48 protein-coding genes and 3 pseudogenes (2 of these 51 only partly in view) are annotated in these 57671 nt (G+C 45.8%); 20 read left to right on the top strand and 31 right to left on the bottom strand.

All coding sequences use genetic code 11. From position 1 onward, the window contains the following. A protein-coding gene (srfAA, locus tag JQX68_RS01995) for a surfactin non-ribosomal peptide synthetase SrfAA (protein WP_147772892.1) crosses the window boundary here: on the bottom strand, positions 1–4399 show its start. It extends 6365 nt beyond the left edge of the window; 4399 of the gene's 10764 nt are visible here — the first part of the coding sequence; it begins with the start codon at positions 4397–4399; its stop codon lies beyond the left edge, outside the window. Positions 4400–4962: 563 nt separating this feature from the next. Next, positions 4963–5325, bottom strand: a complete 363-nt coding sequence (hxlR, locus tag JQX68_RS01990) for a transcriptional activator HxlR (RefSeq protein ID WP_014662740.1) — start codon at positions 5323–5325, stop codon at positions 4963–4965. A 232-nt stretch (positions 5326–5557) separates the two neighbouring features. Between hxlR and hxlA the strand changes: the two genes are divergently transcribed. The 5 genes from hxlA (at position 5558) to nin (ending at position 9626) form a co-directional block, all read left to right on the top strand. Further along, positions 5558–6190, top strand: coding sequence for a 3-hexulose-6-phosphate synthase (gene hxlA, locus JQX68_RS01985; RefSeq protein WP_147772891.1), 633 nt, complete (start codon positions 5558–5560; stop codon positions 6188–6190). Between the two features lie 5 nt (positions 6191–6195). Beyond that, positions 6196–6753: a 6-phospho-3-hexuloisomerase gene (gene hxlB / locus JQX68_RS01980; protein ID WP_014662738.1), complete on the top strand. Its 558-nt coding sequence runs from the start codon at positions 6196–6198 to the stop codon at positions 6751–6753. Between the two features lie 109 nt (positions 6754–6862). Next, positions 6863–8584 carry a methyl-accepting chemotaxis protein TlpC gene (gene tlpC / locus JQX68_RS01975; protein WP_147772890.1) on the top strand — a complete coding sequence of 574 codons (1722 nt, stop codon included), beginning with the start codon at positions 6863–6865 and terminating at the stop codon, positions 8582–8584. A 167-nt stretch (positions 8585–8751) separates the two neighbouring features. Beyond that, complete coding sequence (gene nucA, locus JQX68_RS01970; protein WP_147772889.1) at positions 8752–9201, top strand: DNA-entry nuclease; 450 nt, start codon at positions 8752–8754, stop codon at positions 9199–9201. Between the two features lie 26 nt (positions 9202–9227). Beyond that, positions 9228–9626: a DNA-entry nuclease inhibitor gene (gene nin, locus JQX68_RS01965; RefSeq protein ID WP_014662735.1), complete on the top strand. Its 399-nt coding sequence runs from the start codon at positions 9228–9230 to the stop codon at positions 9624–9626. A gap of 36 nt (positions 9627–9662) precedes the next feature. Here nin and bglC read toward each other — a convergent pair whose 3' ends face one another. The 4 genes and pseudogenes from bglC to JQX68_RS01945 form a co-directional block, all read right to left on the bottom strand. After that, positions 9663–11096 carry a 6-phospho-beta-glucosidase gene (bglC, locus tag JQX68_RS01960; protein ID WP_069148927.1) on the bottom strand — a complete coding sequence of 478 codons (1434 nt, stop codon included), beginning with the start codon at positions 11094–11096 and terminating at the stop codon, positions 9663–9665. A 153-nt stretch (positions 11097–11249) separates the two neighbouring features. Beyond that, positions 11250–11582 carry a YckD family protein gene (locus JQX68_RS01955; protein WP_147772888.1) on the bottom strand — a complete coding sequence of 111 codons (333 nt, stop codon included), beginning with the start codon at positions 11580–11582 and terminating at the stop codon, positions 11250–11252. A gap of 80 nt (positions 11583–11662) precedes the next feature. Continuing rightward, positions 11663–12118, bottom strand: coding sequence for an RDD family protein (locus JQX68_RS01950; protein WP_147772887.1), 456 nt, complete (start codon positions 12116–12118; stop codon positions 11663–11665). Positions 12119–12137: 19 nt separating this feature from the next. Further along, positions 12138–12332 (bottom strand): annotated as a pseudogene (locus tag JQX68_RS01945) (hypothetical protein). Between the two features lie 160 nt (positions 12333–12492). On the opposite strand from JQX68_RS01945, the gene JQX68_RS01940 reads away from it, so the two are divergent. Next, positions 12493–13356: a transporter substrate-binding domain-containing protein gene (locus JQX68_RS01940; RefSeq protein ID WP_080478157.1), complete on the top strand. Its 864-nt coding sequence runs from the start codon at positions 12493–12495 to the stop codon at positions 13354–13356. A 9-nt stretch (positions 13357–13365) separates the two neighbouring features. After that, on the top strand, positions 13366–14046 hold the full coding sequence (locus tag JQX68_RS01935; protein WP_095431232.1) for an amino acid ABC transporter permease: 681 nt from the start codon (positions 13366–13368) through the stop codon (positions 14044–14046). Between the two features lie 47 nt (positions 14047–14093). Here the strand turns inward: JQX68_RS01935 and zinU are convergent, their stop codons facing one another. From zinU to JQX68_RS01915, 5 genes and pseudogenes are all read right to left on the bottom strand, one after another. Continuing rightward, a complete protein-coding gene (gene zinU, locus JQX68_RS01930; RefSeq protein ID WP_040084212.1) occupies positions 14094–15287 on the bottom strand; it encodes a zinc metallochaperone ZinU in 1194 nt (397 codons plus the stop codon). Positions 15288–15316: 29 nt separating this feature from the next. Continuing rightward, positions 15317–15509: pseudogene (locus tag JQX68_RS21915) on the bottom strand (hypothetical protein). A gap of 95 nt (positions 15510–15604) precedes the next feature. Beyond that, positions 15605–16178: pseudogene (locus tag JQX68_RS01925) on the bottom strand (L,D-transpeptidase). Then, the gene (gene folE2 / locus JQX68_RS01920) at positions 16175–17089 is read right to left on the bottom strand and encodes a GTP cyclohydrolase FolE2 (RefSeq protein WP_147772886.1); all 915 of its coding nucleotides are present in this window, start codon (positions 17087–17089) and stop codon (positions 16175–16177) included. The pseudogene JQX68_RS01925 and the gene folE2 overlap by 4 nt, the downstream one beginning before the upstream one ends. Positions 17090–17205: 116 nt before the next feature. Then, positions 17206–18411, bottom strand: coding sequence for an MFS transporter (locus tag JQX68_RS01915; RefSeq protein WP_205440491.1), 1206 nt, complete (start codon positions 18409–18411; stop codon positions 17206–17208). 179 nt (positions 18412–18590) lie between these two features. Here JQX68_RS01915 and nirB point away from each other — a divergent pair, with 179 nt between their 5' ends. The 5 genes from nirB (at position 18591) to cobA (ending at position 27450) form a co-directional block, all read left to right on the top strand. Then, positions 18591–20909, top strand: coding sequence for a nitrite reductase large subunit NirB (nirB, locus tag JQX68_RS01910; RefSeq protein WP_147772885.1), 2319 nt, complete (start codon positions 18591–18593; stop codon positions 20907–20909). Between the two features lie 6 nt (positions 20910–20915). Next, complete coding sequence (gene nasC / locus JQX68_RS01905; RefSeq protein WP_147772884.1) at positions 20916–23048, top strand: assimilatory nitrate reductase catalytic subunit NasC; 2133 nt, start codon at positions 20916–20918, stop codon at positions 23046–23048. Positions 23049–23168: 120 nt separating this feature from the next. Then, positions 23169–25586, top strand: coding sequence for an NADPH-nitrite reductase (nasD, locus tag JQX68_RS01900; RefSeq protein ID WP_147772883.1), 2418 nt, complete (start codon positions 23169–23171; stop codon positions 25584–25586). Between the two features lie 31 nt (positions 25587–25617). Continuing rightward, complete coding sequence (nirD, locus tag JQX68_RS01895; RefSeq protein WP_014662717.1) at positions 25618–25938, top strand: nitrite reductase small subunit NirD; 321 nt, start codon at positions 25618–25620, stop codon at positions 25936–25938. 60 nt (positions 25939–25998) lie between these two features. Continuing rightward, the gene (gene cobA / locus JQX68_RS01890) at positions 25999–27450 is read left to right on the top strand and encodes a uroporphyrinogen-III C-methyltransferase (protein WP_205440490.1); all 1452 of its coding nucleotides are present in this window, start codon (positions 25999–26001) and stop codon (positions 27448–27450) included. A gap of 31 nt (positions 27451–27481) precedes the next feature. Here cobA and ffoR read toward each other — a convergent pair whose 3' ends face one another. Then, positions 27482–28492: a ferredoxin--NADP(+) reductase gene (ffoR, locus tag JQX68_RS01885; RefSeq protein ID WP_147772882.1), complete on the bottom strand. Its 1011-nt coding sequence runs from the start codon at positions 28490–28492 to the stop codon at positions 27482–27484. Between the two features lie 161 nt (positions 28493–28653). Between ffoR and JQX68_RS01880 the strand changes: the two genes are divergently transcribed. The 3 genes from JQX68_RS01880 to JQX68_RS01870 all read left to right on the top strand — a co-directional run bounded on the left by JQX68_RS01880 (position 28654) and on the right by JQX68_RS01870 (position 31351). After that, positions 28654–29517, top strand: coding sequence for an alpha/beta fold hydrolase (locus JQX68_RS01880; RefSeq protein WP_134976081.1), 864 nt, complete (start codon positions 28654–28656; stop codon positions 29515–29517). Positions 29518–29607: 90 nt separating this feature from the next. After that, positions 29608–30489 carry a permease gene (locus JQX68_RS01875; protein ID WP_081483659.1) on the top strand — a complete coding sequence of 294 codons (882 nt, stop codon included), beginning with the start codon at positions 29608–29610 and terminating at the stop codon, positions 30487–30489. A 4-nt stretch (positions 30490–30493) separates the two neighbouring features. Further along, positions 30494–31351 (top strand): TIGR03943 family putative permease subunit, encoded by an 858-nt coding sequence (locus JQX68_RS01870; protein WP_040084224.1) that lies wholly within the window; start codon positions 30494–30496, stop codon positions 31349–31351. A gap of 36 nt (positions 31352–31387) precedes the next feature. On the opposite strand, the gene putR is transcribed toward JQX68_RS01870, so the two are convergent. The 7 genes from putR to JQX68_RS01835 form a co-directional block, all read right to left on the bottom strand. Next, complete coding sequence (gene putR, locus JQX68_RS01865) at positions 31388–32623, bottom strand: proline utilization transcriptional regulator PutR (protein ID WP_014662710.1); 1236 nt, start codon at positions 32621–32623, stop codon at positions 31388–31390. Between the two features lie 152 nt (positions 32624–32775). After that, a complete protein-coding gene (gene putP, locus JQX68_RS01860) occupies positions 32776–34230 on the bottom strand; it encodes a sodium/proline symporter PutP (RefSeq protein WP_071581388.1) in 1455 nt (484 codons plus the stop codon). Between the two features lie 91 nt (positions 34231–34321). Next, positions 34322–35869, bottom strand: coding sequence for an L-glutamate gamma-semialdehyde dehydrogenase (pruA, locus tag JQX68_RS01855; protein WP_205440489.1), 1548 nt, complete (start codon positions 35867–35869; stop codon positions 34322–34324). A 16-nt stretch (positions 35870–35885) separates the two neighbouring features. Continuing rightward, entirely contained in the window at positions 35886–36797 is a 912-nt protein-coding gene (gene putB, locus JQX68_RS01850) for a proline dehydrogenase PutB (RefSeq protein WP_134976107.1), read from the bottom strand. Between the two features lie 187 nt (positions 36798–36984). Next, entirely contained in the window at positions 36985–37767 is a 783-nt protein-coding gene (locus JQX68_RS01845) for a nucleotidyltransferase domain-containing protein (protein WP_040084228.1), read from the bottom strand. Between the two features lie 83 nt (positions 37768–37850). Next, a complete protein-coding gene (gene cah / locus JQX68_RS01840) occupies positions 37851–38807 on the bottom strand; it encodes a cephalosporin C deacetylase (RefSeq protein WP_147772881.1) in 957 nt (318 codons plus the stop codon). A gap of 71 nt (positions 38808–38878) precedes the next feature. Then, positions 38879–39853 (bottom strand): LysR family transcriptional regulator, encoded by a 975-nt coding sequence (locus JQX68_RS01835; protein ID WP_205440488.1) that lies wholly within the window; start codon positions 39851–39853, stop codon positions 38879–38881. A gap of 117 nt (positions 39854–39970) precedes the next feature. On the opposite strand from JQX68_RS01835, the gene JQX68_RS01830 reads away from it, so the two are divergent. Beyond that, positions 39971–40732 (top strand): class I SAM-dependent methyltransferase, encoded by a 762-nt coding sequence (locus JQX68_RS01830; RefSeq protein WP_205440487.1) that lies wholly within the window; start codon positions 39971–39973, stop codon positions 40730–40732. Positions 40733–40759: 27 nt separating this feature from the next. Here JQX68_RS01830 and JQX68_RS01825 read toward each other — a convergent pair whose 3' ends face one another. Then, entirely contained in the window at positions 40760–41320 is a 561-nt protein-coding gene (locus JQX68_RS01825) for a shikimate kinase (RefSeq protein ID WP_103031530.1), read from the bottom strand. A gap of 256 nt (positions 41321–41576) precedes the next feature. Between JQX68_RS01825 and tmrB the strand changes: the two genes are divergently transcribed. Beyond that, complete coding sequence (gene tmrB, locus JQX68_RS01820) at positions 41577–42170, top strand: tunicamycin resistance ATP-binding TmrB (protein WP_148343923.1); 594 nt, start codon at positions 41577–41579, stop codon at positions 42168–42170. 49 nt (positions 42171–42219) lie between these two features. Here tmrB and nadE read toward each other — a convergent pair whose 3' ends face one another. Further along, the gene (gene nadE, locus JQX68_RS01815; protein WP_136654887.1) at positions 42220–43038 is read right to left on the bottom strand and encodes an NAD(+) synthase; all 819 of its coding nucleotides are present in this window, start codon (positions 43036–43038) and stop codon (positions 42220–42222) included. A gap of 129 nt (positions 43039–43167) precedes the next feature. After that, a complete protein-coding gene (locus JQX68_RS01810; RefSeq protein ID WP_003246345.1) occupies positions 43168–43764 on the bottom strand; it encodes a DUF1989 domain-containing protein in 597 nt (198 codons plus the stop codon). A 129-nt stretch (positions 43765–43893) separates the two neighbouring features. On the opposite strand from JQX68_RS01810, the gene JQX68_RS01805 reads away from it, so the two are divergent. Beyond that, on the top strand, positions 43894–45234 hold the full coding sequence (locus JQX68_RS01805; protein ID WP_205440486.1) for an amino acid permease: 1341 nt from the start codon (positions 43894–43896) through the stop codon (positions 45232–45234). 1 nt (position 45235) lies between these two features. On the opposite strand, the gene JQX68_RS01800 is transcribed toward JQX68_RS01805, so the two are convergent. From JQX68_RS01800 to JQX68_RS01790, 3 genes are all read right to left on the bottom strand, one after another. Beyond that, positions 45236–45997 carry a YqcI/YcgG family protein gene (locus JQX68_RS01800; RefSeq protein ID WP_014662697.1) on the bottom strand — a complete coding sequence of 254 codons (762 nt, stop codon included), beginning with the start codon at positions 45995–45997 and terminating at the stop codon, positions 45236–45238. Positions 45998–46066: 69 nt separating this feature from the next. Continuing rightward, positions 46067–46696: a LysE family translocator gene (locus JQX68_RS01795; protein WP_040084241.1), complete on the bottom strand. Its 630-nt coding sequence runs from the start codon at positions 46694–46696 to the stop codon at positions 46067–46069. A gap of 73 nt (positions 46697–46769) precedes the next feature. Next, on the bottom strand, positions 46770–47234 hold the full coding sequence (locus JQX68_RS01790) for a MarR family transcriptional regulator (protein WP_014662695.1): 465 nt from the start codon (positions 47232–47234) through the stop codon (positions 46770–46772). Between the two features lie 112 nt (positions 47235–47346). Here JQX68_RS01790 and bmr3 point away from each other — a divergent pair, with 112 nt between their 5' ends. After that, complete coding sequence (bmr3, locus tag JQX68_RS01785) at positions 47347–48885, top strand: multidrug efflux MFS transporter Bmr3 (protein WP_147772876.1); 1539 nt, start codon at positions 47347–47349, stop codon at positions 48883–48885. A gap of 43 nt (positions 48886–48928) precedes the next feature. On the opposite strand, the gene JQX68_RS01780 is transcribed toward bmr3, so the two are convergent. The 5 genes from JQX68_RS01780 to JQX68_RS01760 all read right to left on the bottom strand — a co-directional run bounded on the left by JQX68_RS01780 (position 48929) and on the right by JQX68_RS01760 (position 55978). Continuing rightward, on the bottom strand, positions 48929–50554 hold the full coding sequence (locus JQX68_RS01780; RefSeq protein ID WP_134976071.1) for an L-lactate permease: 1626 nt from the start codon (positions 50552–50554) through the stop codon (positions 48929–48931). 31 nt (positions 50555–50585) lie between these two features. Beyond that, a complete protein-coding gene (locus JQX68_RS01775; protein ID WP_014662692.1) occupies positions 50586–51551 on the bottom strand; it encodes an L-lactate dehydrogenase in 966 nt (321 codons plus the stop codon). 175 nt (positions 51552–51726) lie between these two features. Beyond that, a complete protein-coding gene (gene amyE / locus JQX68_RS01770) occupies positions 51727–53706 on the bottom strand; it encodes an alpha-amylase (RefSeq protein ID WP_205440485.1) in 1980 nt (659 codons plus the stop codon). Positions 53707–53938: 232 nt separating this feature from the next. After that, positions 53939–54430, bottom strand: a complete 492-nt coding sequence (locus JQX68_RS01765) for a DUF6773 family protein (RefSeq protein WP_205440484.1) — start codon at positions 54428–54430, stop codon at positions 53939–53941. 114 nt (positions 54431–54544) lie between these two features. Then, complete coding sequence (locus JQX68_RS01760; protein ID WP_069148912.1) at positions 54545–55978, bottom strand: YfcC family protein; 1434 nt, start codon at positions 55976–55978, stop codon at positions 54545–54547. Between the two features lie 149 nt (positions 55979–56127). Here JQX68_RS01760 and JQX68_RS01755 point away from each other — a divergent pair, with 149 nt between their 5' ends. Continuing rightward, positions 56128–57279, top strand: coding sequence for a M20 peptidase aminoacylase family protein (locus tag JQX68_RS01755; protein ID WP_205440483.1), 1152 nt, complete (start codon positions 56128–56130; stop codon positions 57277–57279). Between the two features lie 37 nt (positions 57280–57316). On the opposite strand, the gene opuAC is transcribed toward JQX68_RS01755, so the two are convergent. Continuing rightward, positions 57317–57671, bottom strand: the final stretch of a protein-coding gene (opuAC, locus tag JQX68_RS01750; protein ID WP_014662686.1) for a glycine/proline betaine ABC transporter substrate-binding protein OpuAC. It continues 527 nt past the right edge of the window; the window shows 355 of its 882 coding nt (coding positions 528–882); the start codon falls outside the window, past its right edge — the gene reads right to left on this strand; it ends in the stop codon at positions 57317–57319.

Here is a 57671-nt window from a genome sequence, read left to right as displayed (position 1 = left end):
CTTCAAGCAAACGCGCAAAATGCGTAAGCAGCCTGTTTGCCGTGCTTTGTTTAAAGAGCTTCGTGCTGTAATCCAAATCAAGCTCAATGCCTTCATCGGTTTCTCTCGCCTGCACTGTCAAATCAAATTTGGCTATCTTGAAATTGGTCTCATGAACAGACAAGGACAGATCGCCGACAGCCGGAATGCCCTCTGTCGCGTTTTGAAGGCTGAACATCGTGTCAAACAGCGGATGCCTGCTTACATCACGCGGGATGTTCAACTCTTCAACAAGCCACTCAAACGGATAATCCTGATGAGAAAAGGCATCCAGCACCCGTTTGCGGACACGCGAGATCAATTGAGTAAACGTCTCATCCTGCTTGACCTCACTGCGAATCGCAAGCGTATTGACGAACATCCCGACAATGCCCTCTGTATCGGAGTGGTTTCTGCCGGCTGACGGCGTCCCGACAATAATGTCATCCTGTCCCGTATACTTTGACAAAAGCGTATAGTAAGCGGAAAGCATCACCATATACAAAGTGGCGCCGTTTTGTTCAGCCAAACGATTGAGGCGATCCTTTACCCCCGCATCCAGCTTGATTGACACCCGATCCCCTTCAAAGCTTTGAACAGGCGGTCTCGGGTAATCGGACAGAAGCTGAAGCACCGGGAGCTCGCCTGCAAAGACTTCCTTCCAATAAGCCCGGTCCTTCTTGTACCCTTCAGCAGCCTGCCTGCTTTGCCATACGGCGTAGTCCTTATACTGGAGACGAAGCTCAGGAAGCTGTTCGCCTTTATAAATGCGTGCTAATTCCTCCAATATAATGCCAATGGATACACCGTCAGAAATCAAGTGGTGCATGTCAAACAGCAGCATATGACGGTTCTCTTCAAGCTTCAGCAAACCGATTCTGACCAGCGGAGCTTTCGCCAAATCAAATTTCCGAACGAATGATGCCATAATTGCCTCATCTGAGCGGCCGCCTCTTTCAATCATCTCAATGTTGAATTCAACGCTGTCGTGAATGTTCTGTCTCGGCGTGCTGTTTTCAAGAACAAATGACGTTCTCAAAGACTCGTGGCGTCGGATTAACCCCTGAAATGCGCGCTCCAGTTTTTGAATATCTAGAGGCCCTTCCAGAATTGCTGCCGCCGGCATGTTGTAGCCGACTCCCGCATCCTCGAACTGGCTGACGATATATGTTCGCTGCTGTGCCAGAGAAAGCGGATAATGCTCCTGTTTTTCAGCAGGTTCAATCACAGAAAATGCCCGGCTTTCTCTGTGATCTGCTTCCTGTGCAAGAGCCGCAATCGTCGGATGCTCAAACAAATATTGAAGCGGAATCTCGACGCCTGTTTCCTTATGAATCTTCGTTAAAAGGGTCATGGCCTTCAATGAATGTCCGCCCGTTTCAAAGAAATTGTCAAAGATCCCCGCCTTCTCAACGTTCAGCACATCCTGCCAAATGGCTGCGATTGCTTTTTCAGTCTCATTTCGCGGCGCTGTATAGGCCGTGCCGCTGACAGCCTTCACCTCTAGCGCAAACAGCTTGCGGCGATCGACTTTGCCGCTTGGCGTAAGCGGAATTTCTGTCACGTCTGTAAAGTAAGCCGGCACCATATAGTCAGGAAGCTGTCTGGCCGCATGCTCCCTCAAGCCGGCTGGCGCAAATTCGCTTCCAGGCTTCTGCACAACATATGCGCAAACCTCAAGATTTCCCTGTTCGTCAGGCCGTGCCAAAACAACGGCTTTTGCAACGTCGGGCGCCTGCTGAATCACAGCTTCAATTTCCCCAAGCTCAATTCGGTATCCGCGGACTTTGACCTGGTCATCCTCTCTGCCTAAATATTCGATTGTTCCATCTGGAAGCCAGCGCACCACATCCCCGGTTCGGTACATGCGCTCGCCCGGCACGAACGGATCTTGTAAAAACTTCTCATCCGTCAATTCAGGTAAATGCAAATAGCCTCGGCCTACACCGTCTCCCGCGATATAAAGCTCGCCCGCCACGCCTTCAGGCTGCAGCCGGCCTTTTTGATCCAAAATATATAAGCGGTTATTACCCAGCGCTTTCCCGATCGGCACATACGCTGATTGAACGGGACTCTCCGAGATAACCGGATGAACAGAGGCGTCAACACACGTTTCAGTCGGTCCGTACACATTGGTCAAACGCGGTGCCGCGCCTGTTTCTTTAAACAGCTTCATCAGCTTATCCGCAACGACAGAGGATAGGCCTTCTCCGCCAATCAGCATATGCTTCAGCTTAAGTCCGACAAGATCGCCCGCCGCTATCAACATTTGCAGATGGGCAGGTGTACCATCCGTCGCCTCAATGCTATTTCTCCGATAATACGCAGCAAGGGCGGCCCCGTTCGTCACTGTTTTCTTCGGTACGATATATAAGGTTTGTCCCAAAAGAAGCGACGCGAAAATCTGCTTCACTGACGCATCAAAGTGGAAAGGCGCAAGCAATGCCATCCGCAGGGTTTGGCAGCCGCTTTGATAAATCGTCTGCTGCAGAGATTCAACCAAGTGATGAACCTGGCGATGCTCGATCATAACGCCTTTCGGACGTCCGGTTGTTCCCGATGTGTAAATAATGTAAGCAAGATTCCGCGCGTTTACATCAGCCTCCGGCATGTCGTCTGCGCCTTCCGCAATCGCCTGATCAAAATCAATCAATTCAGCATCGGACGCAGGAGCTTCAATCTGCGATTCAGTCAGGATGAAGTCCGCCCCGCAATCCTCCAAAATATATTGAATCCGCTCAGCAGGAAAACCGGGATCAATCGGCACATAGGCTCCGCCGGCATTTAAAATCCCCATGATAGATGTAATCATCCGTTCAGAGCGTTCAATCAGTACGGCGACAGGACTGTCCGGGCCAACCCCTTTTTGTTTCAGCACATTGGCAATGCGTGCAGATTGCTCATGTAACGCTCGATAGGACAATGTGCGATCTTCAAATACAACTGCTGGGTGATCTGAAAGCAGCTCAGCCTTTTCTCGGAAAAGCTCTGGGATCGTCATGTCCTTACGGTAGTTCACAGATTTACCGCCCGCCATCGCAAGCAGCTTCTCTTTCTCCCCTTCAGAAATCAGTGTTAATTCATCAATTGTATGTTCTGGATACGTTAACGCGTTCTCCAGCATGGTCATCATGCGCTCACAAATCATGTTAATTTCTTCACGTGAAAATAAATCAGTTCGGTAATCAAAATCTATGGTGAGTTTCCCAGTATCCCATCGATCCTTTACATGAATCGAGACATCATTTAATCCGCTGCCGCTGAAAATCGGCTCTGTCAAAAAGGCAAGATCCTCTTCTTTCTGCCACTGCATCACTTGATATTCAAGAGAAACTGTAAACAGCCTGGTCAGAGAGCTCTTTGTTTCACGCAAATCGTTGATCAGGAGATTATACGGATACTTTTGGTGGCGAAGTGTCTTCATGAGATCCTTCATCCGATCTTTGACAAATTCTAAAAACGCTTGCCCGCCGTCAATGTTTGTCCGAAGCGGAACCGTAGAAACAAACATGCCTAGCATTTGCTTCTCTTTCGCATTCGTCCGGTTGCCCATAAAGGTTCCCGTCACAACATCATTCTGGCCGCTGACCCTGTACAAATAGGCGGCAAGCAACGATTGAAACACCGAAAGAACACTGACTTTGTTTGCCTCACAAAACGATAGAATCTGTTGATGAAGCGCTTCAGGCACATCTTTAGAGTACCTCTCAGCATCCAAACTCCCTCCTGCGGAAGCATTCCGTTTCAGGGAAACAAGTTCAGGCACCGATTCAAATTGCTTGTTCCAAAACGCCTTGTCCTTTTCAAACCGCTTCGATTGAGCATAGTCCTGTTCAGATAAAACATGATCGATAAATGAATGCGAGATTCCTTCTTTTGTCTCTGAGCCGCTAGCTAATTCTAAATAAATGTGCATGATCGCATTCCCGAGAATATTCATGGAGATGCCATCAGAAATTACGTGATGAACATTTGCGTAAAACCACACTTCATTTTCCTTTATGGTGAACAAGGAAAACCGGAACAAATCACAATCGTACAGCGGCAAAGGTTTTTTCGTTTCCTCCCGGCTCCATTGTGAAATAGACTCTATCGCATTCGGATCTCCAGTAGTGTCAGTATGTTTTATATCAACAGGCCGATACTCGCTAATATATTGAACAGGCTCCCCATTTTCATCGAGCCGCAGCCGAAGGCGCATGGACTCATTTCTGCGAATAAACTCTTGAATCGCCTGCCCAACAAGCACAAAATCAATCGCATCGGCTGAAACCAGCTTACCAATCCCCGCAAGGTTTGAAATACTCGTGTGAGGATAAAATTTTTCTGTATACCAAATTCGTTTTTGTGCATCCGTTAAAGGATAAAAAGTTATTTCCATATTGTCATACCTCCCCTAGTCTTCATAAGCAGTGAACATGTGCAGCGCATTTTCTCTTTTTTATCCATACCAGCTTTTAATTCTTATGAACTAACAACCGAAATAGCCCAAAGTACTACACTTAAAAAGCAGTGCTTCCAATCTACCGCTATTAAAACAGGCTGCCGTCAGTCAGCATTGCGGGGTCTAACACAAGCGAATAAAGACCGCAAGACCCCCCACCCTAATAGGAAACAATTTTGGCTATTTATTCATTGTTTTCAATATTTTTTATCTTACTACCGTTCACTTTAAATGAAAAAAATGTTTTTATCACCGAAAAATGGGTGAAAAGTTTCATGCGGGATGCCGAAAGATTCCAGTTTATTTACAGGGATATTTTTGCGGGATGCCGCAATTATTTCCACTAAACATTATTTACAGAAAAATAAAAATTTTTAAAACAAACTTCTGCGTTCAATCTTATTTATTGTTGACTGCGATTTACAGTCTTTACATGATATATGTTTACCGCGCAAAAACCGAAAAACAGGCAAAAAAAAGACACCCTTGCGAAGAGCGCCTTACAACGATTCTTTCATGACATTTTTGTCGATATCAAACAATTCCATATAGCCTTTTCCCCACTCATACATGGCATCAAGAATAGGCATGAGGCTTTCTCCTTGCGAGGTCAGAGAATATTCAACCCTCGGCGGGACAACCGGATACACTTCCCTGTGAACAATCATATCCTGCTCAAGCTCTCTCAGCTGATTCGCGAGGATCTTCTGCGTAATATCAGGAATCAATGTTTTCAATTCATTGAACCGTTTTGTGCCTTCTTTTCCTAAATGCCACAAAATGAGCATTTTCCACTTACCGCCAATCACTGCAAGCGTTAATTCCTTCTCACAATTAAACCTTTTTCCGTCCATCCGGCTCAAAAGAAATCCCCCCTCAGTAACCTTTTTATATGTTAGATACGTATCGTCACTTACTTACTTTTTTGCAGACTCTTTTTTCATTATACTCACTCATAATACTAAGAGAAAGAAATCTGATTACCGCTCCACACAGTATCCTCCAAGTAACTTGTTGACTTCAAAGTGCCTACTTCTCATCAAAAGAAGGAACCTATAGAATGAAAAATAATTCGAAAAAGGGAGTGGATCAACAATGGAATTACAGCTTGCATTAGACCTCGTCAACATCCCCGAAGCCATTGAGCTTGTCAAAGAAGTGGAACAATATATCGACGTGGTTGAAATCGGAACACCGGTCGTCATTAATGAAGGCCTAAAAGCCGTTAAAGAAATAAAAGACACATTTCCGGAATTGAAAGTTCTTGCAGACCTGAAAATCATGGATGCCGGGGGCTACGAAATCATGAAAGCGTCGGAAGCGGGCGCTGACATCATCACCGTTTTAGGGGCTACAGACGATGCAACGATTAAAGGCGCAGTAGAAGAAGCCAAAAAACAAAAGAAGAAAATCCTAGTGGACATGATTAACGTGAAAGACATCGAATCCCGCGCGAAAGAAATCGACGCACTCGGTGTTGACTACATCTGCGTCCACACTGGTTATGATCTTCAAGCAGAGGGCAAAAACTCTTTCGAAGAATTAACGACAATCAAAAATACCGTAAAAAACGCAAAAACCGCAATCGCGGGCGGCATCAAACTTGATACACTGCCAGAAGTAATCAAACAAAAGCCTGACCTTGTCATTGTTGGAGGCGGAATTACAAGCGCAGCAGACAAAGCCGAAACCGCTTCAAAAATGAAACAGCTGATTGCCCAAGGATAAATCAGATGAAAACGACTGAATACGTAACGGAAATTCTCAATGAGTTACACCGTTCAGCAGCTTATATTTCTGATGAAGAAGCTGACCAGCTTGCCGATCACATTCTTTCGTCTAATCAAATTTTTACTGCGGGTGCGGGGCGGTCTGGCCTGATGGCAAAATCCTTCGCGATGAGATTGATGCACATGGGCTTCAACGCCCATATAGTCGGTGAAATTCTCACTCCGCCGCTCGCCGAAGGAGATCTAGTTATTATCGGCTCAGGCTCAGGCGAGACAAAGAGCTTGATTCATACCGCAGCAAAAGCGAAAAGCTTACACGGAAATGTTGCAGCTTTAACCATCAATCCGCAATCAAGTATCGGAAAACAAGCAGACCTGATCATTAGAATGCCTGGTTCTCCTAAAGACCAGTCAAACGGAAGTTATAAAACCATCCAGCCAATGGGATCATTATTTGAACAAACGTTGCTGCTATTCTACGATGCAGTAATTTTAAAACTCATGGAGAAAAAAGAGCTCGATTCTGAAACCATGTTCACCCACCACGCGAACCTTGAATAGCCTTACCAACCGGCCTGAAGATCAGGCCGGTTTTATTTTTTCTAAAATAAAACTTTAAGCCCGAAAACCCGATAAGTAATATGACCTACGAATCACAAAAGGAGGAATTATGTTGATAAAACGACTTAAGTTAAAGCTAGGAACTAAAATTCTTTTCCTGGTTTTTGTGGTGATTCTTTTATTTTCCGCATCAGTCGGCACGGTGATGCTTAAGGAAATTACAGAAAACATGAAACAAATGGCAACTGAAAAAGCGAAAGGGGATCTCGCTTTAAGCAATGCTTATATTGATGATGTCATTTCAGGGGACTGGCAGGTGAAAAACAATAAGCTCTATAAAGGGCAAACACAAATCAATGGAAATGAAGATATCGTTGATCTGCTTGGCGAAAAAACGGGTGATACCATTACCATTTTCCAAGGCGATACCCGTGTTGCAACCAATGTCATGAAGAATGGCGAAAGAGCTGTCGGCACCCAGGCTTCTTCTGAAGTTACTGACACTGTATTAAAGAACGGAAAACGGTTCTACGGACAAGCAGATGTTGCAGGCTCTTCTTATCAGACGGCATACATGCCGTTAAAAGATCAAAACGGGAACATTATCGGCATGCTTTATACCGGAGCAAATCAAAGCATATTAGCATCACTTACACATTCGCTTTTCACTCAATTCGCTATCGTTCTTGTTATCGTCATTATGGTATCAGTCATCCTTGTCCTGGTTTTCACAAAAAAAATCAACAAGCGGCTGAACGCTTTAAAAAGCGCCTTTGAAAGTGCCGGAAACGGAGACATGACAATAGAGGTGTCAGATAAAACCGGTGACGAGCTCTCAGAACTAAGCGCCTATTATAATAAGATGAGAATGAAGCTGAACGATACCATCCAAACTGTACAACAATCAGCCCTTCAGCTTGCATCAGCCTCTCAGCAGCTCTCAGCCGGAGCAGAAGAAACGAATCAAGCTTCAGAAAAGATTACAGAAGCTGTACAGCAGATTGCAAATGGAGCCGAAGATCAGATCACCCGAATTGAAAACAGTGAAAGCTCATTAAAACAAGCTTCAGCAGACATCCGGGATATTTCTGCAAATACTGCCGCTATCGCTGACAAAGGGCAGCTCGCTCAATCAAAAGCAGACATTGGACAAAAGGAAATTGCAAATGTACAGGCGCAAATGGATGCGATTCACCAGTCAATTCATAAAAGCGGAGAAATCATACACCAGTTAGACGGCCGCTCTAAACAAATTGAGCAAATTTTATCGGTCATCACCCAAATTGCCGATCAGACAAACCTGCTTGCGCTGAATGCAGCGATTGAAGCTGCCAGAGCCGGTGAACAAGGAAAAGGTTTTGCTGTTGTTGCTGATGAAGTACGGAAATTAGCAGAAGAGTCTCAACAGTCTGCGGGGCAGATTTCAAAACTGATCATAGAAATACAAAAGGATATGAACCGGTCTGCAAGATCTGTTGAGCATGTGAAAACAGAAGCTGCAGAAGGAGTCACCATGATCCAGCGCACCAGAGATGCATTTAAGGAAATTGCAGCTGCAACAGGTGAAATCAGCGCCGAGATTAGTGATTTATCAGCATCTGTAACAAACATTTCAGCCAGTGCACATCAAATAAATGATTCCTTTGCAGCCAATACGGCCGACATTAAAGAATCTACTCAAAATACCCGGCAAGCGGCTGCATTAACAGAGGAGCAATTTGCTGCAATGGAGGAGATTACCGCAGCTTCTGAAACGCTGTCTCAATTAGCTGAGGATCTTACCGGTATCATAAGCCAATTTAAAATGATTAATCAAGCCGAAAACAGCTGATGCCTTACTATCATTATTGTAAATTGGCAATCGTATTTTGCTGAAAACAAATATTTCGACCTGCTAAAATTACGATTTCTGCAATAAACTGATCGTAAAACATAAAATTTAAACCTTTACACCACATGCTTTCTGGATTACTCTTGTGTCAGTTTTAAAAGCGGGAGGTGAACATCACGACGGACATCATAAAAACGATACTTCTCGTCATCGTCATCATAGCAGCTGCAGCTGTCGGCCTGATAAAAGGAGACTTTTTCTCAGCTGATCAAAAAACGTCTCAAACGAAAGAATATGATGAAACAATCGCCCTCCCTTCTGACCGTTATCCCGAAACGGCCAAACATATTAAGAATGCGATAAATGAGGGGTACTCAGATGTGTGCACCATCGACAGAGACGGAGCTGAGGAACGCCGCGAGCAATCATTAAAAGACGTACCGCCAAAAACGGGGTATGACAGAGATGAATGGCCAATGGCCATGTGCAAAGAAGGCGGTGAGGGAGCTTCTGTAGAATACATTTCTCCCGCTGACAATCGCGGAGCAGGCTCTTGGGTCGGGCATCAGCTTACCGATTATCCAGACGGCACAAAGGTTTTATTCACAATTCAGTAAACAATACATAGAGGAGGAACAGCACATTGATCAAATCATGGAAGCCGCAAGAACTTTCGATTTCATATCATCAATTTACTGTATTTCAAAAGGATTCTGCACCTCCTGTAATGGATTGGACTGACGAAGCGATTGAAAAAGGTTATACTGCGGCAGACGGGGCCATTTCCTTTGAGGCGCAGCGAAATACAAAGGCCTTTATTCTTTTGCGCCTGAACAGTTCAGAAACAGTAAACTCCTACGAGAAAAAAGTGACTGTTCCTTTTCATCTCACAGAAAACGGAATTCAAATTGAAAGCATCATGTCTAAAAGACTGTCCTTTGATCTCCCCAAAGGAGACTATCAATTGACATGCTGGACTGTGCCGGCTGAAATGTCAGATTTGCACGCTGACACTTATATTATTGATGCTGTTTCTGTGTAATGAAAAACCCCTGAGAGAATAACTCTCAGGGACTCTTTATAAACTTTCTCCGTTCGTCTTGATGACATCTTGATACCAATAAAAGCTTTTTTTCTTCAAGCGTTTTAAATCGTATGTGCTTTCTTCATCACGATTGACATATACAAATCCGTATCTTTTTTGGTAGCCGTTCAGCCAGCTTAACAGATCAGTAAACGACCAGCTGCAATAGCCGATTAAATCGACACCGTCACTGATGGCTTGTCTGCATTGCTCAAGATGCGAACGCAAATAATCAATTCGATAATCATCCTGTACAGTGCCGTCCTCAACTTTATCAAATTCACCTAAACCGTTCTCTGTTATAAACACTGGAAGCTGATAGCGGCTTGTAATTCGGCGAAGGCCGATACGCAGCCCAGTTGGGTCAATTGTCCAATCCCAGTTGCTCGTTGTCAGGTGAGGATTTTTTTTCGTTTTGAACACTCCCGGTATCCCCGTCTCTTGATTGGTTCCCTTTTGACCTGTCGTATTCATTTTCCCTTCCGACACACCATCAAGCGGATTTCGTTCGTAGGTGATCGTCTGATAATAATTGACACCTACAAAATCAGGCTTCCCTTTGGCAAGGAGCTCCATATCTCCCGCTTCGATAGTCGGCGCCCATCCCTGTTTTTCCAAGTAACGGAAAGGGATTTGCGGGTAGGTTCCCCAGCAATACATGTCAAGCCACCAATTGTTCATAAATTCTTCTGCGTTTTCAAATGCCAGGATATCCTCTGGATGGCTTGATAAAGGATAAGCCGGAGAATAAGCAAAGCTTGGACCGATTTTGCCTTCAGGCACATAATCTCTAAAGGATTCAATGGCTTTTGCATTAGCCAGAAATGCAATATGGTTTGCTTCATAAAATCGTTTTCTGTCTTTCACTCCAGGCGGATGCATGGCTGTAATAAAGCCGTGATTAAAATTGTAGTTCTGTTCGTTTAACGTAACCCAATATTTCACCCTGTCTCCAAAACGTTTATAAAGAGTAATACAGTAATGATTAAAATCCTCTATGATTTTTCTTGACTCAAACCCGCCGTACTCGTCCATAAGCGCTTGAGGCAAATCCCAGTGATATAAAGTCAAAACCGGCTCGATGTGATGAGAAAGCAATTCATCAATCAGGTTGTCGTAAAACGCTAGACCTGCTTCATTGATCTCCCCTCTTCCTTTTGGAAAAATCCGCGGCCAGCTGACGGAAAATCGATACGCTTTTAATCCCATCTCAGCCATCAGGGCGACATCTTCTTTATATCGGTGATAATGGTCAACCGCAATGTCTCCATTGGTTCCTTTAAACGTTTTGCCCGGTATTTTCGTAAATACATCCCAAACAGAAGGGCCTTTGCCATCTTCATTCCAAGCGCCTTCAATCTGGTACGCTGCAGAAGCAGAGCCCCACAAAAAATGTTTCGGAAAAGATTCTGGATGCTGGTGGATCATAGTGTTTATCACTCCTGAATGATTTGATAAACCTATCATAGGCTATGAAACGCGTTTCAGATCAACTCGATCTTAGTCGCGGAACAGTTCAGCTAATATTGCCTACTTGTAAATAACACAAAAGCACCCAATTCCCATTGGATGCTTACCGTCTTAATGTCTTTTTTCAAATTTATGCGGATGGGGATGGGGCTTTGGAACAAAACCGTTTTGTTTCATCATTTCAAAGTGTTTATCCATATGATTTTTGATATATTCTCCTCTTTCTTTAGGCAGTACGCCGTATTGTATATACTTTGAGATCACGTCTTTGCGTTTTTTTAGAATCTCCGTCTCCATTTTTTCAATTTCTTTCTTTTGCTGATCTGTCAGTGTGACATTTGCGGGAGGCTGCTGCTGTTTTTCAGCGGCTTCAGCTATACCGGTCAGAGAAATGACAGCCGCGGCAATGAACATTGTGATCACGTTGATGGTTATTCGTTTCATCCAGTTTATTCCTCCAATCCTATTTTTCATATGTTTTGCTGCATTGTATTTTTTATGCATAAAAATAAAAAGAGCGAACATTATTCGCTCTTTCTAATCTCTTCGTCAGTATAAAGTTCTTCTTCACCGGGTGACGCGTACGTGACATACGTTCCCGCGATTAAATCATGCAGGGTTCGTTTGTCTTCTCGTACGGCAATCAGAATCAGGCTGGCGATCAAGCCAAGTCCGAAGGTTATACCGTAAACAAGGCCGCCAACAATAACTCGTAAAAACATTGTTAACAGGCTGACTTGTGATCCGTCTTTTTTTACGATTCTGATTCCGCAGATTCTTTTTCCGATAAGGTAGCCGCGCCAAAACAGTGGCAGCAGCATAGAGTACAGCAGAACAACCAAGCTGATGAACATGCTGTCGTTCGGGTCTTTTCCTGTAATCAGCCAATAGATCAGCAAAAGAGGTACCGAGACTATAATGTAATCTAACAATGCAGCTCCAAGTCTGATCCAAAATCCGGCTGGTCTGTAAATATTCATTTGACTCCCTCATTATGGTTTAAATGTTTCCATTTTCTTTCTCATCGAATTATCATATGCCTTAGGGGCAGCAGCAAGACTTAATTTATTCTGAAGATCGCTTTCATGCCTCTTGACCATTTCTTACGGTATTGGCATAGATGAATGACGGATCTGCTGCATCCTTCCTTTAACATGCGTTTCCTTGGTACGTCTGGCATTCATCCTTGGACAACTCCTTTTTTCATCACCTCTTCCCTTCATAGCCGCTTTTAAACACCACCCATGCCTTTTGTATACACAATTCGAACTTTTTGAAAACGTCATCAACATATTGCAACCCCTTATGTTCAATGCTATCTTTTTAGTTGATTAACAGATTGGGGGAACTATAGGTGAAATCATTCAAGCAATCCAAAGCCGTTATATTCAGTTTCACAATGGCTTTCTTTCTTATATTGGCAGCCTGTTCCGGCAAAAATGAAGCCGATTCCAAGGATACGGGCTGGGAGCAGATTAAGGATAAAGGGAAAATCGTAGTCGCTACATCAGGTACGCTCTATCCTACTTCTTATCACGATACCGACTCTGGCTCCGATAAGCTGACGGGCTACGAGGTTGAAGTCGTTCGGGAAGCGGCAAAACGCCTGGGATTGAAGGTTGAGTTCAAGGAGATGGGCATTGACGGGATGCTGACAGCGGTGAACAGCGGACAGGTTGACGCAGCCGCGAATGACATCGATGTGACGAAAGACCGCGAGAAGAAGTTCGCATTTTCTACTCCTTATAAATATTCATACGGCACGGCAATCGTCCGTAAAGACGATTTATCAGGGATTAAAACGCTTAAGGATTTGAAAGGGAGGAAAGCGGCTGGCGCTGCTACCACCGTCTACATGGATGTCGCGAGAAAATACGGCGCCAAAGAAGTGATTTATGATAATGCGACGAATGAGCAATATTTAAAAGATGTCGCCAACGGACGCACTGATGTCATTTTAAACGACTATTACCTGCAGACACTCGCGCTCGCAGCATTCCCGGATCTCAACATTACGATCCATCCTGACATCAAGTACATGCCGAACAAACAGGCGCTTGTCATGAAAAAAAGCAATGCGGCACTTCAGAAAAAAATGAATGAAACATTGAAGGAAATGAGCAAGGATGGCACTTTGACTAAGCTTTCGAAGCAATTCTTCAATAAAGCAGATGTATCAAAGAAACTGAATGTCGACGTTCAGGACGTTGATTTGTAATCGGACGCCATGATCAATAGCGTTCAGTGGGAATATATTTTCAACACGAAGCTGGCCATTGAATCGTTTCCTTATGTCATAAAAGGCATTGGGTATACACTGCTCATCTCTTTTGTAAGCATGTTTGCGGGAACTGTTATCGGCCTGTTCATATCACTCGCCAGAATGTCTAAGCTTGCTTTGTTAAGATGGCCGGCGAAGCTCTATATCTCATTTATGCGGGGCGTTCCGATTTTGGTGATTTTGTTTATCCTTTATTTTGGGTTTCCATACATCGGCATTGAATTTTCCGCTGTCACGGCTGCTTTAATCGGCTTTAGCCTTAACAGTGCCGCCTACATTGCGGAAATTAACCGTTCAGCCATTTCATCCGTTGATAAAGGACAATGGGAAGCGGCATCCTCGCTGGGCCTTTCCTATTGGCAGACGATGAGGGGCATCATTTTGCCGCAATCGATACGTATTGCGTTGCCTCCGCTTGCCAATGTATTGCTCGACTTAATCAAAGCGTCATCTCTCGCTGCAATGATTACAGTGCCGGAATTGCTCCAGCATGCGAAAATCATCGGAGGCAGAGAGTTTGATTACATGACCATGTATATTCTGACCGCTCTCATTTATTGGGCCATCTGCTCAATTGCCGCAACCTTTCAGAATATCCTTGAGAAAAAATACGCTCATTATGTTTAAACAAACGTTTCATTAAAAAAGCCGCTCCCCTAGGGGACGGCTTTTTTCTATTGATTCAGTTTCCATTTAAATGGGTCTTCAAACAGCGACCAGTCGGAATCAAATTCATACTCAGTCAGCAGGCATTGATCAAGCTCTTTCGTGATCGCTTCTTCGTCCAGATCAGTTCCGATAAACACTAACTGCGTTAGGCGGTCGCCAAATTCAGGGTCCCACTCCGCCAACATTTCCGGCTCTTGCTGTTTGACTTGCTCCTGCTCAAGCTTTGGCAGCGCCGCCACCCAATATGATACAGGCTCAATCGTAACCGACGGACCTGCTTGCGACATCAGTAAAGCAAGGTTGTTATGAGATGCGCACCAGACGATTCCTTTGGCACGTACCACGTTCTTTGGCATTTGATCCAGCCAACGGTAAAATCGTGTAGAATGAAACGGCAAACGTCTCTTATACACAAATGAAGAGATACCGTATTCTTCTGTTTCCGGGGTGTGTTCCGCATGGCCTGCCGTCAGCTCTTGAATCCAGCCGGCCGATCCGCTCGCTTCCTCGAAGTTAAATAGCCCTGTATGTAAAATCTCCTGCGGTTTTACATTTCCTTTGACAGAACGGATGAATTTGGCCCTAGGCTGCAGTTTGCGAAGAACGTTTTCAAGCTGTTCGAGCTCTTGCTCGCTGACCAAATCACATTTATTTAAGATTAGTACATCGCAAAATTCAATTTGATCGATCAAGAGGTCGGCGATTTCTCTTTCATCCTCTTCCCCCAATGCCTCTTTGCGGTCCAGAAGGCTTTCGCCTGACTGATAATCATGCCAAAAACGGTTGGCATCCACCACTGTCACCATCGTATCCAGCTGACAGAATTTTGTCAGGTCGATGCCCATCTCTTCATCGATATAAGAGAAAGTTTGGGCCACCGGGATCGGTTCGCTGATTCCTGTTGATTCGATGACGATATAATCAAACCGTCCGTCCTTTGCCAGCTTCTCAACCTCTATTAATAAGTCTTCGCGAAGCGTGCAGCAAATGCAGCCGTTTGACATTTCCACAAGCTTTTCATCTGTTCTGGAAAGGCCCCCTTCCTGCTTAACCAAGCCCGCGTCAATGTTCACCTCGCTCATATCGTTTACAATGACCGCTATTTTTAAGCCTTCGCGATTCTGCAGAATACTGTTCAACAATGTTGTTTTTCCCGCGCCAAGATACCCGCTCAGTACGGTAACCGGAATTTTTTTCATCATGATATCCTCCCTTTAAAATAGAACGATTACGATTTAAATTTTATGCTTCGCCGTATAAGCAATGGTGTAAGCAGCTTTTCGCGCTCCGAAAACATTTCTTGCTGCCGCCCGATTGCTAAATCAGTAAAGGCTCCAACCGCGTTTAATCCTTTTCCCCATCGCAAATCTCTTCCCCTTGCCGACAGCAAGATCCTTAATCAATGTCTTTCTGTTTCTCACGGATGCACAGCCAATGATAACCCATTTATCACAAAACGTAATTGTTACGATTTGAATTGTATGGTCTTTTTTCCTTTTTGTCAACAGCTTTCAATTCAGTTGATCACCACTTTTGTATGTTCAGGGATATTTTCATATATCCATTTCGCATCCGGGATGGTCAGCCTGATACACCCGTGAGATGCTTTCGTTCCTAGTTTTGCTGCTTCAGCTTTGATGACTTTTTGATCCTTTGTCATTGGCACACTATGAAATAGAAATTCTCCATGGCTTTTCCATGATACCCAATATTCCGCGCCTTCCTGGTATCCTTCGGAGAAAAACCATTCTCCCCGTTCAGGCTCTATATGAAAGGTGCCCTTTGGCGTAGCATCATCTTTTGTTTGATCAAGACCTGAAGAGATCATCATTGTATATAAATTTTTACTTCCTTCTTTGATGTAAGTCTTCTGTTCTTTCACGTCCACATCAATCCAGACATGTTTCTGCTTGATATCTGGGTATTTACCGCCCGATGGTTTTGTCCAATCAATGCTTGTTTTTGCTGTTTTTTGGTCGGACGTTACGTGCTCTGCCGTTTTCTTTGTATCAGCGCTTGCATGTTCTTCCGCATGATCGGAGCAGGCATGCTGGCATAAAAACGGCAACAATGAATAATGAGAGTTTCATATTCTATCCACTTCCTTTGAAAAACACAGCTTCGCATAGGCATCGTGGAGATGGATTGATTCTTCATTCCGGCATTCAATCTCAAAGGCTGACACCCATTCAAGCTCAAACAAATCCGCAGCAATCAGCCGGGCGAGATCCTCAACAAACCTCGGATTCTCATAGGCCGTTTCTGTCACCGCTTTTTCATCAGGGCGCTTCAATACCGGATGCAGTCTCGCAGAGGCATTTGATTCTGCGGCGTGAAGCAAATCAGCTTTAACATCACTTGGCAGCGATGCAGCCGGGTGAATATCAGTCCAAATATTGACCGTTCCCCGCTGATTATGGGCACTGTATTCACTAATTTCCTTGGAACAAGGGCACAGAGTCGTTACTTTAGCTGAGATGCCGGCACGCTGTTTAAACGGCTGATCTTCACGATACGTAACAGACATGAGTATGTCAGCATGCATCAGACCTGCTTTCTCAAGCTTCGGACTTTTCCGTTCGAAAAACCACGGAAACCTCACTTCAACTGAAGCAGAGGATGTGTCCATGTTTTCCGCAAGCTCTTTCGTAAATTGCTGAAGGGAGGAAAATGAGAGAATCCAGCCCTTTTGATGATAAACTTGCAGCAGCTCTGTTAACCGGCTCATGTTAATCCCCTTCTGATTTCTCGGCAAATCACAAGTCATAATAAAGTTCGCGGCCGTTGTTTGCTCGGCAGGCGTCATTGCAGAAGTGATTGTGACTGGATGGGACACATCAGCAACACCTACATGCTGAATGTCAAAAAAGTAATCCTTCCTGATATTTTGCAGGTCCTTCATTTTCTCTTTTTCCACTGGTTTCTCACCCTTGGCCGGACTGACCGATCCAAAGTATCGAAGACGCTCCGTTTTTCCCGGAAGCGGCATGTGTTGATTCATTCAGAAAACTCCTCTCACTAACAAATCGTAATAATTACTATTTATTTTGATCGGTTCACTGATGAAAATCAAGAGAAAATAAAAAAGACACGCACAAACGCGTGTCCGTCAAAAACCTACACATCCGCCGGGCTGCTTTCCGCGCTCCAGCTTTTCCGCCAGTAATAGCCTGCGGCAAGCACGAGTGCAAACGCCAGCAGCGCGATACAGGAAAACGTGATAAAACCGATAGCATATGTGCCTGTCATCTGTTTGAGAGATCCTAGGATGTTCGGCAGGAAAAAACCTCCGATACCTCCGGCCGCACCGACGATTCCCGTCACCATGCCAATTTCTTTGCGAAAACGCTGCGGCACGAGCTGGAATACTGCGCCGTTGCCCATTCCGAGCCCCATCATTCCGACAAACAATAGAACAATGACCATTGAGAGGGACGGCAGGCTGCTGACTCCGGCCATACACAGTGCCACGATGACAAACAATACAGAAAGAACTTTCGTGCCGCCGACGCGATCCGAAATCAAACCCCCGACAGGCCTGAAAAAGCTCCCCGCCGCCACACATAATGTAACGAAGTCCCCTGCGTGAATTTTTGACAGCTGGTATTGATCAACAAAGAAAATAGATAAAAAGCTTGAGAGCCCGACAAATCCGCCAAATGTGACGCTATACAGCAGGCAGAAAAACCATGTTTCCTTTTGCCCGAACACATGAAGATAGCTTTTGAGCGGCTGCGGAGCCGGCTGTGCAAGAGAATCTTTAGCCAAGGAGACAAAAAGAATAAAGACGATCAATAATGGAATAAGCGCAATTCCCATAACAATGTGCCAGCCGAACTGCTCTGCCAGACGAGGGCCAAACAGGGTTGCAAACAACGTGCCGCTGTTTCCCGCGCCGGCAATCCCCATCGCAAGCCCCTGCAAATGAGGCGGATACCAGCGGCTTGCCATTGGCAGCGCAACGGCAAAGCTTGCCCCAGCTACGCCAAGCAGAATCCCGATGGCATACAGCTCAGTAAGTGAACGGCCGCCAAATGTCCCCCACAGCAGCGGAATCATTGTCACCAGCATCCCGATCACTGCCGTTTTTTTCGGTCCGATTCTGTCCGTTAAAATACCCAGAATGATACGAAACACAGATCCAGATAAAATCGGCACAGCTACGACAAGCCCTTTCTCAAAAGGAGACAGGTCAAAATCCTGAGAAATATAAACACCCAGCGCCCCAAGCATCACCCATATCATAAAACTGACATCAAAATATAAAAAGGAACAGAGCAAAGTGAGTGGATGACCGCTAGTTTTCAGTTCCGACAGCTTCATAAGATTCCCCTTTCTTGACCCTCATTATTTTACATTTTCTGAATCAAGGATATAGGGCCATTATTTTCTGGAAAAGACATGTGTTAGTTTTTGTGACACGTTTAATGCGTTAACAATGCATTGTGACATAATTTTTAATAGGAGAAAACTTACGAGCCGCGTCAAAGGAGGTCTGATACATGAAGAAACAAAAGTTGGTGTTAGCAGGAAACGGCATGGCCGGTATTCGCTGTATTGAAGAAATAGTAAAGCTGAATCGCCACATGTTTGAGATTGTCATTTTCGGAAGTGAAACGCATCCCAACTACAATCGCATTCTCTTATCCTCTGTATTGCAGGGTGAAGCGTCACTCGATGACATTACACTGAACAGCAAGGCTTGGTACGACAAGCACGGGATTACGCTTTACACAGGCGAAACGGTTATTCAAATTGATACAGATCTGCAGCTCATCATCACGGATCGCAAGCGCATCCTGTCGTATGACAAACTCATTGTTGCAACAGGCTCCTCCCCTTATATTCTCCCTATCCCCGGGGCAGACAAAGAAGGCGTCTATGGATTTCGGACAATAGAAGACTGCCAAGCGCTGATGGAAATGGCCGAGCGCTATCAAAAGGCGGCGGTGATCGGAGCCGGCTTATTAGGACTGGAAGCTGCAATCGGTTTACAGCGGCTCGGCATGGATGTCAGCGTCATTCACCACTCCGCCGGCATTATGCAAAAACAGCTCGATCAAACGGCAGCGCGGCTGCTGCAAACGAAGCTGGAACAAAAAGGCTTAACCTTTCTTTTGGAGAAAGACACCGTCTCCATTTCCGGCACCACGCGGGCAGACGGAATCCATTTTAAAGATGGCGCTTCACTAAAAGCAGACCTGATTGTGATGGCGGCTGGCGTTAGACCGAATATTGAATTGGCTGTATCCGCTGGAATCGAAGTGAACCGCGGGATCATCGTGAATGACTGCATGCAGACAAGCGAACCGAATGTCTACGCCGTTGGCGAATGCGCCGAGCATAACGGAACGGTGTACGGATTGGTGGCACCGCTTTATGAGCAGGGAAACGTTCTCGCCAAACATATTTGCGGCGTTCCATGTGAGGGATATCAAGGCTCAGCCTCAGCTGCGGCATTAAAAATAGCTGGAATTGATGTGTGGTCAGCAGGAAAAATCCAAGAGGATGAACACACGACGAGCATCAATATTTACGACGAACAAGCTGGCATTTACAAAAAAGCACTTTTTGAGGATGACAAGCTGGCCGGCGTTATTTTATTCGGAGACACCCGTGATAAGCAGCGGCTTCTTGACAGCTTACTGAAACAACGAGACATCTCCATTGTCAAAAAGCAGATCATCGAACCGCAGAAAAGCGGCACTTTATTTGAATCCATGCCTTCCAGTGAAACGATTTGCCAATGCAACTCAGTGACAAAAGGCGCGATTGAAGGAGCGGTGAACACGAAAAACTTAACAACTCTTGAGGAAATCAAGCACTGTACCAAAGCATCAGGCTCCTGCGGAGGGTGCAAACCGCTTGTTGAAGAACTCTTGAGATATATGGCAAGCAGCGAATATTATACGGAGCCCGCAGGCACACCTTCATTTTGCGGCTGCACCGATTTTACGGAAGACGACATCATCGCTGAGCTTCAACGCAGGCCATTCACTGATCCGGCAGAAGCAATGAACAAGCTTGGGTGGAAAACGAAAAACGGATGCAGTACTTGTGTTCCTGCGATTCAATACTACCTGGAAATGCTGTACCCAGGGTTTGTTCAGCCTGAGCCAGCCGCTGAAGACACATGCATTCTGATCCCGCAAATGTACGGCGGGCGGACAAACGCGGAGCAGTTAAGAAACATCGCCAACATCATTGAGGCATACAGCATCCCTGACGTATCCATCACTCACAGCCAAAGACTGAAGCTTTCGGGGATCAAATCTGCGGATCTCCCGAACATAAAAAAAGACCTGAAGATGCCCGTTTCCACCAATGAATTCCGGCACACGCTGCAAAGCATCAAAGCATGTACATGCGGGCAAAATCGATTGATTCAGCAGCTGGCAGCCCAAATCGAAAGACACCTTGAGACGCTTCCCTTCCCCGCTCCCATTTCTATCAGCTTATCATGTGAAACAGACTGCACCGATGCCGCCCTGCAGGATGTCGGCGCGGTTCGGACACAAGCTGGCTGGGACATATACATCGGCGGCATCCGCGGAACTCATGCCCGTTCCGGAGCCCTGTTTTGCGTGACAGACAACGCAGAAAAAACTGCCGGCATGATCAAAGGGCTGATCCAGTATTATCGTGAAACAGCTCATTACTTAGAAGCTGTTCATCAGTGGATAGACCGTCTCGGAATCGTTCATATCAGAGAAGTGCTTTTTGAAGAGGACCTAAGGACACAGCTGCTGGATAACCTCCAAACAGACCTGTCACTGATTCAAAATCCGCCTATAGAGGCTGGCGCACATAAGAAAGGATGAGGCATTTTGACCGAACGACTGCTAAGTTATTTCCGCGATAAACAGCAAGACATCCAATCAGAAAAAACGTATGACACCCAATGCCCGTTTTGCAGCATGCAGTGCAAAATGCAGCTCGTGGAACAAACCATCGTCACACGGAAAAAGTACACAGCAATTGGGATTGACAATCCTACGACAAAGGGCCGTCTCTGCATGAAGGGCATGAATGCTCACCAGCATGCGTTGAACTCCTCTCGCATCACCCACCCGCTGCTAAAAAAAAACGGCGAGTTTATGCCTGTTTCTTGGGAAGAAGCACTGAATTACATCAAAGACCAAGTGACGATGCTCCAAACAGAACACGGCCATGACGCCATGGCTGTATACGGAAGCGCCTCGATAACAAATGAAGAGGCGTATTTGTTGGGGAAATTCGCACGGGTGGGCTTACAGACCAAATACATTGACTACAACGGGCGGCTTTGTATGTCCGCCGCCGCAACCGCAGCCAACCAAACATTCGGCGCGGACAGAGGCTTAACGAATCCCTTATCAGACATTCCCCACACCCGTGTGATCATTCTGGCCGGCACCAATATTGCGGAATGCCAGCCTACAATGATGCCGTATTTTGAAAAAGCGAAAGAAAACGGAGCTTACATCATTGCCATTGATCCGCGTGAAACAGCTACAACAAAAATCGCCGATCTTCATCTGAAAATCAAACCCGGCACAGACGCCGCCCTTGCCAACGGTCTCGTCAAAATCATCATTGACGAGCAGCTCATAAACGAGGATTTCATTCAATCACGAACAAATGGATTCAAGGAGCTGAAGCAGCATACTGACTCGTTGAACCTGAATAACATCGCTGAACAGACGAGTGTCCCGCTGGCGCATATAAGAAAAGCTGCTGTAAAGTTTGCAAAGGAAACGTCCGGCATGCTGTTTACAGCCCGCGGGATTGAACAGCAAACCGATGGAACAGCGGCTGTGAAAGGCTTCTTAAACATGGTGCTGATCACAGGAAAAATCGGCAAGCCTTACTCAGGTTACGGAGCGATCACCGGACAAGGCAACGGGCAAGGTGCAAGAGAGCATGGCCAGAAAGCCGATCAGCTTCCGGGCTACCGATCTATCGAAAATGAGCAACACCGGGCACATATTGCGAAAGTGTGGGGAATTCATCAGGATGATCTGCCGCGAAAAGGTGTCTCAGCCTATGAAATGATGGAAAAAATCCATGACGGCGACATTAAAGGACTGTTCCTCACGTGCTCCAATCCTGCTGTCTCCAGCCCAAATGCGAATCTCGTGAAAAAAGCCCTAAGAAAACTAACATTCTTTGTCGCAATCGATTTGTTTATTTCAGAGACTGCGGAATACGCAGATGTGATTTTGCCAGCCTCCTCTTATTTAGAAGATGAGGGCACCATGACAAATGTAGAAGGACGCGTGACATTAAGAGAAGCAAGCCGGCCATGTCCCGGCGAAGCAAAGCATGATTGGCAGATCATTTGTGATCTCGCATCCGTTCTCGGCAAAGGCCGCTACTTTTCTTACACGTCAGCGGAGGATATTTTTAATGAATTAAGAGAAGCGAGCCGAGGAGGGATCGCCGATTATTCAGGCATCACATATGAGAGGCTAAGACGTGAAGGCGGCATTCACTGGCCATGTCCGGAACCTGATCATCCCGGAACCGGGCGCTTGTTTACAGAATCATTTGCTCATCCGGATCAAAAAGCGGCATTAAGTGTAATTCCAAATGAACCGCCTGTGCCAAAAGAGAAGCCGACAGCCGATTATCCGCTTTATTTAACGACAGGCCGCGTCATGTCTCACTACTTAACAGGCGTTCAAACAAGAAAAAGCGCCGCCCTGGCCGCGAGACATTTTGAATCGTTTATGGAAATCCATCCGCAAACAGCAGCGACCTACAATATCGAGGACCGTGTACTGGTAAAAATAGAATCTCCGCGGGGAAGCATCACCGTCCGCAGCAAATTATCAGAACAAATCAGAAAGGATACCGTTTTTGTTCCCATTCATTGGGCAGACGCTCAAAATGTGAATGATTTAATCGGGGAGGCCTTAGATCCAGCCTGTAAAATGCCCGGTTTTAAGGTATGCGCCGTCCGAATCAGACCTATTTAAATTTTTCATAAAATTTTTAGAACTTTTCGTATATTTTGTTACATTTTATAACATGTATCTTAAATATTCCTTTTCGCTGTGCTACGCTGGAAAAAACATTGATAAGGAGCGGATCATCTGATGGAAAAAAAACAGCTAGTTCTTGTTGGTAATGGAATGGCCGGGGTAAGGGCCATTGAAGAGATACTGAGTGTTGCTAAAGACGAGTTTCAGATCACAATTTTTGGTGCCGAACCGCATCCCAACTATAATCGAATCCTTTTGTCAAAAGTGCTTCAAGGCGATACAGATATTAAAGATATTACGTTAAACGATTGGGACTGGTACGAAGAAAACAACATTCAATTGTATACAAATGAAACGGTCATCAAAGTAGATACGGAAAACAAAACAGTCATCACAGACGCAGACAGAATCCAGCCTTACGACGAATTAATCCTGGCGACAGGCTCTGTCCCTTTTATCCTTCCGATTCCGGGCGCAGACAAAAAAGGCGTCACAGCTTTCCGGGATATAAAAGATACAGACACAATGCTCGCCGCGTCAAAACAATATAAAAAAGCAGCCGTCATCGGCGGAGGACTTCTTGGTTTGGAAGCCGCTCGCGGACTGCTGAATCTCGGCATGGAAGTATCCGTCATCCACCTCGCCCCATTCCTGATGGAGCGCCAGCTTGATGCAACGGCAGGACGCCTGCTGCAAAACGAGTTAGAAAAACAAGGGATGACCTTTTTACTTGAAAAGCAAACCGAAGAAATTGTTGGTGACGATCGTGTCGAAGGCCTCCGCTTCAAGGATGGCACAAGCATTGAAGCTGATTTGGTCGTCATGGCTGTCGGCATCCGCCCAAATACAACGCTCGGCGCCGAGAGCGGCATTCCGGTTAACCGCGGTATCATCGTCAACGATTATATGCAGACGGAAATCCCGCACATTTACGCGGTTGGCGAATGTGCTGAGCACCGCGGAATCGCCTACGGGCTTGTGGCGCCGCTCTATGAACAAGCAAAAGTGCTGGCGAAGCATATTTGCGGCATCGACACAAAACCGTATGAAGGTTCTGTTCTCTCTACACAGTTAAAGGTATCAGGCGTCGAAGTCTTCTCTGCCGGTGACTTTAACGAATCAGAGGAGAAAAAAGCGATTAAAGTCTTTGATGAGCAGGACGGCATCTATAAAAAAATCGTCCTGAGAGGCAACCAAATTGTCGGTGCTGTTTTATTCGGCGACAGCAGCGAGGGCAACCGCCTGTTTTCTATGATTCAAAAAGAAGCCGATATCTCTGAAACCTCAAAAATATCAATCTTACAGCCTCTCGACCAAGAAGCAGGCACAAGCATTACCGCAGCGATGAGCGACGATGAAATTATCTGCGGCTGCAATGGCGTGTCAAAAGGTGCGATTATTCAAGCCATCCAGGAAAAGGGCTGCTCGTCAACGGACGAGATCAAAGCATGCACCGGTGCATCCCGTTCATGCGGAGGCTGTAAGCCGCTCGTAGAAGAAATCCTCCAGCATACGCTCGGATCAGACTTTGATGCGTCAGCGCAAAAAGAAGCCATTTGCAGCTGCACCACATTGTCGAGAGATGAGGTCGTAGAAGAAATCAAAGCCAAAGGGCTGTCACATACAAGAGAAGTCATGAATGTGCTCGGCTGGAAAACGCCAGAAGGCTGTTCCAAATGCCGTCCGGCTCTGAACTACTACTTAGGCATGATCAATCCAACCAAATACGAGGATGAACGGACATCCCGCTTTGTTAATGAACGAATGCACGCCAATATTCAAAAAGACGGAACATACTCAGTCGTTCCTCGGATGTACGGCGGCGTGACCAACTCTACAGATTTGCGCAAAATCGCTGATGTCGTCGACAAATATGAGATCCCGCTCGTGAAAATGACAGGCGGCCAGCGAATTGATCTTATCGGAGTGAAAAAAGAAGACCTTCCGAAGGTATGGGAAGATCTTGATATGCCATCAGGCTACGCGTACGGAAAGACACTTCGGACAGTCAAAACATGCGTAGGCGAGCAATTCTGCCGCTTCGGCACACAAGACTCCATGGCACTGGGCATTGCACTTGAGAAAAAATTCGAAGGGCTGAACACGCCTCATAAAGTCAAAATGGCCGTGTCTGCCTGCCCGCGAAACTGTGCGGAATCCGGCATTAAGGACCTTGGCGTAGTCGGCATCGACGGAGGCTGGGAGCTTTATGTCGGCGGAAACGGCGGAACCCATTTGCGTGCCGGCGATTTGCTGATGAAGGTGAAAACAAATGAAGAAGTGTTAGAATACGCAGGCGCTTACCTGCAATATTACCGGGAAACTGCAAACTATCTGGAGCGTACATCCGCATGGCTTGAGCGCGTCGGTTTATCCCATGTCCAGTCCGTGTTAAACGATCCTAAAAAGCGGCAGGAGCTGAACGACAGAATGAATGAAACACTCTCTTTCCACAAGGATCCGTGGAAAGACTTTTTAGAGGATAAACAAACCTCTAAAGAATTATTTGAAAATGTCGTCACCACATCATAATGACAAAAACAAACATTAAGGAGGAATGGACATGGTAAACAAAGACGTAACAAAAGTATGTATCGGAAAAATTGGAGAATTGCCTGAACAATTAGGCAAAACAGTGTATATTGAAGATAAGGAGCTTGCAGTCTTCAAGCTTTCAAACGGAAGCATCCGCGCCATCGAAAACCGCTGTCCGCATAAGGGCGGCGTTCTGGCAGAAGGCATCGTCAGCGGCGAATATGTTTTTTGCCCGATGCACGACTGGAAAATCTCCCTAGAAGACGGGATCGTTCAAGAACCTGACCACGGATGCGTCAAAACATACGAAACACTGATCGAAGGAGAACATGTTTATCTCGTATATTGATCAAAAGACCGGATCACTTTTCTAGTGGTCCTTCATTTTTTACAGTGACGGAAGGATGACATGATCATGAAGAACGGAATCGTATATTTCGTGGGAGCCGGACCCGGTGACCCAGGGCTGCTCACCATCAAAGGAAAACAGGCGCTCGAGGAAGCAGATGTGATTTTATATGACCGGCTCGCCAACCCGAGGCTGCTCGAATTTGCATCACCGGACTGCCAGTTTATTTATTGCGGAAAACTGCCAGACCGCCATTTTATGAAACAAAAAGAAATTAACGCCCTGCTGGTTGAAAAAGCATTAAATGGGTCAACCGTCGTTCGCTTGAAGGGCGGAGATCCGAGCGTATTCGGCAGAGTCGGCGAGGAAGCGGATGCTCTTCATGAGCACGGCATTCGCTATGAAATGGTGCCTGGAATCACCTCTGGAATTGCAGCGCCGCTATATGCAGGCATCCCCGTCACGCATCGGGATTTCGCATCGTCTTTTGCCATGATTACAGCGCATGATAAATCATTAAAAGGCACGCCGAACCTTGACTGGGAAGGGCTTGCCCGAAGCGTTCAAACCCTTGTTTTTTACATGGGTGTCAAGAACTTGTCTTATATTTGCCAGCAGCTCATTTCATACGGAAAATCGCCTTCTGTCCCTGTCATTGTCATCCAATGGGGAACGTGGGGCCGCCAGCGAAGTGTGAAAGGAACGCTTGAGAACATTCAGCAAAAAGTTCAGGAGCACCAGATAACAAACCCTGCGATTATCGTCATCGGAGATATCGTTAACTTTCAAACACACAGCTGGTTTGAAAGCAAACCACTTATCGGCCGGCATATGATGATAGTCACTCATGGCGAGGATGAAGACCCGCTTGCAGACAGGCTGCGTGATTCCGGCGCCGATATCATCGAATGGCCCAAGTGGCGGACTGAAAATATGCCCGTCAATGAAGACATTCTTCGAAAGATCGGCAGCTTTGAAGACATACTTTTCACATCGCGCCGTGCGGTTTGTGAATTTTTCAAAGCACTGGCTTCTAAGAAAATCGACATCCGCCAGTTGACAGCCCGACTGAGTGCAGCAACTGAGCAAGCAAAGGCGGAGCTTGAAAAACGGGGTTTTCTTGTCACCGCCATTCAGCCTGATTCAGAAAAACGCCTTGTTGTCGGGAGCCGCCCTGCAGTGGAAAATGTCCAGACGCATGAGTCCAGTTCGTTTTATATCACTCATGAAAATGTCATAGACGACCGGTTCACCCACATGATTCAGCGCACCATCAGTGAATCCCCGTTGCACATGGTCATTTGCCCGAACAAGCTGTCCGTTCAGCAATTGATCAGTAATGGACAACAAATTGGCATTTCACCGGAACCATCAGCAAGCCGCCCCCCTATCGTCTGCATAGGCGATGACTCGGCTGCCGGCGCTTATGGATTCGCAGCCGTCCAAGCACAGGATGAATTGTTTGCTTTCATCCACAATCAACAAGCGGAAAAAAAACTCCTTCACAGCTGATGGCAAGCAGCCCTTTTCCTCAAGGGCTGTTTTATTTATGCACCAATTTTTTATGATGGGTTGAATACATCGCCATATTCTCAGCCTTAGGGTCCAAATAAGCCTTAGCGCTGTTGACTGCTGTCGGGCCTTCGGTAAAGCCGCCGGCAATTAATCTCAGCTTGCTTTCATAAAAAGCCGCATCGCCCGCCACAAACACGCCCGGAAGATTCGTTCGCATATGTCTGTCAGCTTTCACCCTGCCTTCTTCAATCTCCAGCCCCCACTCCTTCATCGGCCCGAGATCAATTTTGAAGCCATGATTAATGATCAGTTCATCAACCTCTATCTCTTCCCTCTGGCCAGACTCCGTATGGCAAATCGTCACTTTTTGGATGCGCTCCTCATTGCCGCTCAGCTGCTCCAGACGATAAGGCGTCAGCACTCGCACCGATGATTGCTTCATTTTCGTCACACTGCTTTCCATTCCTCCGAATGCCTCGCGGCGATGAACGACAGTCACAGACGCCGCAATCGGTTCCAGCTCATTGGCCCAATCGACGGCAGTATCTCCGCCGCCTGATATCACCACGCGCTTCCCTTTAAACGCATCAAGCTTCTCCACTCCATAATGAAGATTTTTGCCCGCGTACCGAGTTGCATCCTCGCTGTCAAACTCATTGACCTCAAGCGTGCCCATGCCGCAAGCCAAAATCACAGTTCTTGTATAGTGCTTTTCCCCTTCAGAACCTGTCAATACAATCGTGCCGTCATTCAGACGTTCTAACCCGGTCACACGCTGATTCAGCACGATATCAGGATCAAACGTCGCCGCCTGCTCCTTCAGCTGCTCGATCAGCTGCTTTCCCGCAATCCCCGGTATGCCGCCGATATCGCGAATGACTTTCTCAGGAAAAAATAAAGACACTTTCCCTCCGAGCTTCGGCAAAAATTCGATTACCTTTGTTTTCAGCTCCCGCATCCCGCAGTAAAAAGCAGTAAACAGCCCAATCGGCCCCCCGCCTATAATCGTAACGTCATATACCTCTTGATTCTCAGCCATCCGTCCTGCCTCCCGTTCACATCTATATCAACAACTTTAATTGAGAATGAATATCAATACAAAGTATATCATATTTCAAGGGCCTTTGTTTATTCATTTCTTCTCCTTGTGGTCAATTGCTGAAAACTCTATAATAGGCAAAAAACAATTGGGTGAAACAAATGAAAAGACGAGTCGAAACAATCACTATCGAAGGCCGTACACTAGAATATTCTGTGACAGGCAAGGGCACCCCAATCCTTGTCATGCATGGCGGCCATTCAAATTGTTACGAGGAATTCGGGTACACAGCACTGATTGAGCAGGGGTATTCCATCATTACGCCTTCAAGGCCCGGCTACGGACGAACGTCAAAAGAGATTGGAAAAATCCTTGCTGATGCCTGCCGTTTTTATGTGAATATATTAGATCATTTACAACTCGAACGCGTCCATGTGATCGCCATCTCAGCAGGAGGGCCGAGCGGCATATACTTTGCCTCACATTATCCGGAAAGAGTAAACACTTTGATCCTGCAATCCGCGGTCACAAAGGAATGGCTTACCCCCAAAGACGCGGAATACAAAGTCGGAAGAATCCTCTTCCGTCCGCCGCTGGAAAAGTGGATATGGAAGCTGATTTCTTCTTTGAATAACGCCTTTCCACGTTGGATATTTCGTGCTATGAGCCCGCAATTCAGCACGCTTCCGTTTCAGCGAATCAAGTCCTTGATGGATGAAAGCGACATAGAAGCTTTTCGAAAAATGAACAGCCGCCAGCGCTCGGGTGAAGGATTTCTTCTTGACTTGTCACAAACAACCGCTGTCTCTTCGAAAGAACTGCAGGCTATCTCATGTCCTGTGCTGATTATGCAAAGTGTTTATGATGGATTGGTTGACTTGTCACATGCACATCATGCAAAAGAGCACATTCGTGACGCCGCCCTCTGTTTGCTTCACTCATGGGGGCACCTGATTTGGCTCGGAAAAGAAGCTGCTGAAACAGACAGTATCCTACTCGGCTTTTTAGAATCCCCACCAAAGTGAAACGATCCTTTCCCCTCCTCCGTCAAACAAGCAGTGCCTTTTTTTCTGGTATCATAAGAGAGGCAGCTTACCATGAGCGGAGGTTTTATTGTGACAGCACCATCATCTTTTCTTCAGCTGAATTCTATTTTTATCAGCATTTTAATAGAAGCCATTCCGTTTATTCTGATTGGCGTCATACTTTCCGGAATCATTCAAATGTTTGTTTCTGAAGAAATGATTGCAAGAATCATGCCGAAAAACCGTTTTCTCGCCGTTTTATTCGGTGCGCTGGCCGGCGTTTTATTTCCCGCCTGCGAATGCGGCATCATCCCGATTACGAGGCGGCTTCTATTAAAGGGAGTCCCTTTGCATGCGGGCGTTGCTTTCATGCTGACCGCGCCTATCATTAATCCTATCGTTTTATTTTCTACTTTTATTGCGTTCGGAAATAGATGGAGCGTGGTCTTTTACAGAGGCGGACTGGCTCTCACCGTTTCGCTGATCATCGGGGTCATCTTATCCTATCAATTTAAGGATAACCAGCTTTTAAAGCCTGACGAACCTGGGCACCATCATCATCACGGCACCTTGCTCCAAAAGCTGGGCGGGACCTTGCGTCATGCCATTGATGAATTTTTCTCCGTGGGGAAATATTTAATCATCGGCGCCTTTATCGCAGCAGCCATGCAGACGTATGTCAAAACATCCACTTTGCTTGCGATCGGGCAGAATGATGTATCCTCTTCCCTCGTGATGATGGGTCTGGCATTTGTCTTGTCGCTTTGTTCAGAAGTTGATGCATTCATCGCGTCTTCCTTCAGCAGCACATTTTCATTAGGATCGTTAATCGCCTTTCTCGTCTTTGGGGCAATGGTGGATATTAAGAATCTATTGATGATGCTTGCGGCCTTCAAAAAACGATTTGTTTTCCTGCTGATTACATACATTGTCGTGATTGTTTTAGCGGGATCACTACTGGTAAAGGGGTGATTGGGTGTTTCGTCTATTGGTGCTGATGGGATTTACGTTTTTCTTTTATCATCTGCATGCCTCAGGAAATCTAACAAAATATATCAATATGAAATATGCCTATCTTTCCTTTATTGCGATCTTCCTGCTGGCCATTCTGACCGCCGTCCAAGCATATCTATTTATCAAGTCGCCTGAAAAAGGCGGGCATCACCATGACCATGATTGCGGGTGCGGCCATGATCACGAGCATGATCATGAGCAAAACAAGCCATTTTATCAGCGTTATTTGATTTATGTTGTTTTTCTTTTTCCTTTGGTGTCAGGCATTTTCTTCCCGATTGCAACGCTTGACTCATCGATTGTCAAAACAAAAGGGTTCTCGTTTAAGGCGATGGAGAGCGGAGATCATTACTCCCAAACACAGTATTTGCGGCCTGATGCCAGCCTTTATTACGCGCAAGACAGCTATGACAAACAGATGAAACAGCTGTTTAATAAGTATTCCGGCAAAAAAGAGATTTCTCTGACCGATGATGATTTCCTAAAAGGAATGGAAACCATCTATAACTATCCGGGTGAATTTCTCGGACGGACGATTGAATTTCATGGATTTGCGTACAAAGGAAACGCGATTAACAAAAATCAGCTGTTCGTGTTGAGGTTTGGCGTCATTCACTGTATCGCTGATTCCGGCGTGTACGGGATGCTTGTGGAGTTTCCGAAGGACATGAACATCAAGGATGATGAATGGATTCAGATTAAAGGCACTCTGGCCTCAGAATATTATCAGCCATTCAAATCAACTCTCCCTGTTGTGAAAGTAACCGACTGGAACACCATTAAAAAGCCTGATGATCCGTACGTTTACAGAGGATTTTAAATGAAGACGAAACCAGTACAAGTACTGGTTTCTTTTTTATTTCTTTTTCATCAGCATCAAATCAAGATAGAGCTGGCATCGCGTTCTGAAATCGCTTAAATCGATTGATGTCATCTCAGTAATCTGTTTGATGCGGTAATTCAATGTATTTTGGTGAATGAACAGCTGTTCAGCCGCTGGTTTTGTTTTGCAGTTGTTGAGGAGATAGATTTCCAAGGTTTTGAGCAGCTCAGTGCTGCTTTCTTCGTCTTTCGCTTTTAATAAAGCCAAATCCTTATTCTCGTATTCTAAAAGTTCGTTTTTCTGTTCAATGCTTTCTAAATAGCGATAAATGCCGAGTTTGGCATATTCATATGGAATGTTTTCCTGATTGCCGGTGATTTCTGCGGCTTTGATGACTTCGAGTGCTTCTGTGTAGCTCTTGCCAAGCTTGAGAAGGTGATTATATTCGTTTCCGATACCGATATAAATAGGGGTAGGTATTTTTTGAAAGTGAAAATGTGTTAACAGCTTGTTAATAAATTCAGAAGCTGCTGAGGAGACGGAGCTTTTTTGGGAAAAACTCGCTACGACGATGACAATATTTGATTCGATCGTTAAGACATGACTGACTTTATCCCGTAAATTCAGGTACGACCTGATATTTTCCTTTAAATCCTCAACCGCTTCCCCATCCCCATTCGCGGCGTGCAGGATAACAACTGAAAACATGGAAGGCAGCACGGTGTTGATCTTTTCAGCTTCTCGTCTGAGGTCCTTCTCAGAGGTGAATTGCTGATAGATCGCCCGTTTGATGAGATCCTCTGCTTTTTCTTCCTTTTCCTGTTTCAATTTGTTCGTTTTATAAATGATTTTCCCGACATGAAAAGAGGTCTCATACAAAAAGTCGAGCTCTTCTTCCGTCAGATTTTGGTCCAGCTCCTGAACCCAGATGTAGCCCATGACTTCCCCTTTGTGCTTTGCACTCACGACCACCCTCTGGTTTAACCCAATGCTTTCAATTTTATTGACGCGAAAAGGCTCAGGTTCTGTTTTCAGTTTTTCAATGATTCCGTCCTTCAAAAACCTCTCAAAAATCTGAACCGGACATTTTTTTGAAAAAATAGTCTGCTGGTTGGCAGAGTCAAAATGGTTAATATAGTAAGAATTATAGGCTAACAAAAAGAAATCCGCGCTTTCCAGGATGACTGGTTTTTGCAGTTCATAACTGATAAAATCAATCAGCTTATCAACATCTGAAAATGAAAAAACTCTCTCTAAAAGCTCTTCCATACCTTTTTCTCCTATACTTTTTTTACTTTAATCATATCCATACGGGGGCTTTTTGTATAGAAAAAAATACGTTTGTTTCCAAAAGAAAAAAATGGTCGCTTAAAAGGAGAAAAGAGGAAAAAGGGATAGCCCCTTCCTCCTCCTTTCGATCTTTATTGTGACATTGTATCTTGGTAGTCTTTAAACTGGTCTTCGACAGCTTGTGACGGAGCCTGCGTCAATACACTGACGATAAAGACAGTTAATAGACTCGCAGCAAAACCAGGTATGATTTCATACAGAAAGTCCGAAAGACCGGCATTCGCCCAAATGATTACAGTTGCTGCTCCCACAATCATGCCGGCGAGTGCCCCCCATTTGGTCATTCGTTTCCAAAACAGACTGAGCAGCACAACCGGCCCGAATGATGCACCGAAGCCCGCCCACGCATAGCTTACCAATCCAAGGATTGTATTATTTTTCTCCCAAGCCAGGAATAATGCAATGACAGAAATCACAAGCACAGCCATACGGCCCAAAAACACCAGCTCTTTATCAGAAGCTGAGCGTCTGAACATCGACTTATACAAATCTTCTACCAGAGAGCTTGATGTCACAAGCAGCTGGGAAGAAATTGTGCTCATAATTGCGGCCAAAATAGCTGAAATCAGAAAACCTGTGATAATCGGATGGAACAAAATATTCCCTAATTGAATAAAAATCGTCTCAGGATCCTTCAGTGTCATGCCATTCTGATGGTAATAAGCGATTCCGCCCAAACCGGTCAGCACAGCGCCGACTGCCGACAAAATCATCCAGCCCATTCCGATTCTGCGCGCTCTTTTGATCTCTTTTACGGACGTTATCGCCATAAAACGCACAATGATATGCGGCTGGCCAAAGTAGCCCAAACCCCAGGCAAACAAAGAAATAATGCCAAGGACGCTTGTTCCTTTGAAAATATTAAACATATCTGGATCAACAGAGCGGATTTCAGTAACTGTTTCACTTGCTCCTCCCGTATGGAAAAACGTAACGATCGGAACAAGGATGAGTGCGGCAAACATAATGATCCCCTGAACAAAATCTGTCCAGCTGACTGCCAAAAAGCCGCCAAACAGGGTATACGCCACAACAACACCAGTCACAACCCACAGGCCGGTGTGATAATCCATCCCCAAAATACTGTTGAATAAAACGCCGCCGGATACCATTCCAGACGAAACATAAAATGTGAAGAAAACTAAAATCACAATCCCTGAAAATAGTCTCAGCAGCTTCGAATGGTCTCCGAAGCGATTTTCAAGGAACCCGGGAATTGTGATGGAATTCCCCGCTTGTTCAGTATAGGTTCTCAGCCGAGGCGCAACATAGAGCCAGTTCGCCCATGCCCCAAGGCAAAGTCCGAACACAATCCAAATACCGCTCAGACCTGTTGAAAACATGGCGCCCGGGAGACCCATCAGCAGCCAGCCGCTCATATCGGCAGCACCGGCACTGAGAGCGGTTACGGCCGGACCCAAAGAGCGTCCTCCAAGCATGTAATCCGTCAGATTCGACGTGCGCTTGTAAGCAAAGTAGCCGATCAGCATCATCCCCGCCATATAAATACAAATCGAAATAATCAGCTGTATGTTTTCTATGGCACTTCCTCCTCTTTTTTATGGTATATGGATGAAATGGACATCCCCGCAGGGAGGATGCCCATTTAGTCCCGCTTTAGAACATTTCACTGATTGTTTTTGCTTGCATATGCAGTGCCAAGTAATCCGGACCGCCTGCTTTTGAATCCGTTCCGGACATTTTGAAGCCGCCAAACGGATGGTAGCCGACGATAGCACCTGTACAGTTGCGGTTGAAGTATAGGTTTCCAACATGGAATTCCTGTTTCGCACGCTCGATGTGCTTGCGGTTGTTTGTAATCACCGCGCCTGTCAAACCATATTCAGTATTGTTTGCCACTTCTAAAGCTTCATCAAAGTCTGACACTTTACAAAATGCAACGACAGGTCCGAAAATTTCTTCCTGCATAAGTCTTGCTTTCGGATCAAGGTCAGCGAAGATCGTCGGTTTGATGAAGTATCCTTTCGAATCATCACCAGTGCCGCCGCTTACTAAACGCCCTTCCTGTTTTCCGATCTCAATATAGCTCATAATTTTATCATAAGAACCTTGGTCAATGACAGGTCCCATATAAACATCTGCACTGTCAGGTTTAGCAGTTACTTTTGATTCCGTAATTTCAATGACACGATCTAATACTTGATCATACACTTTTTCATGGACAACTGCACGTGAACCTGCAGAACATTTTTGTCCGGCAAAGCCGAATGCAGATGTGAAGATCGATTGAGCCGCTAATTCAATGTCCGCATCCTCGTCGACAACAACCGTATCTTTACCGCCCATTTCAGCGATGACACGTTTTAAATGCTGCTGGCCCGGCTGAACCTTCGCCGCGCGTTCGAAAATTCTCGTGCCAACTTCTCTTGATCCCGTAAATGTGATAAGGCTTGTTTTCGGATGGTCAACAAGATAATCGCCTACTTCTGCTCCGCTTCCAGGAACAAAGTTGACTACGCCATTTGGCAATCCGGACTCTTCAAGCACCTCAACAAATTTTGCTGCAATAACAGGTGTAGCACTCGCAGGTTTTAGAACCACTGTGTTTCCAGTAACGATCGGCGCCACTGTTGTTCCTGCCATAATCGCAAACAAGAAGTTCCACGGCGGAATAACAACTGTCACTCCAGTCGGCGTGTATACATATTGGTTTTTCTCGCCTTCACGGCTGTTGACCGGTTTGCCTTTTGCCAGTTCGATCATTTGGCGTGCATAATACTCCATGAAGTCAATCGCTTCAGCCGTATCTGCATCCGCCTCGTTCCAAGGCTTTCCTGCTTCTTTTACAAGCAAAGCAGAAAATTCATGTTTTCTTCTGCGGACTTTGGCAGCAGCGCGGAACAGGACAGCCGCTCTCTCTTCAGGAGATGTGTATCTCCACTCTTCGAATGCTGTCGCAGCCGCTTGAATCGCTTGCTCAGCGTGCTCTTGAGAAGCTTTTGACACTCGGCCGACGACTTCTTCTTTATCAGCCGGGTTGATTGAAACGATTTTCGCTTCTGTTTCTACCCTCTCGCCGTTAATGACAAGCGGATAGTCTTTTCCTAAATATTCGCTTACTGTCGCAAGCGCTTTTTTAAACTCTTCCACGTTGTTTTGGTCTTGGAAATTTGTGAATGGCTCGTGTTTGTAAGGTGTTGTCATGATAATCTCTCCTTTTTTACTTCTTTGTCATTCCTTTGAAAGCGAAGGCAATGTTTGACGGACGTTCTGCAAGGCGTCTCATAAAGTAGCCGTACCAATCCTCGCCGTATGGCAGGTAGACTCTCATGTTATAACCTTCTTTTACGAGGCTGAGCTGGGTTTGCGACCGCATGCCGTACAGCATCTGAAATTCAAACTTGTCATTGGCAATGCCATGTTCCTTGGCAAGCTGCTTTGTAAAGTCGATCATTTTGTCGTCATGTGTGGCAATCGCTGTATAGTGACCGTTTAAGAGCTGCTTTCGGATGATTTTTTTGTAATTTTCATCGACGTCGCTTTTCTCCGGGTAAGCTACTTTTTCTGATTCTTTATAAGCTCCTTTTACAAGGCGAAGGAACGGGTTTAAAGAATTTAAATCGTCAATGTCTTTTTCCGTCCGGTACAGATAGGCTTGCAGCACTGTGCTTACATACTCGTATTTCCTTCTGAAATCTTTGAAAATATCAAGCGTTTTCTGGCATCTGACTTCATCTTCCATGTCGATGGTGACCATGATTTTATGCTTCTCAGCCGTCTGAAGGATTTTCGTCATATTTTCATACACCAGATCCATATCTATATCCAGACCTAAAGACGTCATTTTTAAAGAAACGTGTGAGTTCAGCTCCTGATCCGCAATGGTCGCAATGGTTTGAATGCACTCTTCCGTACGCTCCCGTGCGACCTCGGCGCTGTTCACAAACTCTCCTAAATGATCGACAGTAACTGACAAACCTTGGCTGTTAAGCTGTCGAATGGTCGGGATTGAACTGTTAAAGTCATTCCCGCCGATAATTTTACCCGCTGCTACTCTGCTTCCCCAGTTCTTTGCCATTTTATTGAGAAAGCCGCTTTTGGATAAAAATAAGAAAAAATCTCTTGTGATCACTTCCAACCTCAACACCCCGCAATCTAAGAAGTATTTGTATGAGTTTATTGTAAATGGACAAAACCGACGTTCACAATATTCTCAAAATACAAAGATTCTGATTATTTTTGTGGTTTTTCCACAATCAGATAGTTAGAAAGTCGGGGAATTCTGTCGAATAAAGGAGAAAAGGAAGCGACAAAAAACATCAGCTTCCTCCATCCTTCCACACTTCTTCAACCGTATTCAAAAGCAAACGGTTCAATTCAGGTGTCATATCTTTTTTCTCTGCCTTCAGTTCTTTTGCCGCTTCCATGATTCTTTCGATTTCCGTTTCAATGAATTGGTGAATAACATCGATTCTTGCTTCGAGGTCAAGCTCTTCACCTCTTTTTTTCCGTTCAAGCAAGGTCTCCATTTCAGCCTTCAGCTCAGGTTCAGCAACAAGTTCCTCCATCAAAACAGTAAAGTCCATTGGCGGAATGGTTCCGTGCTTTTCAATCCATTGGCAGGCCAAGATAGGCCGAAGCACGTAGAAATACTTTTTGATTTTGACCTCTTGTCCTTGAAGGTAATCCTTGACGTTCCTTCTCGCCATATTGATATAGTGATACACGCTTGCTTCAGGCTTAAATGCCTCCGTTCGCAGTTTTCTTAACTGCTCTGCGGTCGTAAACGCTTCGTAATACACAATGTCTGAGGACAGCCATTCGAGGAGCGGAGGGTTTGACTTTTTGAAAAGCCGAAGCGTCTTTCTCAGCTCCCAGCCGCTGATATCCAGCAAATCGTGAATCGGTTCTTCAATGACATCGCGCTCCTGCTCAATTGAAAAATACCACTCCTTTTTCGGCACATAAATAAAGCGGACATCGTAATCACTATCCTGCGACGGGAATCCCCATGCGCGGCTTCCTGACTCGACGGCATACACGATTTTGACCCCGTATGACTGCTCGATTCGTTTTAATTCATCAATGATTCTTTGTTTCATATCTATTCGTCTCCAGTCTGTTCTCATTCCGGCAGTTTGCAGAAAAAAACCGCCGGAAAATATTTGGCGGCTTTTCACATTTATCAGCCTTTAAGATGCTGCTTAAAGAAAGCGAGTTTTTCCGTTTGAAAAGCAGGGATATACTCATGTCCGAAGTAACGGTACACCTTCAGCTCTTTCTCTGTTTCCAAATGATTGTAGGCGGCAAATACGGTGGAGGGCGGCGTAACCTTGTCAATCAGACCGATCGACATCAGGACAGGCACTTTCACTCGGTCAGCAAGATTCATAATATCGAAATAAGAAAGTGTCTTCATCGCCTGCACTTCTGTTTCCGGGCTGCCATTTCTTCTAAAGAAGGAATTGATTTCAAGGTACGGCTGTTCAAGCGCCACATCAATGGCCCGTTCGAAATTGCTTAAATAAGGATAATCGGCAACGGCGGCTTTTGGAATGTCTGACAGAGCTGCGGCCGCAATGGTTAATCCTCCGCCTTGGCTTCCGCCTGTCACACCGATCCTTGTTTTGTCAACCTCGTCAAAGCTGCTGATCACTTCAAGCGCGCGGACGGCGTCCAAATAAACACCGCGGTAATAGTATGTATCTTTATCAAGAATGCCTTTGGTCATCCAGCCCAAAGCGTGACCGTGCGGAGAAATACTCGTATCCTCACTGCTCTGCTGGCCGCGGACAAGCATGCCGAATGCGGCGTAGCCATGAAGTGCCCAGTTTACCATTTCATGAATTTCACCGTCATAGCTTGCATTGTAGCCATGATATTTCACGATCGCCGGATGCAGGCCTTCCTTGTCAGGCACCGCGTACCATCCAGAAATGCGGGCGTTTCCGAAACTTTTATATGTGAGACGGTACACTTTTACTCCGTCAGCAGGATAGTCAACCAGCTGTAAATCAGGTTCTGCTTGGACTTTTGCAAGTTCATCCAAAGACAATTTCCAAAACTCAGAAAAATCTTTCGATGCTGTTTTTTCAGGCTTATATGTTCGCAATTGGTCGAGCGGCAGATCGAATAGTTGCATTTCCGATTATTCCCCTTTGTTTTATAAGATTTAGTTTGTATTCCTATACTATCATGTTTCGGATGTGTTTTCTAAATATTTTCATCTTTGTTTCCCAGACAGCTTTCATCAAACGTTTGTTTAAGACCTTCCCGGCTCAGTTCCATAAAGGCCCGGGCTGTCAGACTGACATAGCGGTTCTTTAGAAAGACAAAGACGAGGGTTCGTGATGGCGCGGATTGAATCGATAAATAGATCACACCCGGATCTTTATCCCTTCTAACCATATTCGGCGCCATTGTCACGCCTAATCCGTTAGCCACAAGGGATTGGGCCGTTTCAATATGGCTCGTCTTGAAGGCAGCATTCGGCTTAAAGCCGCTTTCCGCACAGAGATCGAGAACTGTTCTGCGAAAGCCGAAGCCTTCTTTTAACAGAATAAATGGCACCTGCCTGACCATGTCAAGCGGCACGCACGGCTGGCGGCCCTCTTTACCTTCCAGCGCTTTCTCAATCAGCGCGATCATTTCCGGCGGCATCCATCTTTGCTTTTCCTTCGGCACTGCGAGAACAATCGGTTCCGTGAGCAAGGGTGTAATGGAGAGCCGTTCATCTTCGATCGGCAAGGATAAAACAGAAAGGTCAACCTCTCCCTTTGCCGTCATTTCCTCTAATGAAACCGGATCTTTTTCAACAAGCTGAACCTCCACATGGGGATAGCGCGCCAAAAACTGCTTCAGCAGCGGCGGAAAGAGATATCTCCCTGTTACAGCAGGAATCCCAATCGAAAGCTTTTGCCCCAGTCCTTGCGAGCGCTCCTGCATCTCCCGGAGCAAGTCATTTCTGGAACGAATGATGTCCTCGGCTTTTTCAATGAAACGCCTGCCGTGGGGTGTCAGTGTAACAGAGCCGGGGGATCTGTGAAAAAGAGTAAGCCCCAGCTCTGCCTCAAGCTTTTTGATTTGCTGGCTGAGAGACGGCTGAGCGATATGAAGATGCTCCGCCGCTTTTGTAAAGCTTTGGTGCCGGGCGATTTCCGCAGCGTATTCCATTACTCTAATATCCATTTCAGCCTCCATAGGTTGAACCTATCGTTTTTATCATTTTTATATCTTGGACGAATCATAACAGAAATTGCTAACATAATCCATATCATCATTAAACAAAAGAAGGAGCTGGTTCAAATGACAAATGAAACACCATTTTCTACAAATGCCGAGATGTATCGGGATGAGAAGGTATTTGCCGAGGGGGAAGATTTGGGGCTGATGATCAAAACGGCGGAATGCCGGGCAGAGCATCGGCTGCTGGATATCGGAGCGGGTGCCGGCCATACGGCGCTGGCATTTTCTCCTTATGTGCAGGAGTGCATCGGTATTGATGCGACGAAAGAGATGGTAGAGGTTGCGTCCTCCTTCGCGCAAGAAAAAGGAGCTGAAAACGTACGCTTTCAGCAAGGAACGGCAGAGTCACTTCCCTTCCCTGACGATTCATTTGATATCATCACCTGCCGATACGCAGCCCACCATTTTTCAGATGTCCGCAAAGCTGTCAGCGAGGTTGCGCGCGTACTGAAACAGGACGGACGTTTTCTTTTAGTGGATCAATATGCGCCTGAAGATCCCGTTCTTGATGAGTTTGTCAATCAGTTGAACCGGCTTCGAGACCCTTCCCATGTTCGAGAAAGCTCATTATCAGAATGGCAGGCGATGTTCAGCGCCAACCAACTGGCCTATCAAGACATCCAAAAGTGGAATTTGCCGATTCAATATGACAGCTGGATCAAACGAGGCGGAACCTCCGCTGACCGGGAAAAACAAATCATTACCCACTTGAATCACGCATCAGACGAAGCACAAGACACATTCTGTATTACATTGAACCAAAACGGACAGCCCGACTCCTTTTGTTTAAAAGCGATTTTGATACAAGGGATAAAACGATAAAAAAAGCCGTGCGCTGCGCACGGCTTTTTACATCGGCTGATAAAGGTCCCAGCCAATTTTTAATGTCTCTACAATATAATCGGCAACCTCTTCCGGGGAAAGGTTGTCTGTTGCCACTTTTGAATTGTGCTTGTCATAAATGACTTTTCTCTCGTTAAACAGCTGTTCCATTTCATCCATTGAACGGTTATGCAGCACCGGGCGGCTTTCAATCAATAAATTCGCGCGCTGCTTCCAGTTCTCCCATGACAGGTCCAAATGAAGCACGAGACAGTTTTCCAGACAGCAATTTCTGATTTCCTCTTGTTTAAAAGCCCCCCCGCCCAGAGATACGATTTTGAATCGTTTATGATGGCAGATGTCTAAAATATATTCCTTCTCCGTTTTTCGGAAAAAGTCTTCCCCCTTTTCCTCAAACATCTCAGGGATTGACATGTTGAAATCCTTTTCGATCTCTTGGTCAATATCGATAAAATCTCTATATAATTTTTTAGCGACCAATTGGCCGATTGTTGTTTTTCCAACACCCATGAATCCGATCAGGACGATATTTCTTTCTCTTACTGGGATGGCTCGTTTAGCGTTCATCTTCGGCGAAATCCTCCTAAGGAATGAAATTTTATTTTCATTATATGCTTATTTAGCGAATATTTATATAGATGCCGGCTTGCCCGTCCTTTTCCGTTTCAAACGTTTTTGCCTGAATGACATTCATTGTACAACATTTCTGCAGATATTTTAATACTTCGACGCAAAAAAGCATTAAAACCTTCCGTGTTTTTCCAGCTGATTCTTCGATCGAAGGGTCTTTTTTTGTATGATAAATAAGAAGGGAGAAATGGCAATGATCATTTGGATAAACGGGGCATTCGGTTCCGGAAAAACACAAACAGCCTTCGAACTGCACAGAAGGCTAAAATCCTCTTATGTGTATGATCCTGAGAAAATGGGCTTTGCGCTGCGCTCCATGGTGCCGCAGGAGATTGCAGAGGACGATTTTCAAAGCTATCCCTTATGGCGGACGTTCAATTACCGTTTGCTAGCTTCTCTGACAGATACATACCGCGGCATCATTATTGTGCCTATGACGATTGTGCATCCTGAATACTTCAATGAGATCATCGACAGGCTCAGACATGAAGGCAGGATCGTTCACCACTTTACACTAATGGCTTCAAAGGAAACCTTGTTAAAACGGCTGCGCACCAGAGCAGAAGGAAAAAACTCATGGGCCGCCAAACAAATCGACCGCTGCGTTGAAGGATTATCATCACCCATTTTTGAGGGCCGCATTCAAACAGACAACCTGTCGATTCAGGATGTGGCAGAAACCATTGCCGCGAGAGCCAGTCTTCCATTAGACCCTGATACAAGAGGCAGTCTCAGAAGGTTCACCGACAGATTAAGGGTTAAGCTGAATCATATCCGCATCAAATAAAGCGCCTGTTCACGACAAAAGCCCGCTCCGAGAGCGGGCTTTCTTCAACTTATTTCCACCAGTCATCAAACATTGACGCTGGAACCTGACGTTTATGTTCAGTTATGCTGTAGCGTTTTTCCAATGCTTCTGATACTTTCGCTGATACTTGTTTTCCTTCGAGATAATCGTCAATCTCCTCGTAGGAAATGCCAAGCTCTGTTTCATCCGACTGCTGCGGTTTTTCGTCGAGCAGATCGGCAGTCGGCTCTTTTAAGTATAAGCGTTCCGGTGCACCCAGCTCTTTCAGCAGGCTTCTTCCCTGGCGCTTCGTCAAGCCTGTCAGCGGCAGGAGGTCTGCTCCGCCGTCTCCGTACTTCGTAAAGAAACCAGTCACTGCTTCAGCCGCATGATCTGTTCCTAACACAAGAAGGCCTTCCTGGCCGCCGATCGCGTATTGCGCAATCATTCTTGTTCTTGCTTTTACGTTTCCTTTATTAAAGTCAGTTAGCTGATCGCCTGTTTCCTGCTGATACTGATCCGAAAACGCGCTGACTGTCGATTTAATATCAAACTTCCATGATTTATCCGGCTTAATAAACTTCAAAGCGAGCTGGGCATCGTCTTCATCCTGCTGTGTGCCATGCGGAAGACGGACCGCGATAAATTGAGCGTCCCCGCCCTCCTCGCGAATGCTCTCCACCGCAAGCTGGGCAAGTCTTCCCGCAAGCGTTGAATCCTGTCCGCCGCTGATTCCCAATACAAAGCCTTTAGCACCGGTTTTCTTTACATATTGTTTTAAAAAATTGACTCGGTCCTCAATTTCTTGCTTTGGATCAATTGAGGGCTTCACATGTAACTCACGCATAATCTTTTCCTGCATGCTCATCCCAATCATTCCTCCTGTACATTTTCCCTTGTTACTGTTCATTTCCCCAAATCAATGAAAATGAATCATGACTGTTATGTATCCCTCTTAAATATAGCACAGGTCTTCATTCACAGTGAACAAGAGAGATCAGCTGACTTCAACCCGTATGGATGTCACACTGTCGCCATTGCATTTCCCTTTTTCAATCGGGCAGGAAGAAAACGCGACAATTAAATCCATCTCCGCCCTAAGCCTTACGTAATCTCCGGCATTTGAAAGCGGTGTTTCCACAGACAGATTCCCTTTCTCATCAAGAACGGTATTCATAAAAATCGCAAAGGGATAATGCATGTGAGGCTTCGGCACGCCAAACTGTTCAAGCGCACGGTTCATATTGTCATAGCACGTATCCTGAAACTCATCCTTTTGCTTGCCGTATAAGAGCCTGTTCATATCAGGACGGCAGGCGGGCAGAAGCAGGTCATGCTTGCCGACCGTATCCTCAATCAGCGTCAGCATCGGTTTGTACAGATTGGAGTAGAGATGGTCGTTGACCTTCACATGAATGGAATGATTGGCGTCAATTGTCGCTCCCTGATCAAGGTGTTCATAAAAATCCTTGGCATGGTATGCGACAAAATCAGCCACCTGCTGCCCTTCTACATCAACCACCTTTAAAATCTGACCCTTTTTCAGCTTCAGCCCAAGCCCTTTTTTCGGCTCCACAATATATTGCTGTGTCATTGGTTTGCTCCTTTTTTCATTAGTATGAGCGTCCGCTTCCTTCTCCATGTAAAAAGAGGCAAAAATCCGATGTATATAAGCTTCGGACAGATCACAATCTAACCTTAGATAAAAGGGGTTGAATAAATAATGAGCCAAACAAAAAAAGACCAGCCAAAAGGGAATCTGGCTTGGTGGCAGCTGTCACTGATCGGAGTCGGCTGCACGATTGGAACAGGCTTCTTTCTCGGTTCCAGCATCGCAATTGTAAAAAGCGGTTTTTCCGTTCTCCTTTCATTTCTGATCGCAGGGATCGGTACGTATTTTGTCTTTGAACAGCTCGCCAAGCTGTCGGCGAAGCAGCCGGAAAAGGGCTCGTTTTGTGCGTATGCCCGAAAAGCATTCGGCAAATGGGCAGGCTTCAGCAACGGCTGGGTGTACTGGACATCAGAAATGCTGATTACCGGAAGCCAGCTGACAGCCATTTCGCTATTTACGAAGCATTGGTTTCCTCAAGTGCCGCTATGGGTGTTTGCCTCAATCTACGCAGTACTGGGGCTCCTTATTATTTTCACCGGCCTGTCCGTCTTTGAAAAAACAGAAAACGTGCTGGCAGTCATTAAAACAGCTGCTATTTTTATGTTTATTGTCATTGCCATCCTGGCTTTATGCGGTATCCTGTCCGGCGGAAATCATGGCATACATGTTCCAAATAAGACGAGTGAGTTTTTCCCATACGGCGCCATGGGGCTGTGGACAGGTTTAATCTACGCGTTTTACGCTTTTGGTGGAATTGAGGTCATGGGGCTGATGGCGGTTCACTTAAAAAAACCTGAGGAAGCGTCTAAATCAGGGAAACTGATGCTGGCGACACTGGCGATTGTTTATATCATTTCAATCGGGCTGGCTCTGCTTTTGGTTCCGTTACACTCGTTCACTGAACAGGACAGTCCGTTCATTACGTCGTTAAAAGGATATAACCTTGAGATCATCCTCGATATATTTAACGGGATTTTCATCATCGCCGGGTTCTCGACCCTTGTCGCTTCGCTTTTTGCGGTTACGACATTGCTTTGTACGATGGCTGATGACGGCGACGCGCCGAAATGCTTTACTCTAAAGGAAGGCAAAAAAATATGCTGGCCGGCACTGGGGCTGACGTTTGCGGGGCTTATCCTCTCCATTATTCTGTCATTAGTGCTGCCTAAAAACATTTATGAGCATATGACAACAGCCGCGGGGCTTATGCTTTTATACACTTGGCTGTTTATCCTGTTCTCCAGCAAAAAGCTGACTGATCCTGAGGGCATGGGAAAAACGCAAATTTATTTAGCGATGATTCTGATTGCTGCGGCTGTGTCCGGTACATTGTTTGAAAAATCAAGCCGGCCCGGTTTTTTTGTGAGCATCGGTTTTCTTGTGATCATCGCCATCGTGACCATGATCTATCAAAAAAAGCAGGGTCATAAAGACCGCCCTGCAAGTCCGTGATTTATTTCAGTTTGTTGAACATGTTCTTTAAATAAGAAAATGGGCACTTCGATACCTGTTTTTCGTCATCACGGAGGAAATACTGCTTCCATTCACGATTATCCTTTTCTCCATACCAGCCTAATTGCGGGTGAATCGGAGCTTCATCATAGGCCTCTAAACGGGAGCGGATCAGTCTGCTCATGTTGCGGCCAAAAGCCGTTGAGCCATTTAACTCTTCAAACACCCATCTCGGCTGAAAGGTGATCATAAAAAAAGGAAAGCTTCGGCTTTTTCTCGCCTCGTGCCCCGGTGTAGCGCAAAGAATAAAGTACGGTTCGCCGTCAAAACAAAACTCCCATTTATAATGCTCGGGATCGGCCGGAATGTCTTCCGGCCATTCTTTTTCGTCTTGTTCACTCAGTCTATTTAAAAAGCGCCAAAACAGCTCTTCATACGCTTCAACCGAATAATGCTCCGCCAAATCTTCCGGTGTATCAAACAACACAACGAGGGATGCGTATTTTCCAGTGTCCCGCGATATCTTTCCGTACTCCGCAAGCAACGGAGCCAGTTCCTCCGCTGTACGGTTTTCCCGCGGATCTCCGGCAAAAGCAATGCGAAGCTGATCAGTCAGAAACGCCTGGCGTCCGGGAATGCACGGAAACGTATCCGCATCGTCCGCCAGAGTTTCTGCCAGCAGCTCAAAAGCGATTCTTTGCCATTCAGGAAGCTCTTCTTGAATACGTTCCAGAAAACTTTTGGTGTAAATCCCACTCACCATTGATCCACCTCCAGTATCATCTGGATACTATATTAAAACTGGAAGCGGCAGGTGACTGTCCTTTATGAATCAGCCCAATAACTGTTTAATGCCCTGATAACCAAAGTAAAAACCAAACACGAGGAGTGATACACCGGCCATTCCGGTCAATCCTCTCAATAGCTTTTCATGAAGCAGGTTTCTGAATGTACTGGCTGTAATCGCCATGCAGAAATCCCAGATTAAAATGCCGATCATGATGCCCGAGCTATAGATCAGAAGCTGATTCATATTGTAGGCCTCTGCTGTTTTCGCAAGAATGCTTCCGTAAATTCCAAGCCAAAAAAGGATGCTCAATGGATTCGAGAGTGAAATGAGAAAACCTGAAGCGAACGTTTTCCGGAATGACGGCTTTCCCCGCGAGCCTCGCACATCCATCGGCTCTCTGACGTTTTTCAGCGTTTCAATTCCAGTATAGGTCAGCACAAAAAAGCCGAAGAGCCACAAAAACGTTTTCACAAATGGAGCGGTCAAAAACTGTGACAGCCCGAAATAGATAAAAAGCATGTACAGCCCATCCGCTGTCATGGCGCCTAAACCAAATATCCATGCATGCCAAAAACCGTTTTTAATTCCTTTGTCTATTTGCGCCGCATTCACTGGCCCCACAGGCGCAGACAAGGACAGTCCCAGCACAATATAGCTCAAAAAAATGTTCACCGGCCCGTACTCCCTTCTCTTACGTAACTTGTACAATTTATTCGGGAACGGGCCAAGCTATGCACAATTTCACTTACTGTTTCAAACGTTGAAGCTCTTTCTCCATGATATCAGCGGCTTTGCCTACAAAACTGAAAATGAGTTCCAGTTCCTCTTCCGTATATTCGCAGCACAAATCCATCGTCGACTCAGACAGAGGACGGAACAAATCCTTTATATGTTTTTTCGAAGCAGTCAAAGGGACGATTACGACTCTCCTGCGATCGTTCGGGTCCTTTTCACGAGCCACATACCCCGCTTTTTCCAGCCGGTCAACAAGCGCCGTGACGGAACCCGTGCTAAGTCCGGTTTTTTTGCCCAGTTCTCCGGCCGTCATCGGCCCTGCTTCATTTAAGATGTCAGCTGATTTCAAATCGGTGGGAAACAGACCGAGGGCTTGAGCGGCTGCCTGATGAAACAGAACCGTTCTTGTGCCCAGTTTCCGAAAAAGCTGAACGGCCGTCTTTTCCAACTCACTTCTGGAATTTCTTGTTGACAACTGACAGTCCTCCCTATAAAATCGAGTTTATCTTGATAATCGAGATATTCAATGATCAAACTATTATCATGATATCAGAACTTACATAGAAAAGTAAGAGGAGGTAGAACAAATGGACACAACAACAGCAAGACAGGCTTCCACAAAATTTGTTGTTCTCGGTCTCCTGCTGGGCATCTTGATGTCCGCGATGGACAATACGATTGTTGCCACCGCGATGGGCAACATCGTAGCCGATCTTGGAAGCTTCGATAAATTTGCCTGGGTGACGGCATCCTATATGGTGGCGGTTATGGCTGGCATGCCGATTTACGGCAAGCTTTCCGATATGTACGGCCGAAAACGTTTTTTCCTGTTTGGACTCATTTTTTTCTTAATCGGTTCGGCTTTATGCGGAATTGCCCAGACGATGAATCAGCTGATCATCTACCGGGCCATTCAAGGAATCGGGGGCGGCGCGCTTCTGCCAATTGCCTTTACGATTATCTTTGATTTGTTTCCGCCGGAAAAACGCGGAAAAATGTCCGGCATGTTCGGCGCTGTATTCGGATTATCCAGTGTTCTTGGTCCGCTTTTAGGCGCAATCATTACAGATTCGATCAGCTGGCACTGGGTGTTTTACATCAATGTACCGATCGGCGCATTGTCATTGTTTTTCATTATTCGCTATTACAAAGAATCTCTGGAGCCCAGAAAGCAGAAAATTGACTGGGGCGGCGCGATTACCTTAGTCGTATCCATTGTATGCCTGATGTTCGCCCTTGAGCTTGGCGGCAAAACATACGATTGGAACTCCATTCAGATCATTGGGCTGTTTATTGTATTCGCTGTTTTCTTCATCGCCTTTTTTATTGTGGAGAGAAAAGCGGAAGAGCCAATCATTTCTTTCTGGATGTTTAAAAACAGATTGTTTGCCACAGCACAGATTCTCGCTTTCCTATATGGCGGAACATTCATTATTTTAGCGGTATTTATTCCGATTTTCGTTCAGGCGGTCTACGGCAGCTCAGCGACAAGCGCGGGCTTCATTTTGACGCCGATGATGATTGGATCAGTCATCGGCAGCATGATCGGCGGAATCTTCCAAACGAAGGCAAGCTTCCGCAATTTGATGCTGATATCTGTTATAGCTTTCTTTATCGGCATGCTGCTTCTTTCCAATATGACGCCTGACACAGCACGGGTATGGCTGACAGTCTTTATGATGATTTCAGGCTTTGGAGTAGGCTTTAACTTCTCACTGCTGCCGGCGGCATCGATGAATGACCTCGAACCTCGCTTTCGGGGAACGGCAAACTCTACAAATTCGTTTTTGCGATCATTCGGCATGACCCTGGGCGTCACCATTTTCGGAACGGTGCAAACAAACGTATTTTCAAACAAGCTGAGTGACGCCTTCAGCGGCATGAAAGGTTCAGCGGGATCAGGCGCGGCGCAAAATATCGGCGACCCGCAGGAGATTTTCCAAGCGGGAACACGTTCCCAAATTCCTGACGCGATTCTGAATCGTATTATTGACGCGATGTCATCAAGTATCACGTATGTCTTTTTGCTCGCTTTGATTCCAATTGTCCTCGCGGCGATTACCATTTTGTTTATGGGAAAAGCCAGAGTGAAGACAACAGCCGAAATAACAAAGAAAGCAAATTAACATAAAAAAGCAGTACATGCTGGGCATGTACTGCTTTTTTCTATTACACTCCTAATCTTGCAAGAATAAACGTCCATATACATATGCCCAATAACAGAACCAGGCTGTACGCCACTGTCCGTTTAAACAGTTTAGATTCCTTGCCTGTTTGGCCGACCGCTGCGGCAGCGATGGCGATAGATTGAGGAGAAACAAGTTTCGCCATGACCCCGCCCGCAGTATTTGCGGCCAACAGCAAGTCAGAACCCGCACCGATCTGCGCTCCGGTGACAACCTGCAAATGTCCGAACAAAGCGTTATTGCTGACAACAGAACCGGTAATGAACACGCCGATCCAGCCGAGAACAGGACTGACAAACGGGAACAGGTCTCCCGTTTTCGCCAGCGCTAATCCAATTGAAGAGCTGAGCCCTGCGAAGTTGGCCAGATTGGCAAACCCCATCACGAAGCAGATCGTGATAATCGGCACCCACAGCTCTTTTCCTGTCTCCTTCAAGGAAGCAAAGGCATCTCGAGAGGAGAAGTTTTTGCTGAACAGTCCTGTCACGATGACTGCGGCTAAAATCGCTGTACCAGTCGCTGACAGCAAATCAACTTTCAAGACCGCATCTAACGGCATGGCAGATGGCGCAATCGGTGGCATTTTCATAATTTGCTGGTGCAGAAAAGGCATTTTAAACAGGAGCGTTGTTTGATATAACAGTCCGCCTTCTTGGAAAAGCGCTTTGAAGGCGGGAAGGCTCCAGATGGTGATTGCCGCAGTTAAAATGTAGAAAGGTGACCACGCTTTCGCAATGTCAGCGGCACGGTATGTCTTTTGCTCACCAGCATCGCCGGCTCCTTCCTCCCTGTAAATCTCTTTCGGCTGCCATTTGCGGAGGAAGAGGGCAAGCCCGCCCATGCTGAACAATGCCGCCAAAATGTTGGCTAATTCCGGCCCGAGCACCGCCATTGTCAGTGTCTGAATCCCTGTATACCCACCGCTCACAACCAGAAGGGCAGGCCATGTCTGTTTGATTCCTTTCATTCGATCTAATAGGAATACAAGCAGAAACGGTATGAAAAATGAGATCATCGGCAGTGTCCACATCAATGTCCGTGACAGCTCAAGAGCAGACAAATCACCAATCTGCGCCCCTGTGATGACAGGAATCCCGATTGCCCCAAAGGCTCCGGAAGCTGCGTTTGCGATCAAGCAGAGCGCTGCCGCTTTTAACGGTTTAAAACCAAGTTCGACGAGCAGCGCCGCGCTGATCGCAATCGGAACACCAAAACCGGCCGCGCCTTCCAAAAACGCGTTAAAACAAAAACCAATTAATAATAGCTGCAATCGTTGGTCAGGCGAAATGCCGGCAATGCTGGACCGAATAATAGTAAATTTCCCGGTTTTCACTGCGATTTTATACAGCCACACCGCCATCAGGACAATGTAGCCAATGGGCCACAGCCCGCTCCCGATTCCTAGCAAAACAGAAGAAATCGCTTTTTCAACCGGCATGTGAAATGCCAAAACGGAGACGAAGAAACTGACGGCTAGAGTAAGAAACGCCGCAAGTATGCCTTTCATTTTCAAAACAGTTAAAGCCAAAAGAAAAAAGAGAATCGGAGTGAGCGCCACAAGTGCGCTCACATACTCGTTTCCAAACGGATCATACAACTGCTCCCACATTGACAATCAGCCCTTTACTCTAAAGTTGCGGTTAGTTGACTTTTTGTTCTGCAAAATGAGGCTTTAAAATGTTTTTAAGGACGCCGGCGCTGTGAAGGAACTGTTCTTTTTCTTTCTCATTCAAGTTCAGCTCAGTGATACCAGCGATCCCTCCGCGGTTCACGACAGCTGGAACACCGATGTACACGTCATCTGCACCGTATTGCCCGTCCACATATGTGCTGACAGTTAATATGCTGTTTTCATTATGAAGAATCGCTTTTGTAATGCGGGCAAGACTCATCGCAACGCCATAATAAGTCGCGCCTTTTTTCTCAATGATATGGTAAGCTGCGTTTTTCACGTCATCTACAATTTGGTCCAGCTCCTCTTGTTTGTACGCATCGTTTTTCTCAACGAGTTCACTAACCGGCACACCGCCGATATTCGCATGGCTCCAGACAGGAAGCTCTGTGTCGCCGTGCTCTCCGATAATATGCGCGTGCACGTTTTGAGGCGCTGCGCCAAAGTATTCGCTCAGCATGTAACGGAATCTCGCAGAATCTAGTGTTGTGCCGCTTCCGATCACCCGCTCTTTTGGCAGGCCGCTGAATTTCCATGTCGCGTAAGTCAGGATATCAACCGGATTTGTCGCGATTAAGAAAATGCCGTCAAATCCGCTCGCCATGACTTCACCGACAATGCCTTTGAAAATCTTTAAGTTCTTTTCTACTAATTCAAGGCGTGTCTCGCCAGGTTTTTGGTTTGCTCCGGCGCAAATGCAGACAATATCAGCATCCTTGCAGTCTTCATATGTTCCGAAAGATGTTTTGACCGGTTGCGGCGCAAACGCCTTTCCGTGGTTTAAATCCATTACATCGCCCATTGCTTTTTCTTTATTTAGATCAATGACCACAAGCTCATCTGTGATCCCTTGGTTAATTAACGCAAATGCATAACTGCTTCCAACAAAACCCGCTCCGATTAAAGCTACTTTATTTACATGTTTGTTCATCATTAATCATCCTTCCAGGGTATGTTTCTCTTTGATGTCTTTTTGTTTGTGAAGTATTTCACATTTATATTGTGCAATACTTCACAAACTTTTGCAAGAGAAAAGTTTTGTCTGATTTATGAACAAAAAAGAAACCATCTATGATGGTTTCTTTCACTATAACCCGTCAGCCTTGTACTCAATAAGGAAGAGAACCGCTTAAGCCCGCGTCATTATATAAACCATTTTGCACGTAATCAAAGCCAGGCTGATTCTGGCCAGGCACTTGGGCGCTGCCATTATTAAAAATCACTTTGGCGTTGGTTGTATCCGTATCCGCAGGCAGCGTCAGCGTGTAAATTCCGTCTGCATTTTTAGTCATTGGTTTTCCAGGCCAAGATCCGGTCAATTCAATTGCCCCGCCCCCATCCTGTTTATAGATATAAGCATTTACCTGACTCCAATGATTCGGATTTTGATAGCCGATGGTTTTGGCCGAAGCTGGATCTCTTTTAACAAAACTGTACTCCTCGGTCCTCGTTACACCATCACTGTTCGTTCCTTTTAACATGATGGTGTATGTTTTGCCAAATGGATCTTCTTTTCCGATTGTGAATTGATCTCCATCTTTAAACGCTGTCTCTTGTCCATTATTGATTTGATAAACAGCTTTTGTTGTGTTCGCATCTGCACGCAGGGTAATCGTCAGTTGATCATTGAAAGAATGTGTTACGCCTGCTTTGTAATTCTCAAGGAAAACTTGAGGCGCATTTGCAATATCGTCAGGATAAAGCACAGCCACAGATCTGGCATTGATCGTGCCTGTCAGTTTACCTTCCCTGACTTGAAATGAACCGGTCCCGGCTTTATTATCATAGCTGCCATCAGGTAATTTCGTTGAAGCATTTATGCTGACAGAAGAGGAACCTGCATTTGCCAGCACAACACCTTTTGAGCCGCGCTGATTCATAAATATTTGATTGTTCCCATTCGGATTTGAGAGTTCCTCAGGCTGCCCGGCCATTTCATTGTGAAATTGATTGACCGCAGTGATCGCCTGATCTTTAAATAAGGCGCTCCCGCGATCTCCTATTTGGCTTTTCCCTGGAAATCTTACACCATTTCCTCCGCCCTCAGGCCTGGAAAAGAAAAGAGGCGTGCTTCCTGAGCGCGAACCAATCACTGCCCAGCCTAAACGGATATCGTCATCACTCATCCATGTGGACTCTTCATCATCATTGGCATACGTATCATGTGATTCCACCCATGTGACTAACTTGTCCGCAGACACGTCAGATGCATAATGGGAGATATTCGACACACTCAGATTACGGTTCTTTAAAGCGGATCTGATGGAATGCCCATAGTTAGAAGCTGTCACATTCATATAATTCGCATAAGCAGTATCCCTGGAAGCACTATCCTGCAGGATTTCTCCGTATTGAAACTCTGCAGATGTGTTTGTGATATTCGGCCAAAACTGGCTGCCATAATTCCCATCATCAGGAAGCTCTATATGCTTGGCGGCATCATAGCGGAACCCGTCTGCTCCGTCATTCAATGCTCTTTCTAAGAAACGTTTCAGATAGGACTGTACTTGTGTATTTTGTGTATTCCAATCATACAGCCCGAGCAATGAATTCTGCGTAACATCCCATCGATCCGACCAGTTTTTAATTTGTGTGTTTCCGTGTGTCCAGTTTGGAATACTCTTAATCTCATTAGAAATCGCGCCATAGTCACTGGTGGTATGATTGATGACCGCGTCAACTATGACTTTTACGCCATATTCTTCAGCAGCTGCACACATTTCTTTAAATTCTTGTTCAGTGCCTAAGTAGTGGTTGCCAATTTGGTACGATGTCGGCTGATAGAGCCAGTACCAGTTCGACATGCTTTTATTTCCTTGGTTCCCTTCCTTTACTTGGTTAATCGGAGACGTCTGAATGGCTGTATATCCTGCATCATGAATGTCCTTCATATTGTGTTTTAACGTATTAAATGACCAATTCCAAGCATGAAGAATGGTCCCACTTTCAATCGATGGCGCTGCCAGTTCATTTGATGTGTTCTGTGTTCCAGCATTTGCAGCCGCCGGTCCTGCCAAAACCATATGAAACAGCAACAAAAATTCAGCGAATAACGGCAGTAAAGAGGTTTTGAATCGTTTTTTAAACATTTTTGACACTCCTTATTTGATTTTTGAAGACTGACTGCGGAGTCAAAAATTCCTCTTACTCTTTCTTCAGCTTCCTCCTTTCAACTGTTGTGAAGACTGGGGAATTATGTTAACGCTTACATTTGAACTTATCACACACTCTCTATCAAAGCAACGCGGCAGAGTGAATTCAAATCTATATTCCTATCAAATAAAAAGACATTTCTCTTATAAACAAAAAAAGAAATCACCATTAAGATGATTTCTTCTCTGCTTCTTCTTTTATCGCTCTTCTGTAAGCCAGCTTCACAATCACATATCGAAGCAAAAACAGAACGCCGCTACAGACGATAAAAAGAAGGATCATTTTCAGCCAAGCGAAGAATGTATGGGGAATCCCCCTGTCGTACATCGTAAGCACCACTACCGCAAAGGCGACCGCAATTGAATCTATTCGCTGCTGCTTTACCCGTTTTCGCAGTTCTTCTTCGGTGTCTATTCTCGGCATGAGCATTCCTGACGCTCCTGCCCTGATGCAGTAATATAAGATGATGAGGAACAAAAACACAAGGCTTGCAGCCCATTCTTTAAACGGAAATTCAAACATAATGCCGCGGATGATCACATCAAGGAGCGCAAACGATCCCGCTATCATCCCAATCTCCGACCAGATTTTTTGTTCTTTTTCTTTTACTCTCTTATTTTCCCCATTCACGCCTGAAAGTCTATTACGCAGATTATTCATGACCTTCCTCCCGCACTTTTACGAATGGCTATGGCTTACATGTTACAATAACAGCCTGCGCTTCTGCAATGAATAACTCAAAAGCCCGCCGTACAAGCCGGCGGGCAGCAATTGTTAAAACGGCCCCCAATTGATCATGACGCCGATCACAATAAAAACAAGCCCGATCAAGAACCAAATCAGAGCAAGCGGCACCATAAACCGCAGCCACTTGACGTACGGAATGCCGCTGGCGGCAAGTACCGCCATGAGAACACCGGATGTTGGATTGACACAGTTGACGACCCCTTCTCCAAGCATAACCGCCTCCACCGCAACCTGTCTCGTGATTCCCATCAAATCAGCGAGCGGCGCCAGGATTGGAATAAATACAACGGCTTCGCCAGATCCTGAGGAGATGAGAAAATGAAGCAGCGCACTGGCGATATACATGCCGATTGCCCCGGCAATCGGACTGAAACCGTCCAACAGTGAAGCCAAAGCATTGACGACTGTATCGAGTAACTTTCCATTTTCAAGGATGACGGAAATGCTTCGTGCCATCCCGACAATCAGCGCCCCGTATACAAGGCTTTGACAGCCCGTAATGAAGGTTTTGGCAATATCGTTCGCCGCAAGTCCGCCTATTAAACCGGCAAGGACAGAAATAAAAATAAATGTCGCAGCCATTTGGGAATCCGACCAGCCAAGCTTCAAAGCGCCGTATAAAAAGCCGACCAGCGAGAGTCCCGCCACGGCCAAAATCAGCTTATGGCGAACAGTAAATGACACTGACTGATCTTCTTCTTTACCGGCTTCGCCCATTCCTGCCCCAGGGAACCAATCTGTTCCTAACACACTGGCATCTTTTGATTTTTTTAATTTTCTCGTATACAAATAGATATAAATAATAGAAGACAGCAAAAAGCAAATGTAAATCACAACTCGCAGGCCGATTCCTGAAAAAAGAGGGAGCTCCGCAATTGATTGTGATAAACCGAGCGGGGACGGTGATAGTATAGTGGAGTTAAATCCAGCGTAGCAGCCGATGTAAATGACAGCGGCTCCCGCGACGGCGTCCCATTTTAAGGATCGTGCCACAATGAGGCCGATGGGGATAAAACCGATAACTGAATTCACGACAATCCCGGTTGTTCCGAGAATAGAGAACAACGCGCCGACAATACAAATAAATAATAATTGCTTGGTGCGGAATTTGCTGATGACATTGTAAATCAGGCCATTGATGGCACCCGTTTTTTCTAAAATGGCAATGGTGCCGCCTGTGAATAAAATCAGAAAGATGATTGGTGCTGATCCGACCATTCCATCCTGTAGGGAAGTAAAAAAACCGATCAGGCTGACCGGTGACTGTTCAATGGAATGATAGCTTCCCGGAACAGCAGTCGTGACATCCCCCTTTGTCACGCGGTCAAATTCACCTGCCGGCACAATATATGAAGCGATTGCGCAAATGAAAGCAATGATAAATAAGAGGACATAGGCGTCAGGCATTTTAAATGTCATTCGTTTTTTCTTAGGCTGTGTTTCGGCTGCTGGCATACTCATATTTCGATCCATCCTCTCTGTTTGAAAATATTAATTATTCTGAAAAGTCTCAATATGTGCTATATTATATACAGCCTATCTTCCTGTTTCAATATAAATAAAGTAAAGAAGGTAAAAATTCATTCTGATAGAAGGAGGTATTTCTTACCATGAAAAAGCTTTCAGAAGACATGAAACAAACCGTTATGGACATCTTCGAGCATCTGCACGCAAACCCTGAAGTCAGCTGGAAGGAATATGAGACGACTGCATTTCTCAAACAAAAGCTTGAGGAGTTAGGATGCCGGACGCGCACGTTTTCAGACTGCACCGGGGTTGTCGGCGAAATCGGCTCAGGCTCACCTGTTGTAGCTGTGCGCGCTGATATTGACGCGCTATGGCAGGAGGTAAACGGCACATTTCGCGCCAACCATTCCTGCGGACACGATGCACATATGACAATGGCATTGGGCACATTAATGCTGCTGAGAAAACAACCTGAGCTTCCGAAGGGCACAATCCGTTTTATCTTTCAGCCGGCAGAAGAAAAAGGCGGCGGTGCCTTGAAAATGATAGAAGAAGGCGTGCTTGATGATGCCGACTATTTGTACGGTGTTCACGTCCGCCCAATTCAGGAAACACAAAACGGCCGCTGCGCCCCGTCTATTCTGCACGGATCAAGCCAGCACATTGAGGGAACAATTATCGGAGAGGAAGCCCATGGTGCCCGCCCGCACCTCGGGAAAAACAGCATTGAAATTGCAGCATTTCTTGTACATAAGCTCGGGCTCATCCATATTGACCCGCAAATCCCGCATACCGTCAAAATGACAAAGCTTCAAGCCGGCGGAGAAAGCTCTAACATCATTCCGGGAAAAGCATCGTTCAGCCTTGATTTGCGCGCACAGACCAATGAAGCCATGGAGGCGTTAATTGCCGAAACAGAAAGAGCCTGTGAAGCGGCCGCCGCCGCATTCGGCGCAAAGATCGACCTGCAAAAAGAACACAGCCTTCCTGCAGCGACACAAAACAAAGAAGCTGAAGCGATCATGGCAGAAGCCATTACGGAAATCATCGGGGCTGAACAGCTTGATGCCCCGCTTGTCACAACCGGCGGCGAGGATTTCCATTTTTACGCCGTGAAAGTGCCGAACCTCAAAACAACCATGCTTGGTCTCGGCTGCGGACTCCAGCCAGGACTCCATCATCCGCACATGACCTTTGACAGAAATGCAATGTTCAACGGCATTCACATTTTGGCGAACGCCGTGCTCAAAACATTTCAGAAAGCGGAATCGCTTGCTGCCGCTAACGCTTCTTAACGCAAAAAAAGCAGCCTGGCTACAGGCTGCTTTTTGGTTACTTCTTCAAATCTTCAATTGAGTTAACGTTTTTCATATATTGAGGAACAACAAGACCCATTTTCACGCCCGTCATACTGGTGCCAATATCGTCATATTTGCCTTTATATTTGGCGGCGTATGCTTTATGGGTATTCGGCAGCCATGCGGAAAGGGATGCATCCGCGCTTCCCGTCGCGATTGCAGTCCACATCGGACCGGCCTCTACCTGAGTAAGCGTCACCTCATAGCCTAAGTCTTCTAAGACTTTGCCGATCACGTTTGTACTTGCAATTTCACTGTCCCACGCCACATAGGCAAGGTTGATTTTGTCCCCCTTGACCTTTTGAACGCCTTTTGTCCACTCCGCAATC

The sequence above is a fragment of the Bacillus sp. LJBS06 genome (assembly GCF_016924995.1).
GTDB lineage: Bacteria > Bacillota > Bacilli > Bacillales > Bacillaceae > Bacillus > Bacillus stercoris.
The sequence above is the reverse complement of the archived record's forward strand: the minus strand, read 5'-3'. Positions and strand labels throughout refer to the sequence as shown.

What these genes read in the sequence shown, in the direction of transcription:
- JQX68_RS01760 (WP_069148912.1), bottom strand. Translation starts at nt 55,978, where the DNA reads ATGAGTATGCCAGCAGCCGAAACACAGCCTAAGAAAAAACGAATGACA.
- hxlB (WP_014662738.1), top strand. Translation starts at nt 6,196, where the DNA reads ATGAAAACGACTGAATACGTAACGGAAATTCTCAATGAGTTACACCGT.
- pruA (WP_205440489.1), bottom strand. Translation starts at nt 35,869, where the DNA reads ATGACAACACCTTACAAACACGAGCCATTCACAAATTTCCAAGACCAA.
- amyE (WP_205440485.1), bottom strand. Translation starts at nt 53,706, where the DNA reads ATGTTTAAAAAACGATTCAAAACCTCTTTACTGCCGTTATTCGCTGAA.
- JQX68_RS01950 (WP_147772887.1), bottom strand. Translation starts at nt 12,118, where the DNA reads ATGAATATTTACAGACCAGCCGGATTTTGGATCAGACTTGGAGCTGCA.
- JQX68_RS01845 (WP_040084228.1), bottom strand. Translation starts at nt 37,767, where the DNA reads ATGAAACAAAGAATCATTGATGAATTAAAACGAATCGAGCAGTCATAC.
- JQX68_RS01805 (WP_205440486.1), top strand. Translation starts at nt 43,894, where the DNA reads ATGAGCCAAACAAAAAAAGACCAGCCAAAAGGGAATCTGGCTTGGTGG.
- JQX68_RS01830 (WP_205440487.1), top strand. Translation starts at nt 39,971, where the DNA reads ATGACAAATGAAACACCATTTTCTACAAATGCCGAGATGTATCGGGAT.
- nadE (WP_136654887.1), bottom strand. Translation starts at nt 43,038, where the DNA reads ATGAGCATGCAGGAAAAGATTATGCGTGAGTTACATGTGAAGCCCTCA.
- JQX68_RS01880 (WP_134976081.1), top strand. Translation starts at nt 28,654, where the DNA reads ATGAAAAGACGAGTCGAAACAATCACTATCGAAGGCCGTACACTAGAA.
- JQX68_RS01825 (WP_103031530.1), bottom strand. Translation starts at nt 41,320, where the DNA reads ATGAACGCTAAACGAGCCATCCCAGTAAGAGAAAGAAATATCGTCCTG.
- JQX68_RS01755 (WP_205440483.1), top strand. Translation starts at nt 56,128, where the DNA reads ATGAAAAAGCTTTCAGAAGACATGAAACAAACCGTTATGGACATCTTC.
- bmr3 (WP_147772876.1), top strand. Translation starts at nt 47,347, where the DNA reads ATGGACACAACAACAGCAAGACAGGCTTCCACAAAATTTGTTGTTCTC.
- cobA (WP_205440490.1), top strand. Translation starts at nt 25,999, where the DNA reads ATGATCATGAAGAACGGAATCGTATATTTCGTGGGAGCCGGACCCGGT.
- nirD (WP_014662717.1), top strand. Translation starts at nt 25,618, where the DNA reads ATGGTAAACAAAGACGTAACAAAAGTATGTATCGGAAAAATTGGAGAA.
- JQX68_RS01835 (WP_205440488.1), bottom strand. Translation starts at nt 39,853, where the DNA reads ATGGATATTAGAGTAATGGAATACGCTGCGGAAATCGCCCGGCACCAA.
- zinU (WP_040084212.1), bottom strand. Translation starts at nt 15,287, where the DNA reads ATGAAAAAAATTCCGGTTACCGTACTGAGCGGGTATCTTGGCGCGGGA.
- tmrB (WP_148343923.1), top strand. Translation starts at nt 41,577, where the DNA reads ATGATCATTTGGATAAACGGGGCATTCGGTTCCGGAAAAACACAAACA.
- nasD (WP_147772883.1), top strand. Translation starts at nt 23,169, where the DNA reads ATGGAAAAAAAACAGCTAGTTCTTGTTGGTAATGGAATGGCCGGGGTA.
- JQX68_RS01800 (WP_014662697.1), bottom strand. Translation starts at nt 45,997, where the DNA reads ATGGTGAGTGGGATTTACACCAAAAGTTTTCTGGAACGTATTCAAGAA.
- JQX68_RS01780 (WP_134976071.1), bottom strand. Translation starts at nt 50,554, where the DNA reads ATGTGGGAGCAGTTGTATGATCCGTTTGGAAACGAGTATGTGAGCGCA.
- nirB (WP_147772885.1), top strand. Translation starts at nt 18,591, where the DNA reads ATGAAGAAACAAAAGTTGGTGTTAGCAGGAAACGGCATGGCCGGTATT.
- ffoR (WP_147772882.1), bottom strand. Translation starts at nt 28,492, where the DNA reads ATGGCTGAGAATCAAGAGGTATATGACGTTACGATTATAGGCGGGGGG.
- JQX68_RS01810 (WP_003246345.1), bottom strand. Translation starts at nt 43,764, where the DNA reads ATGACACAGCAATATATTGTGGAGCCGAAAAAAGGGCTTGGGCTGAAG.
- JQX68_RS01775 (WP_014662692.1), bottom strand. Translation starts at nt 51,551, where the DNA reads ATGATGAACAAACATGTAAATAAAGTAGCTTTAATCGGAGCGGGTTTT.
- bglC (WP_069148927.1), bottom strand. Translation starts at nt 11,096, where the DNA reads ATGATCCACCAGCATCCAGAATCTTTTCCGAAACATTTTTTGTGGGGC.
- putR (WP_014662710.1), bottom strand. Translation starts at nt 32,623, where the DNA reads ATGGAAGAGCTTTTAGAGAGAGTTTTTTCATTTTCAGATGTTGATAAG.
- JQX68_RS01765 (WP_205440484.1), bottom strand. Translation starts at nt 54,430, where the DNA reads ATGAATAATCTGCGTAATAGACTTTCAGGCGTGAATGGGGAAAATAAG.
- JQX68_RS01915 (WP_205440491.1), bottom strand. Translation starts at nt 18,411, where the DNA reads ATGAAGCTGTCGGAACTGAAAACTAGCGGTCATCCACTCACTTTGCTC.
- cah (WP_147772881.1), bottom strand. Translation starts at nt 38,807, where the DNA reads ATGCAACTATTCGATCTGCCGCTCGACCAATTGCGAACATATAAGCCT.
- JQX68_RS01955 (WP_147772888.1), bottom strand. Translation starts at nt 11,582, where the DNA reads ATGAAACGAATAACCATCAACGTGATCACAATGTTCATTGCCGCGGCT.
- tlpC (WP_147772890.1), top strand. Translation starts at nt 6,863, where the DNA reads ATGTTGATAAAACGACTTAAGTTAAAGCTAGGAACTAAAATTCTTTTC.
- hxlA (WP_147772891.1), top strand. Translation starts at nt 5,558, where the DNA reads ATGGAATTACAGCTTGCATTAGACCTCGTCAACATCCCCGAAGCCATT.
- JQX68_RS01935 (WP_095431232.1), top strand. Translation starts at nt 13,366, where the DNA reads ATGATCAATAGCGTTCAGTGGGAATATATTTTCAACACGAAGCTGGCC.
- folE2 (WP_147772886.1), bottom strand. Translation starts at nt 17,089, where the DNA reads ATGAATCAACACATGCCGCTTCCGGGAAAAACGGAGCGTCTTCGATAC.